Origin of the sequence: Prevotellamassilia timonensis, assembly GCF_021531665.1 — a bacterium.
In the GTDB taxonomy this organism is placed as follows: domain Bacteria; phylum Bacteroidota; class Bacteroidia; order Bacteroidales; family Bacteroidaceae; genus Alloprevotella.
The window spans coordinates 1-55,708 of sequence record NZ_JADYUH010000009.1 but is presented as its reverse complement, the minus strand read 5'-3'; the positions used below and the strand labels follow the sequence as shown (position 1 = coordinate 55,708).

Genomic DNA, 55,708 nt, shown 5'->3' with positions numbered 1-55,708 from the left:
CAGCATCAAAGGCTCGTCAGAGCCGTTTGCATCAAGCGCAAGGTTTTTTCCGGTTTTTGTCTTTCATTCATTCGTTCAATTTCTGAACATTTCGTGTTCCAAAAAGTTTTCTCCATTAATGCCCATTAATTGTCCCATTAATCGAAGAGTCAAAGAGAGGAAGAGACTAAGAGACTAAGAGACTAAAAGACTAAGAGACTAAGAGACTAAGAGACGAAGAGACGAAGAGAGGAAGAGACGAAGGGCGAAAGGACCGTTTTTTGAAACATTAATGTTCATGAATTATCCACGAATTGACCATGAATTGATTTTTGGAACATGACTGTTCAGAAATTAATGAGCATTAATGGAGAAACATTTCTTACTTGGAAAACGAATGAACACGAATTGATTACGAATCGACACACAAAAGTTTGCGAGGAAATCCCTAACTTTGCAACTTCAAAGCGATAAACTGCAACGCCGAAGCGAAGAACTGCAACGCCGAAGCGAAGAACTGCAACGCCGAAGCGAAAAGAAGATTACGGTATCTCACGACATAAATAACAAGAAACCATAAGACTATGAATTTTGTAGAAGAACTGAAATGGCGCGGCATGCTGCATCAGATGATGCCCGGAACAGACGAAATGCTTTCCAAAGGGATGGCAACTGCCTACGTCGGCATTGACCCGACCGCCGACTCCCTGCACATCGGACACCTCTGCGGCGTGATGATGCTCCGCCACTTCCAACAAGCCGGTCACAAACCCCTCGCCCTCGTCGGCGGCGCCACGGGTATGATCGGAGACCCCTCCGGAAAAAGCGCCGAGCGAAACCTCCTCAACGAGGAAACACTCCGCCACAACGTGGCATGTATCAAAAAACAACTCGCACACTTCCTGGACTTTGACTCCGACGCACCGAACGCTGCGGAACTCGTGAACAACTACGACTGGATGAAGGACTTCACCTTCCTCGACTTCGCACGCGAAATCGGAAAACACATCACCGTGAACTACATGATGGCGAAGGACAGCGTCAAAAAACGCCTCAACGGAGAAGCACGCGACGGACTCTCCTTCACAGAGTTCACCTACCAGCTGCTCCAGGGCTACGACTTCCTCCACCTCTACGAAACCAAAAACTGCAAACTGCAAATGGGCGGTTCCGACCAATGGGGTAACATCACCACGGGAACGGAACTTATCCGCAGAAAACTCGGTGCAGACGCCGATGCCTACGCACTGACCTGCCCGCTCATCACCAAAGCCGACGGAAAGAAATTTGGTAAAACGGAGCAAGGAAACGTTTGGCTCGACCGTCGCTACACCACCCCCTATAAGTTCTATCAGTTCTGGCTCAACGTCGGCGATGAAGAAGCCGAGCGCTACATCAAGATTTTCACCTCTCTGAAGAAGGAAGAAATTGATGCCCTCATCGAAGAACACCGCGCCGACCCGGGACGCCGCGTACTCCAAAAGAAACTCGGCGAAGAGGTGACGGTGTTGGTGCACAGTCGCGAAGACTACGAAATGGCAGTGGAAGCCTCTCAGATTCTTTTCGGAAAAGCCACCAAAGAAAGCCTTTTGAAGCTGGACGAAGACACCCTCTTGAGCGTCTTTGACGGCGTGCCCCACTTTGAGGCAGCGCGCGACCAAGTCGTGGGTGCCAAGGCGGTGGATGTCTTCGCAGAAGTCACACAGTGTTTCGCCTCCAAAGGCGAGATGCGCAAACTGACGCAGGGCGGTGGCGTGAGCCTCAACAAAGAGAAACTGACGGCGTTTGATCGCGAAATCACTGCCGAAGACCTTCTGGATGGAAAATATCTGCTCGTGCAGCGCGGCAAGAAGAACTACTTCCTGATTACCGTGCGCTGAGCGCTTTCCAAAGGCTTTGAGGGGTGTTCTATAAATCACGGGATAAGGAACACCCCTTGAATGGTGCGGCAGAAAGAACTAACAGCCGCGTGGACTTCGGTGTCGGTCTTGGACTTACGATTCCGCGTCCCGCGGCTTCAGCCACAGTGGCTTACACCCTAAACATTCCGACGCACCTTTAAGTAATATGAAAATAATAAGTTGCGTCAGATTTGAATGACATTTTCGAGGTCAGATTTTCACCCGAAGAAGGAGCATAGCCGTAGCTATGTGACTGATGAGGGAGAAAATATGGACCGAAAAGATTTTCAAAGATGATGCAGGTTATTGTTTGAGGATTACTAAGCAAGTAGGCAAGTGTGCACCGGACTCGCTCAAAAGGTTTGTCCAAGCGTGAACACCCAAGTTTTTTCGTACTGCAAAGAAAGCAAAGCGTCTGCGCAAGCGAGATTTTGACGGAAGATGAGCATACTTCGCGCGTTTTTTCCGAGAAATATTTCTTGCATTCAAAAAAACTTCCTACTTTTGCCCCGCAAAACAGAAATGTTTCTGCAAAAAGTTTGTTCCATGGTGTAATGGTTAGCACTAGAGTTTTTGGTTCTCTCAGTCCCCGTTCGAATCGGAGTGGAACAACCCCCTTCCCCCGAGTCCTGCGCCCCTCCACTTTTACCCTGCGCGGGACTCATTTTTTGTATATCCCAACCAAAAGGTCTCCACAAAGCGATGCTTCCCCGGCATCGCTTTTTTGTTTCTAAGCAATCAAACGAGGTGTGTCGCAGCGGGAGGAGACGGCGGAGTGAGAAAGTTTTGCTAACTTCGCCCTCAAAATTGATGCGAGTTCTGTGAGCGTCATGACCGGAGCCCACCTCTTTGAAACCTGAAAGCCGGTGAGTTCTCCACCGTACAAACTCGTGAGTCCCCTCAAACCTCAAAGGCAGTTTCAACCCTTTTGAACGCTGTGACCCTTTTGCCCCCAATACCCCTGACACCTTGAACACCTTGCCCCCTTCCACCCCCGACTGCATCCACCGCCTCAGCGACGAGGAGAGGAAACGCCTGCTTGCGAAAGTACCTTCGTGGGCAGCGAACGAGGACATCGTCTGTCCCACCCGATTGGCGTGGGAGCAGTGCTCCGGAGAAGCGGCGGCACGCCACAAAGCAGACGTAGTCACGCGACTGCTACCACCCGTGAAGCGCGGCAGGATGGTTGATTTGACGGGAGGATTGGGCGTGGATTTCTCATTTCTCGCCCCTCTGTTCCGAGAGGCCGTCTATGTGGAACGACAAGCGGTGCTCTGCGATGCGGCGCGCCACAACTTCCCCTTGCAGGGTCTCACCCACGCCGAAGTGGTCTGCGGAACAGCGGAGGATTTTCTGAACCGGATGCCGCTCGCCGACTTCATCTTCCTGGACCCCGCCCGTCGCGACAAGGCAGGACGGAAGACCGTGCTCATCCAAGACTGCACGCCCGACGTTGAAGCTCTGTTGCCACGTTTGCTAGAGAAAGCGCCCCTCGTCATGGTGAAGCTCTCGCCGATGCTTGACATCCGGCACGCCGTCAAAAGTCTTCAAGGACACGTTCACGAGGTGGAAGTGGTGGAAACGGCGGGAGAATGCAAGGAACTGTTGCTCGTGCTCCGTGCCGATGGCACAGTCGATGAACCCAAGACGACCGTGGTGCGCGGCTGCCCGGTTCTGTCCTTCTTCGCCTCCGAAGAAAGGAATGCAAAGGTCAATTTCTGCGAGCATCCCGCCCCGGGCGACTATCTCTTCGAACCCTGTGCCGCCCTGCTCAAAGCCGGTGCTTTCCGCCTCGTTGCCGAACGCTTCGGGTTGAAAAAGGTGGCAGCGGACTCCCACTTATATATAGGTATGGAGTCGCTCCCCTCCTTCCCAGGGCGCAGCTTCCGCATTCGAGAGGTGACGGGATTTGACAAAGCCGCCCTGCGCCGACTGCGACAAACAACCGAACGGGCAAACCTGACACTGCGCAATTTCCCCGGAACCACCGAGGCGCTGCGCAAGAAGCTCAAACTGAAAGACGGCGGCGTCACCTATCTTTTCGCCACCACCCTGCAAGACGGGAAACACGTCCTGCTCGTCACACAGAAAGCATGAGGGTTAGACCTGCCATAGTTTGACTCTCATCTTACATAAAACACCCAAGAGACTGCTTTGCTGCTACTTCTAGCTGGATCATCATTATTTCTATGAAAAAGTATGGGCAAAATTGCACGGTTAAAGATAATAAAGTAATTTTGCAGCAATAGATTCCGCCACGCTTCCCATTTGAATAGCGAACCAGGGCGGAACTTCGTTTTTAGGGGTGTTCTAAAAATTAGGTTGAGTTGATTTTTGATTTCTTAGAGATGGACTTTTGTCAGTTGAGGAAGGAGCATAGCGGGCTATGTGACTGACGAAACTCACAAAAGGGCGCGCTAAGAAATGAAAAGCGACCAAAACGTAAGCACTTTCTTTTGAACATTCCTTATCCCGTAATTTATAGAACACCCCTTCATAGAGATATGGATTACACAAAGAACGCTCTTGATTACACGCAAATCCTGGCCATTACATGGGTTTCCCGAATGATTGGGAGAATCAATCTCTGTGGATCTAGTATTTGTGTCGGTTATGGGGAATATATGGTATCAAAAAGGCGCAAGCGCTAACATCTGTATATCATACAATTAGACTTTAGGTTCAAGCATGAACCTATTAAACACCCCTCTTGGACACGCTCGAAAACCCTCTTGAAATCATCGTAAAGCCACAAAAACCATGAGAAAACTTTTCCTTTCCGTTCTTCTTCTGCTCCCGGCTCTCGCCTTGCCGCTGTTCGCACAGGACATGCCCGACCTCATCCCACAACCCCGCAAGGTGACGATGCAAACCGGGGACTTCCGTCTTCCCTCCCAACCGCGCATCGCCTTTCCCTCCTCCCTCGAGCCACAGGCAAAATGGCTCGCCGACAAGGTGCGAAAATCCACGGGCTTCGCAGCCAGACTCCTGCCGGGCAAGACCAAAGGAGACATCGTGCTGCTCCTTGACACACTCCAAGCCACAAAGGCGGAGAGTTACGTCTTGGACATCCGCGAGAAAGGCATCGTCATCACTGCCCACGACGCCGCCGGCGCTTTCTACGGCATGCAAACCCTGCTCCAACTCTTCCCCGCTCCCATTTTGGGTAACACGCTGACCGATCACACGGACTGGAAGGCGCCCTGTCTGCACATCGAAGACAGCCCGTCACACCCCTACCGCGGCTTCATGCTGGACGTGGCGCGCTACTTCTTCCCCAAAGAGTTTGTGCTCAAAACCATGGACTGCATGGCTGCCTATAAACTCAACAAACTGCACCTCCACCTGATTGACGATTCGGGCTGGCGACTGGAGATTCCCGCCTATCCGCGACTGACCGAAGTCGGTGCCTGGGCAGGCGAAGGAAGTAAGCGACTCGGCGGCTACTACACCTGCGAGGACGTGAAGGAAATGGTGGAATATGCCGCCGTCCGAGGCATAGAAGTCATTCCCGAAATCGAGTTCCCCGCCCACATCCTCTCAGCCGTCGCAGCCTACCCCCACCTCTGCTGCACCGGGAAACAACACCAAGTGCCGACCCAGCACTTCATCAGTCGTGACCTGCTCTGCGTCGGACGCGACTCCGCCCTCATCTTCCTCAAGGACGTTTTGGACGCCACGATGAACATGTTCCCCTCCCGCTACATTCACATCGGCGGCGACGAGGCGGTCTATGAACGCTGGGAACAGTGCCCACACTGCCAGGCACTCATGAAACGCGAAGGACTGGAGAAAGTTCCGGAGTTGCAAGGCTGGCTGACGAACAAGGTGAACAACTATCTCGTCAGCCGAGGACGAACCGCCATCGGATGGGAAGAGGCGCTGCTGAGAGGCAAGATTGACCGCCCACTGGTCAGCATGGTCTGGCACCAAATCGGCGACACCGCCGTGGCACACAAAGCGGGAGCACAGGCGTTGGTCGCTCCCTGCTACTACACCTACCTTGACTTCCCCGAGAGCGGCAAGGAAGGTGAGGTCAAGGCTGCGACATGGTGTCCGCCCATCCCTCTTTCAAAATGCTATTCGCTCCCGCTCCCCGACAGTGACCCTTCCTCCTGCACCATCGGCATTCAGGCTTGCATGTGGTCAGACCAGTTCATTCACGGCGAAGTGTTGCAGGAGATACGTGCCATCGACGAGAACCGCTCTGAGCGCTACATGGAATATCTCACCTTCCCGCGCCTCCTTGCCGTCAGCGAGCTGGGATGGACCACCCAGAAACTTCGCTCCTTCACGGACTTCCGCCACCGACTTTCTGCCCACTTCGCACGCCTCGACGCCATGGGCTGCAACTTCCGGGTGCCGGAACCGATTCTGACACACGTCCCCTCGGCTGACGGAGAAAACAAAGACGGCTGGACCTTCACGCTGGAAAGTCCCGTGCGCGGTGCCCGTGTTGCCTACACCACCAACGGCACCGACCCACACGCCCAGAGTCGCACGGCGCAACCCGGCGAAAAAGTGCGCGTCGCCAGCCCTGAACTCCTCAAAGCCATCACCGTCTTCTCCGACACGAAATACTCCATGCCGACAAACGGCGCGGACGCCCTGCCAAAATGAAACAAAGAGAATGTGGCGGTGTGTCATAATAGCCAATCTGACACACCTTCGAGGGTGAAGCCAAAATGTGCATTTTGATACACCCTCAACACTCTCGAAGGAAGCTCCGCACGTTTTTTTTCAGAAAAACACAAAAAAATCACACGCGACTGTAACTTTTCGCTTTCCCAGTCGTCTTCCCTACAGAAAGCCCTCCATGAGTAACTTAGATTTCCGACACGACCTGCTCCCGCTCAAGGACAAAATCTTCAGGCTGGCGCTGCGCATCACAGCGAACAGGCAGGATGCGGAAGACCTCACTCAAGACACGCTCCTCCGCGTTTGGACAAAGCGAGAAGAAATGGAGGCGGTGAACAACCTCGAAGCTTTCTGCATGACCATCTGCCGAAACCTCGCGCTCGACAAACTGGCAACCAAAGAACACGCCAACCTCTCCCTCGAGCAAACCGAAACCGACACCTTCGACAGCCGACAGACGCCCGAAGAACAGATGGAATGGAAAGACCGACTGGAGAAAGTGAACCGACTCCTGCAGGCACTGCCCGAGAAAATGAGAACTGCCATTCAACTCCGAGAAATCGAAGGAATGACCTACCAAGAAGCCGCCGCAGTCATGCAAATCACAGAAGAGGACTTCAAAGTTTCACTACACCGCGCAAGGAAACTCATCCGACAACGGTTTGAAAACATAGAAAAACATGGACTATAAATATATCGAACAACTGCTGGAACGCTACTGGAACTGCGAGACCTCGCTCGAGGAAGAGCAGATTCTGCGCACCTTCTTCAACCAAAAGGAAGTGCCGGCTCATTTGGCTCGCTACCAAGAACTGTTCATGTTTGAAAAAGCCCAACAAGACGTCTCCCTCGGAGAAGACTTTGACGAGAAACTCCTCGCCGCAGCCGGAATCAACGAAGAGACAAGCAAAGAGAATCCCCGCCGAATCAAAGCCGGAAAATTCACCATCGCCCACCGCCTCCGCCCACTCTACAGAGCCGCTGCCGCCGTCGCCATCATCACACTCCTCGGCACAGCCACTCAACACTCGCTGCAAATGGAAGAAAACAGCAACAACGGAGGATGGGACTACAACACCGCAGCCTACAAAGACTCCTACCAAGATCCGCAGAAAGCCTACGAAATGGGAATGGAAGCACTGGAACTCTTCAAGGAAGGACCCTCCACCGCTGCTGCCGACACCCTGAAACCGGCCCCCAACAAACAAAATAAACAAGCGGAGTGAGACGGACACGCAAACGACTGAGAAAACAAAGAAACCACACACGGCGATGAAACGAACGCTCATCCTTCTCCTCTCTCTCACGTGCAACCTCTGTCTCTGGGCACAAAAACAGCAGGACTTCGCAGCAAGGTTCATGCAAATCCACGGAAAAGAAATCACCATGGAATGCACCACAATCAGTCCGCTGATGATGGAACGAATGCTGCAACTGCCCTCCCTCGAAACCGATGGCGTCAATCGAGACGCACTCAAACAGGTGAAAACCATACGCCTCGTCATCAACAAAGACAAGCAAGAAACCGAACATGCGTTTGAACAAGCCGTCAAGCTTGCCGCACAAAACGCCGCGCGCTATGTATTGCGAGCGGAAAACACAACCCGCAGAATCTACACGCGACGAAGAGGAGAAAACATCGTTGAAATCGTGCTCCTCACCAAACAAAACGGAGGATTCATCCTTGTGGACCTCACCGGAAACATGACGGACGCATTCATCCACAACTTGATACGACAGTGAAACGCCAAGTCCGTCTAAGACGCTGCCTCACTCATCTTTCGGAAAGTAAAACAATCACCATATCGCTGACCCGTCTTGAATCGCAGGACGTAAAACCATAGTAAAACAATCTTTTTATAAACACCCCTTGACTTCGGTCAATCCAACCTTCAAGCAAGGTTTCAGTTCTCTCTCAACTTCTCCCTCGGGAATCTGTCGCAAGAACAGAAGAATGCGGGAAACGCGCTCACAAAGTGTGTTTCCCGCATTCTTTTTGGAACTTTCAAGACCGTCACACGCGCCTCCGAGGGAGTTCTGAGAACGCGCGTGACGAAAAAATCGTAACTTTGCACCCGATTCTGCGGAACACACCGCAAAGCCTCCCTCTTCAAACCGAACAAAACGAAAGCAACTATGGCTCAAAAACCTTCCATCCCTAAGGGCACGCGCGACTTCGGCGCCATCGAAATGGCACGCCGCAACTACATATTCAACACCATCCGTGAGGTCTATTCGCTCTACGGCTTCCGCCAAATCGAAACGCCCGCCATGGAGAACCTCTCCACGCTCATGGGGAAATATGGCGAAGAAGGCGACAAACTGCTCTTCAAGATTCTCAACTCGGGCGACTTCCGCGGGAAGGTGACGCCGGAGGAATTCACTGAGAAAAGCGCCGCCGCCCTCGCCTCCGCTTTCTGCGAGAAGGGACTACGCTATGACCTCACCGTCCCCTTTGCCCGCTACGTCGTGCAACACCGCGAGGAACTGCAAATGCCCTTCAAACGCTACCAGATTCAGCCCGTTTGGCGCGCCGACCGCCCACAGAAGGGACGCTATCGCGAGTTCTATCAGTGTGACGCCGACATCGTCGGCTCCGACTCCCTGCTCAACGAGGTGGAACTGATGCAAATCGTGGACAAGGTCTTCACGCGCTTCGGCATCCGCGTCGCCATCAAAATCAACAACCGAAAAATCTTGAGCGGCATTGCGGAAGTGCTCGGCGCTGCCGACAAAATCGTGGACATCACCGTCGCCATCGACAAACTGGACAAGATTGGCACCGAGAAGGTGAACGAAGAACTCCGAACCGCCGGGCTTTCCGAAGAGGCTGTGGAGAAACTGCAGCCCATCCTCAACCTCTCCGGAACAAACACCGAGAAACTTGAAGTCATGCGCTCCGTCCTGGCAGAAAGCGAAATCGGACTGAAAGGAATTGAAGAAGTGGCGTTCGTCATGAATCTCCTGGAAGGAGCCTCACTGAACAACGTCCTGGAACTGGACTTGACGCTGGCACGCGGTTTGAACTACTACACGGGCTGTATCTTCGAGGTGAAAGCCCTCGATGTGGAGATTGGTTCCATCACGGGCGGCGGTCGCTACGACAACCTCACCGGCATCTTCGGACTTCCCGGGCTCTCGGGCGTCGGCATCAGCTTCGGTGCAGACCGCATCTACGACGTACTGACCCGTCTGGACCTCTATCCCTCTGCCACTCAGAGTGGTGCCCGTCTGCTGTTCTTGAATTTCGGCGAGCAGGAAGCCGCCCACTGTCTGCGCCTGGCAGTCGCCACTCGCCGTGCCGGCATCGCCACGGAGGTCTATCCCGACGCCGTGAAGATGAAGAAGCAGATGAGCTATGCCAACACGCTCCAGGTTCCCTTCGTCGCTTTGGTCGGCGCATCGGAAATGGAAGCGCAGCGCATCTCGCTCAAAGACATGACCACCGGCGAGCAGACCTCCCTCACTCTGGAAGAGGTCATCGAGAAGGTGAAAGGCTGAAATCTCCACGCTGCCCGGCGCTCCCCCGCTCAAGAAAGAGACTAAGAGACTAAGAGTCGAAGAGTCAAAGAGACTAAGAGACTAAGAGACTAAGAGACGAAGAGGAGCCTACCCCAACCCCTCCCTAAAGGGAAGGGCTTTGTCGCGAAGAGACGGAGAGTCGGCGCGGAGGTTGTTTGATGGCTTGAGCAGGGATTGAACAGGGTTTGAACAGGGTTTGTTCAATGGTTGTTCAATGGTTGTTCAATGGTTGGCGAAAGATTGTCACCATTTGTTGTGGGCTTTGGTGTCGGCAGAGAGCATGAATGCGGCTGTGGCAGCGGTTTCTGTTTCGTCTCCCATGAGTTTTGTTTTTTGAGGGTTGAGATTAGAGTTTATTGGGGTCGTTGTTTTTCCTGGAAGGCGTGGCAATTTTCTGCCACGGCGTGGCAAATTTTCGCCACGGCGTGGCAAAAAATCCGGATGCCTTGTGCGGTGGTGCGTCAGGGAGGATGTTTGGCTGTCTTCTTAGACGTTTTTTCTTTCATTTGTGTGATTACTACATCGGAGACTGTCGGGAGAGATGGCAAGCGATGAGGCGAGCGGACGAAGAACGGGAGCTGCGGCAGCCGAGGAAAGCTTAATTTGATTTGCACACTTTTCCGTCATTTATGCAAATATTTGAAAGAAAAGAAAGTTTATTCAACTTTTTTTGGAACTTTGTATAGAATCACGTAGTTTTGCTGACGAAAAGTAATTGCGGGGCGGTGCGTCGTGAATCTTGAACCTTGACACACCTCCTTTTCTTTTTCTGTGAAATCCTCACGGTTTTTCCACGAAATCCTTACGGTTTCATCTATTCCTTTTGTCATCTATTCATTCAACCCATAAAACAAAACACATGGAAGCTCAGAAAGTTCTGGACGAAATTAAACGACGTTTCCCCAACGAGCCGGAGTATCATCAGGCTGTGGAGGAGGTTCTTGGAACCATTGAAGAAGAGTACAACAAACACCCCGAATTTGAGAAGGCGAAACTCATCGAACGCCTCTGCATTCCCGACCGCATCTATCAGTTCCGCGTGAACTGGGTGGACGACAAAGGAGAAGTGCAAACGAACATGGGCTATCGCGTGCAGCACAACAACTGCATTGGTCCCTACAAAGGAGGCATTCGCTTCCACAGTTCCGTGAACCTCAGCATTCTGAAATTCCTTGCTTTTGAACAGACATTCAAAAACTCCCTCACCACGCTCCCCATGGGTGGCGGCAAGGGCGGTAGCGACTTCTCGCCGCGCGGCAAGAGCAACGCCGAGGTGATGCGATTCTGCCAAGCCTTCATGCTGGAGCTGAGCCGCCACATCGGTCCCGACACCGACGTGCCCGCCGGCGACATCGGCGTGGGAGGACGCGAAGTGGGCTTCATGTTTGGCATGTACAAGAAACTGACGCATGAGTTCACCGGCACGTTCACCGGAAAGGGACGTGAGTTCGGCGGCTCACTCATCCGTCCGGAAGCCACCGGCTACGGCAACGTCTATTTCTTGATGGAGATGCTGAAGACTCGCGGGGAAGACTTGAAGGGAAAGAGCGTGCTGATTTCCGGAAGCGGAAACGTGGCACAATACACCGCAGAGAAAGTCCTGCAGCTCGGCGGCAAGGTACTCACGATGAGTGACTCCGACGGCTATATCTACGATCCCGACGGCATCGACCGCGAGAAGTTGGACTACATCATGGAGTTGAAGAACCTCTACCGCGGTCGCATCCGTGAATATGCCGAGCAATACGGTTGCAAATATGTTCCCGGTGCGAAGCCCTGGTTTGAGAAGGCAGACATCGCCCTGCCCTCCGCCACACAGAACGAAATCAACGAGGAAGCCGCCAAAGCCCTCGTGGCAAACGGTGTGATTGCCGTCAGCGAAGGCGCCAACATGCCCTCCACTCCGGGTGCCATCCGCGTGTTCCAGGAAGCCAAGATTCTCTATGCGCCGGGCAAGGCTGCCAACGCCGGCGGCGTGTCGGTTTCCGGTCTTGAAATGAGCCAGAACTCCGAGCGTCTCTCCTGGACGGCAGAGGAAGTGGACCACCGTCTGCACCTCATCATGGAGGACATCCACCGCAACTGTCTGAAGTACGGCACCGAGCCCGACGGCTATGTGAACTACGTCAAAGGCGCAAACGTCGCAGGCTTCATGAAAGTCGCCAAAGCCATGATGGCACAAGGCATTCTCTGACGCCCAAGCGTTCAAAGACGCCGAAACATCTTCCCAAAAAAAGGACTGCGCAGAAAAATCTGCGCAGTCCTTTTTGCAAGAAAGAAATGCCGCGTGTCCACGCGGAGACTCTGAAACGAAAGAAATTATTACTGTCCGCTAAACTTTTCAAGAGGCAAATGAAAAGTTTAGCGGACAATAATAAACGGTTTTCTTTGAAGGTCGGATTCCGTTTACTTTGACGGACGGATTCTTTCCCATAAGAGACGTGTCGCACCGCCGGTTTTCTATCGTCCTTCCGTTCTTGCATTTTTCCACACTCGGGGCAGTCACCACGCTTTGTGACAAAACGCCGCGCCACGTCTGCCACTCTTCACCTCACGTCCAGGAGTCTGCCGTCGTCGGTCACGCCGCGCACGCTGATGTCGAGGCGTTGTTCCGGGCGGGCGTTGGTGTAGAAGATGAGGGAAGCCTTGCCCTGCGCGTCGGTCTTCACGGACGGTGCCCATTTCAGCGTGCGTCGGAGGTCCTTCTCGTTCGGCGCATCAAAGGTGCGATAGTCCGGTTCGTAGCATTTCTTCGGTTCCGTGAACCCTTGAATCATGCGACGCTCCACCCCGCGCTGACTTCTCACGCGGAACGCCTCGGGGTCTTGGTAGAGATACATTCTGTAGCGCGCCGTGCTGCGGTTCATCTGTTCTCCCGTGACGGCATTCTCCGCCAGTCCCTCCTCCACGATGTAGCAGGAGACGAACTCCTCTGCCTGCAGGTCCGCGTAGAGTTCCGGGAAGCGAGCCAGGAGAGAATCGTAGGACGTATTATTAATGTATATCTCCATCTTCCGCCCGCGAAGATTGTATTCCGCTGAAAGATTCCCGGTTTCATACTCCCCTTCTGTCAGCATGGTGTGGTCCACCGCCGCCTCCTGCTCCAGTTTGGAGAGGAAGGAGAAGAGTTCTCCGGGCTGATAGCCCATGTCCTTGTATCTGTCCACTTCCTGTCGGAGGTTATAGTAGTATGTGGCACGTCTCATCCCTGTTTTCTCTCCTCCGTCGTAGGTGTAGCGGTTTCCCGTGAAGCCGCGATATTTTCTTTTCACCTTCACCTCTGCGCCCTTCAGTTCCGTGATGCGCCGCATGGGAATCGTGTCTTTCCACTCGAAGGTCGGAGTAGCGAGCAGTTCCTGTGCGATGAGTGTGCTGTCGTGGTCAATCGTGAGGTCGAACTCCAGTTCCGGTCCGCGGAAGGGCTGTGGCTGCGGTGCGAACCAGCGGTCCAGGGACAAGCGGCTCCAGCGTTTCTTGCCGTCTTCGTTGCGCATGGTGAACTGAGCCAGATAGTCTCCCCAATAGTTCACCTGACTCTCAAAGGCAAACTCTCCCTTCTCGTCCGTGACGGTTTCTCCTTCGATGGCAGCACCGGTTTGGGAATATGCCTTCATGGACAGCGAGAAGCCCGGGCGCGGTTCGAAGCGGTTGTTATCTTTATAGACCGTGCCGCGGAGAATCAGTTTTTCCTCAATCGGTTGTTGCAGGTGGAAGGTGTCCGCTTCACACATGACGTCAAACGTGTTGGCGCTCCAGCCCTGCACCATCAGTAAGAGGTCCAACATGCGCCGGTGTGCCGCATCGTCTTTTTCAAAGTATAGGTCGGGGCGGTGCACATATCCCTTCACCTCCGAGGAGAGCAGGAGGTCGGCACAGAGTCCGCCGTCGTGGGAGGCGGTGATGTTGGCGTCTTTCTCGCGCACCGCCACAGAGAACGTGGTTCTGACCGGACGCCCCGCCGCATCCGTCACGCGGAAGGCAAGAACGGCGGGTTGAAAGGGGTCATAGACCGCCTCGTTCTGTTGCACCTCCACATTCAGCGTGCGCTCCTCCGAAGGCATCGGCGCACTCCAGAAGAGGCGCGAGGCGTGGCTTCGCCCTTTCGTGTCGAAAAGCACGAGGCGGTTGACGCCGCCGCGAAGGTTTTTCTTTTCCAAGAAGAAGCAGACCGGCTCCGCTCCGACGGTGACGGTGTCAAAATAGGTCACTCGCTCGCGGTGGAGAATCGCCAGCCCCAGCAGTTCCGCGCGTTGCGCTGCCTCGCCTCCTGCACTGACCGTGATTTCAATGCCGTCGGCTTCGGGAATGACGCGCAGCGCAAAATCCTCCGTGGCTTCGGGAAGGGGGATGCGCTTCTGCGTCTCATCCTCCCCGACGAGGGCATAGGCTTTCCCCACTCCGGCAGGAAGCAGAAAACTGCCTCTTCCCCGGCTCTCGGGTTGTGCCTCGGCAAGGCAGTCACCGTTCTCATCAAAGATTCTGACGGTTTCCTCGCACGCTCTTCCGCGTCCGTCGGTCAGTTCAAAGGCGATTTGCTGCTCGGCATCACGGACTCTCGCACCTCCCTCGGGATAGAATCTGAGGCGTAACCGGTTCCTGTCGCTCAGGAGATAGGGGCGCGGCTTGGCGAGCGTGACCTTGTCGTGGGGCATCGGCTGCGGAATGGAAAGGCTCTCAATGCCCTGCCGCGCATCCGTTCCGTTCGTCTTCATAGGATTGTGGGCAGCGAAGACGGGCAGCACACGCGAGAAGCACGCCGCCGCACCCCAATTGGTCATGGCACGAGTGTAGGCGCGCACTTCATAGTAGCCGCTTCTGACGGGAAACGCAAGCGAGAACGCCCCGTCGGCTTGTCCCAGCGAATCGACGGGAAGCACCTGCCGTTCGACCAGCTGACCGTCGGCATTGAGCAGTTCGACGTAGAGCACACGGCTCAGCGTAGTCGGTCTGAGGGAGGAGGCTCGCACGACGTATGCCTTATAGTGAACGGTGTCGTTCTCCACGTAGGAGGTATTGTCGAAATGGACATAGACCGTCTCGCGGGGATAGCGTCGGTCAAAACCCGAAGCGGCTTTGAAACGACTGAACAGACTGTCCGCAGCGGTGAGTTGAGAGAAAGAAGGCACGGCTGTGAGTAACCCACAGACAAGGGCGGTCAAGCGAAAGAAGGAACGAAACATGAAAAGACAAGTTTTGAATGATGCGGCAAAATTAAGGCTTTCAGAAGAAATGACGCAAAATTCGGCTTCGTTAAAGGCGGCTTCTATAAGTGGAGTATGTCCTTAGGGCGCGTCACTTTTTCCTTAGGGTTAGTCACTCTTTCCTTAGAGCGCGTCACTCTGCGTGCGCATCTCGTCACTTACCGCCGTGCCGCGGCATGTTTACCGCCGTGCCGCGGTAAGTAACAAATCGGCGGGAAGGAATGACAAAGCGGCGCGCAGGAGTGACTTGATGCCGTAAAATTTTAGCGGGCAGCCACGTTTTTTCCTTAGGCTCCGTCGCTCTTTCCTTTGGGTTCGTTACCTACCGCCCCACGGGCGGTAAACTTACCGTCCCACGGGCGGTAAACTTGCCGTCCCTCGGGCGGTAAACTTGCCGTCCCTCGGGCGGTAAACTTGCCGTCCCTCGGGCGGAAGCAAAAAGTCGGCGCGCAGGAGTGACGAAGCGCAGGAAAAAAGTGACTTGATGCCACCTAAAAGTGCCTACGCCGTCCATCCTTGCAAACGGCAAAAGCCTGCGGGCAAGAAGTCTGAGGAAACGGCAAAAACCGGACAACCGTGCGAATGAATAGCAAATAACAGGAGAAATGAGGCGCAGTGAAAAAAAATGTTTACATTTGCCACAAATTAATATATTAACGCTTCGGAACTGCATCTCGTACCTTAATGTATTAAGGGGGGAGTCAAAATGAAAGTTTTGACCACACCGTCCTCACAGCCTTGACAAATCAAATCTAATACTCATCATACACACATGAAAAGAATCCTCAACTTTTTGACCGTGCTCGCACTGCTTTGCACGGCATGGAGTCCTGTCTTCGCTGCGTCGAAGACGAACCCCACCGTGGTCACCGAAATGCTCGACCGCATCGGTGGCGCAGGAACGTCGGACCGCATCGTCACCATCGTGGACGATGCCCTCAGCACCAACGGCAAAGACATCTTTGTCATCACCTCGCAAGACGGAAAACCCTGCATCAAGGGTAACTGCATCCTTGCCGTGACGACGGGTATCAACTGGTATCTCAACCACCACGCCCACGTCAATCTGACCTGGAACCAGCTGACTGCTGATCTCTCGGCTGTGGACTTCCCCGTGCCCTTGGGCGAAGAGACCCACACCTGTTCGGCAGACCTGCGCTACTATCTCAACTACTGTACCTACTCCTACTCCTGCGCCCTGTGGACCACGGAGCGCTGGCTGCAAGAGATTGACTGGATGGCGCTGCACGGCATCAACATGCCGCTCATGCTCGTCGGTCTCGACGCCGTGTGGTATGACCTCTACACGCAGGAATACGGCTACACCGCCGCCGAAGTGAGCAAGCACGTGGCTGGTCCCGCCTTTCAGGCTTGGTGGGGCATGATTAACGTGGAAGGCCACGGAGGTCCCAACCCCAAGTGGTGGTATGAACGCTCCCGCGCCCTCTGCCAAACCATGCTTGCACGCATGCGCAGCTTCGGCATGACGCCCGTGCTGCCCGCCTTCTCGGGTGCTGTGCCCAACGACTTCGGCACCAAGGCAAGTGCCACCGAGGTGAACAACGCCGGCACGTGGCAGGGCATCACCGCTCCCGGTCTCATTGGTCACAAGAGCAACAAGTGGGAAGAGGTTTCCAAGAAATACTATGAGCACCTGAAGGCGGTGATGGGCACGTCCAAGTACTACGCCATGGACGTGAACCACGAAGGCGGCACGTATCTCCACAAAGATAATACTCCCCTCTCTTACAAAGACCAACCCGGTTTCATCCAGGCTCTCTACAGTGCCCTCTCCACCAACGTCAGCAGCGACGCGGTGTGGGTGGCGCAGGCTTGGGGACACAACCCCAGCAGCAACCTGCTCAACAACGTAGCCCAGGGCAAGCTCATGGTGCTCGACCTCTTCGGCGAGAACGACCCGCGCGGCAAGAATGGAAGCTTCGGCAACCACAACTTCATCTACTGCATGCTCCACAACTTCGGTGGCCGCATCGGTCTGCACGGACGTTTCGACAAAACGATGGACAACTATTATGCCTCGCTTTCCGCCAAGCCCAACCAGTGCAAGGGTATCGGCGCCACGCCCGAAGGCATCGAGACGAACCCCATGCTCTATGACATGCTCTTCGAACTGCCCTGGATGGAGAAACCGGCAAACAAGTTGGACTGGGTGAAGGAATACACCACCTCACGTTACGGTCAAGCCAACGTCCAGGCGCAGAACGCCTACGACAAACTGTATCAATCGGTCTATAACTGCACCACCGGTCAGCAAGGCACTTCCGAACCCATCGTCTGCGCACAGCCCAGCCTCACCGCCTCCAAGGTGTCGGCATGGAGTACGGGAGTGATTTCCCACAACACGGACTTTGTGATTGAAGCCGCCGACGACCTGCTCAGCCAGGTGGAGACGCTCTCCGGTAACAACTACAACTACGACCTCCTCGACGTGACCCGTCAGGCACTCACTGACTACGCCATGACCCTGCTCCAGCAACTCAACACCGACTGGAACAACGGCGGAAAAAACAACGCTGACTTCGCACCGCGCGCCCAGCACTATCTCAACCTCATCGAGGGCATTGACAAACTGCTCAACACCCACCAGAGTTACCGCTACGGCAACTGGGGCGCAATGGCACGCGCCATCGCCTCCGAACCTGCCGCCGTGGCAGGCGGTGCCACCAGCGCCGACGCTGACTGGCTGGAACACGACAACCTCCGACTCCAAATCACAAGTTGGGACACAAAGAACAACTGGTCGCTCTTCGACTACTCCAACCGCGAGTGGGGCGGCATGCTGAAGGACTACTATCTGGCTCGCTGGAAACTCTTCTTCGACAACAAGCTCAACGGAACCGCCCTGCCTTCTTCCTGGTATGCATGGGGCAAAGGCTGGCAAAAGGACACCAACCACACCTACACTTACACCGCCGCTCCGGAAGGCAACACCAAAACCATCGCCAAGGAGCAGTTCGACACCTACTTCTGGCCGCTCACCGACACGAAGGGGAACAAGAACTACGTGCGCCGCCACGTGGAGCAGACGCTGAAGAATGATGTGTATGCTACACAGGGCTATCGCGGCGAAAACTACATCGTCCCCCTGCCCAACGGCGCCACCCTCTCTTCGCTGAGCATCGACCTCAACAACGACGGTGCCTACGGCGATGGCGAGACCTTCACCGAAGCCACTGTTGCCATCCCTGCCGGAGCTGCCGCAGGTCTGGTCAAAGCACGCCTCGTCCTGGACGACCAAACCGTGCTGAACTATCAGCTCGCACTGGCTGACAACATCACCGAAGCCCGCACCGTCAGCGTCAGCCTCGCTGCAGGATGCGAAGACATGGGATCGGTCAGCATCGACGACCACGACGGCACAAGCGTGACCACCACCGACTATCTCACCCTCCGTGCCAACGCCAATTCGGGCTATGACTTCCTGAAATGGAACGTGGACATCGACGGCACGATGAGCGAGAGCACCGACAACCCCTTCCACTACTATGGCAAAGAAGCCGCCACCCTCACTGCCCACTTCGTACAGAGCATCTGGGGCGTGCCCGGCGAGGACTGGACCGATGCCGGTGACATCCGCAACAACCAATACGTCACTGCCATCTCCTACACCCAGGACGACAACACCACCGAGATTTACTCCGCATCGGAAGTGCCCGCCACCCTCTTCAACACCGCACCGACCCTCGTCCAGGTGGCAAAAGGCAGCAGTTTCAAGGTGAACCTGACAGATGCCGGCAACTTGGGCTATTGCAACCTCTCTGCCTACATCGACCTCAACTGCGACGGCGACTTCGACGATGAGGGCGAACTGGTTGAAGCGCGTGGCAACAAGGGAGGTTATTTCAGCGGCATCTGCAACGACCCCATCACCGTGCTCCTCCCCTACGACATGCCGACCGGCATCACCCACCTGCGTCTCCGCTTTGATGGCGCCTGGAAGAGTGGCTACGACAGCGAGACCGGTGCCTTCCCCGCCAAAAACACGCTCAACCGCATGTGCTACGAAGTGCTCGTCAACGTGCTCGACAAAGCCAACCACGCCACCCACATCGTCATCCAGAGCGAGGACGAGAAGAAGGGAACCGTGCGCAACATCACCGGTGTCACCGGCTTGGACATTGACGTACCCGTCGGCACGCAAATCTGCATGGAAGCCTTCCCCGAAGGAGAGTATGTCTTTAAATACTGGGAAGACCAGTATGGTCGCGTGGCTTCCACCGATGCCAGCTTCTACTACTATCCCGCCGAGAGCGGCACGTTCACTGCCCGCTTCGGCTATCCCTCCGTCCAAATCGACAAATGGACTGCCACCGTCAGCGAAGACGGTGCCACGGGCTATGTCATCACCGCACTTGAAGGCGAAGGCCCGCTGAACATCCCCGAATCCTTCGACGGCTGCACCTTCAACGCCATCAAGAAAGGCGCGCTGCAGAACCTCCCGACCCTGACCGCCCTTCATCTGCCCTCCACCCTCACCTCCATCGGCAAGGCACAGGAAACGCTGAGCCTGACGGGAGCAGGAACCGAGAATGCAAAACTCAATCCCGAGGAGACGCTCGCAAGCAACGGAAAATGGAACGTGCATCTCGACGTGGAGAACGACGGCAGCACCTACAACTCCTGGGGCTCCGGTCTCTTCGCCACCGGCACTGGTGCATTGAACCCTGACTACACCGGCGGATTTCAACTCTATCTGGCTAAAGCAGGCAAACTCGTCATCAAGGTGAACTGCGGTGAAGGCGGGAAATACACCAGCACCCTCACCATGGGCGCCAACTTCTCCGTGGACCTTGACTATGACGGTGCAGCACAGACCGTCAATGTGACGCTCACCAACGCAGAGGGGAACACGGAGACGAAGAACTACAGCGGTTTCACCCTCAACGACATCAGCACCTTCTCCTCCTCCATCCCCGCAGGCGTCAATTTCACCGCCTTCCTCACCGACCTCAACGCGTCGCCGCTCAAAGGCAGCACGGCACTGAAGAGCCTCACCGTGGCAGACGGCAACACCGCCTTCAAGGCTGTGAACAACGTGCTCTACACCGCTGACGGCACCACCCTCCTCGCCTATCCCGAAGGACTGACCACCCACCGCTTCAACCTGCCCGCCAACGTGACCTCCATCGCCGGAGGTGCCTTCACCGCCGCACCCCAACTTGACCGCATCGTCGCCACCGCCGCGACGCCTGCCAAGGCAAAGCCCAACGCCTTTGCCAAGGGGTTTCAGACCTACGTGCAGGCGAACGGAAAGGAAGCAGCCTACCGCACCGCCTGGCTGCAACCCATGCTCTGGAGCGTGGCAGCGGGCAACAATCTTGACGCGACCGACGTGCCCGCCACGGACATGATTGAACTCTGCGCCACCGACGATGCCACCGCCACCGCCACAAACCTCAACGGTCAGCCGCTCTCCTACACCCGCACGCTGAGCAACGACCGCCTCTATCCCCTCTACTTCGCTGCTGCACCCACCGCCATCTTCATTGACGGACTGACCACGGAGGAAGCGGCAGGAAGCCTCATCAACTACACCTACGCGGACAACGCCTGGACTCGCGCCGCCACCCTCGCCGCGGGGGCAAACATGCTCTCCCTGCCCTCCATCTACACAGGCAAGAGCGTGACCTTCCGCACCACGGGCATCGGCACCAGCGCCACCACCGGCTTCGGCGGTAACGCCACAGCGGCTGCGGAAAACGCTACGCCGATCTATGTCTATGACGCGACCAACAACGCGTTCAACTACTCCGCCGGAACTGCCACCGCCTCCCTCTCCCCTTTTGACGCCGCGCTCTACTATGCCGACGGCGACGCCAGCGTGGCAGGTCCCGACCGCGCGAACGACTGCCCCAACGTGGCTTGCACACTCCTATATAATTATGGAGACGGCACGGTGACGGTGAACAAGGAAATCGCGCAATTCTCAGAACTGACCACCACGTCGGAAGCCGTGGCAGCCGACCACTACTCCATCCAAAGTTTCGGCGACGAGGCTGCTGCCACCGCCACCGTCACCGCTGCGGGACAGGAAGTGAAAATCAACTGCTCCCTGGACTTCCCGATGGAATTCACGAAAATCAAGAACAGTTCGTTTGAAGACGAAGGTACTTGGTATCTTTTCACTGTTCGTGGTAAACTTGCCACCGTTTGTCCTGAATGGAACGAGACAAAGTTGGTCAGCGACGCTGCTGCCATCCTCGAAGCCGACCGTCTCTTCTGCTTCGTCAAGGACGACGCTTCGCTCCAAGGCGTGAGCATCTACTCCTACAAGAACGGAGCCACTGCCCCGCTCAAAGCCAAAGGTACGGGCGACGGCACTTCTCTGCCTTATGATAACTCGCAGACCGGCGCTTCAGTCTTCAATGTGAATGACTACACCGACGCTGCCGGAGGCTTCTACCTCACGGTCACTCCTTCCGATAAGACTTTTATCCTTGGCGACTGGTACTCTGCAAACTATCTTAAATACACCGGAAGCAACAACGCTACAGACGAGCATCGTTTCAAGTTAGTCAAGACGGGACAGGAAATTGCGGACGAACTGAAAATTGCCGTCAACACCGGCGACGACCTGCTCCTCGTAGGTGCCGTACTGGAAACAGCGTCTCCCGCCCTGCGGACAGCTGCGCAAAACTACGCAGCCAACCCCACACAAGGCAACTTCACTGCGTTGGTCAATGCCTATGCCTCAGCAGACGTGAAGACCGCCACCACCAAGCAACCCGAAGAAACGAAGTTCTATCAACTCATCTCACCCTACGATGCTAACCTCGCCGGCTGCATCGTCAGCAGCATCGCCATCACCGACACCGAAGGCGGCAACTCCACCTACGGCGACCGAGACCTCCAAATCGCTGACCCCGGCGTGAGAAGCGTTGCCGAAACGGCATGGGTGATGGAGAAGAATGCCGAGAATGAATACTACTTCCGCCACGCCAACTCGGACTACTATATTGCCAACCTCTCCGCTTACAACGACATGGCTGGCATGGAAGTGACGGTCAACAAGGGTTGGACCGAACCCTTCGTCCTGGCTAACATCAACAACGACAACCTGCTCTGGTCCATCCGCAGCAAGAACAACAGTTCCAAATATCTCCACGCCGGCACTGGCAAAGGAACCGGAATTGGACGACTCATCTGCCGCACGGACAACCCCGCCACGAACAGAGGCTTGCAATGGCACATCCGCGAAATCACCGAGGTGCCCGTCACCATCGGTGCCGCCAAATGGGCAACGCTCTGCCTCCCCATGGCGGTCACCATCCCCGACGACGCTTCGCTGCATGTGTACTATGTGAGCGAAATTGCTGACAACGGTGCCATGACCCTGCAAGAGGTCAGCGCAGGAGAAAACCTCGCTGCGAAACAGCCCGTCCTGCTCTACTCCACCTCGTCCAACGCCTCTGACACCTACACCTTCGCCGTCACCACTTCGGGCAACACGCTGACCAACAAACTCTCCGGCACAACGGCACGCCGAAAAGGATTCAACGCAAGCAACGCCACCGCAGCAGCCGACATCACCATCCCCTACTACGGACTCGGCATCTTCAATGAAGCCGTCGGCTTCTATCCCGCCACGTCCAACATCATCGCTGCCAACAAAGCGTATCTCCTCAAATCTGCTCTTCCCACCGGAGCACAGGGTGCAGCATCCCTCTTCTTCAACTGGACGACAACCGGACTGACGGAGGCAACCACCGGGAAGAAAGCAGAACGCTACTATGACCTCAACGGCCGCCTCGTTCCCTACCCCACCACTGGCGTTTACATCAACGGAGAAGGCAAGAAAGTATTCATCAAAAAATAAATTTGACGAAATGAAAAAGAAACAATATACCACCCCTACTGCGCTTTCCATGGAACTGGCGGTTGAAAACCTGCTCGCCACAAGTCCCGGAGAACTGGAAGTCAAGCAGGACGACGAGAACAACATCTCCGACGAAGGCGGCTTCCTCTCCGACTCACGCGACAACGACTTCCACCCGTTTTGGAAGGAATGAGTCCCACAGAAAACAAGACTGACACACCGCCACGGCGAAACAGGACAAAAGACTGACACGCCGCCACGGCGGAACAGAACAAAAGACTGACACATCGCCACGGCGAAACAGAAAGTGACCCGAAGCAAAGCCACAAGGCAATGTTTCGGGTCACATCATTTGACACCTATTTACACTCTTGAGGGTGTGACAAAATGCACATTTTGGCTTCACCCTTGAAGGTGCGTCAGAATGACTAAGATGCAAGGCGCTGAGGATGAGGGCACAGGGAGTGTACTGAAGTACATGACCAAGCCCGAATCCGATAGCAACGAAGCAGATTGGCTATTATGACACACCGCCCACAGACACTCTCACTTTTGGCAACCCTTTGGCAACCCATAATCAAAAAAGTCCTTGTAAGGATTGAACCTACAAGGACTTGTGTCGTACCCAGAGCCGGGGTCGAACCGGCACGGGTTGCCCCACTGGTGTTTGAGACCAGCGCGTCTACCGATTCCGCCATCTGGGCCTTTGCTTCCGGTCTCGCAACGCCTCAAAGAGGAGTCTTGCTGACGAAAAGCGGTGCAAAGATAAGGCGTTTTTCATTTACTGACAAGAATTTCGGCGTTTTATGTGCAATATTTTGGAAAAAGCCCCGGCAAACGCGGTTCTCGGCAGTCAAATTTGTGAAAGACAAACGAAAAAGGTAATTTTGCCGCACATTCTGAAGACTCGTCCCCTCGCAGCGGACACCTTATTTATATAAGTTTCTCCTCTAAGAAAGAATCCACTCAAACTAATTTATAGACCCCCTTATGAAAATTGCACTGATTGGCTACGGGAAAATGGGGCGCATGATTGAAGAAATCGCCCTCCACCGTGGACACGAAATTGTCTGCATCATTGACGTGGACAATAAAGAAGATTTCGACTCCGATGCCTTCCGCAGCGCGGAAGTGGCGATTGAGTTCACCTCCCCTACTGCTGCCTACGGCAACTACCTCCGCGCCTGGGAGCAGGGCGTCAAGGTTGTCAGTGGTAGCACCGGCTGGCTCGCCGACCACGAAGCCGACGTGCGCCGCGCCTGCCGCGAAGAGGGTCACACGCTTTTCTGGGCGTCCAACTTCTCACTCGGCGTCGCCATCTTCTCTGCCGTGAACAAATATCTGGCGCGAATAATGAACGCCTATCCCGACTACGACGTCTGCGAAGTGGAAACACATCACGTCCACAAATTGGACGCGCCGAGCGGAACAGCCATCACACTCGCCGAGCAGGTCTGCGCCTCTCTTGACCGCAAAAGCGGCTGGGCAAAGGGAGAGGTGAGAAATCCCGACGGAACGGTGAGCGGAAGCAAAGACTGCCCCGCGGACAAACTCCGCATCGATGCCGTCCGCGAAGGAGAGGTGCCGGGCATCCACACGCTGACCTACGATTCCGAAGCCGACATGATTCAAATCACTCACTCCGCCCACAACCGAAAGGGATTCGCTCTCGGTGCCGTGCTCGCGGCGGAGTTCACCGCCACTCATTCCGGCTTGCTGACCACAGACGACCTCTTCCAATTCTGACGGCAGCGGCGCAACTGCCCAACGCAGCATGTTCCCGTTCAACACACCGGCGGCTCTCAAAGAACCTAAGTCATCAAAAGAAAATATGTCCAAAAAGAAAACAAACGCAAAAGCACTCGGATGGACAAAGTTCATCGTTTGCACCGTTCTTTATCTCCTCTTCCTCTACTGGGTGGAATCTTGGTGGGGACTTCTCGTCGTTCCTTTCATCTTTGACTGTTTCGTCTCCCACAAAATCAAGTGGGGCTGGTGGCGCGAGCCGGAAGTGTCGCCCGCCGTTCGCTTCATCATGGGATGGGTCGATGCCATCGTCTTTGCGCTTGTCGCCATCTACTTCCTCAACCAGTTCTTCTTCCAGAACTTCGTCATCCCCTCCTCCTCGCTGGAGAAGACCCTGCTGACGGGAGACTATCTGCTGGTGTCAAAGGTGGCATACGGTCCGCGCATCCCGCAAACACCGCTCTACGTCCCCATGACGCAACACACCGTTCCCCTGCTCAACTGCCAAAGTTACACGACCGCCGTGCAGTGGGACTATCGACGCGTGAAAGGACTCGGCAAGGTGCAACTCAATGACATCGTCGTCTTCAACTACCCCGCCGGAGACACCGTGGCACTGAACCAACAGAACCAGGATTACTATCGTCTGGCATATCAAATGGGAGACCAAATCCTCGGCACACCCGGCGAGACGCCCATAGAACCCACCATTCCCGCCTCAAGAGCCATCACGGACGACATGGACTTTGCCGCTCAGCAGAGCCTCTATTCCAAAATCTATGCCGCAGGCACAGCCTACATGAAGCAAAACGCCGAGGAGTTCGGCGACATCAAGGCACGCCCCGCAGACCGCAGAGAGAACTACGTGAAACGATGCGTCGGACTGCCGGGACAGACGCTCCAAATCCGTCAAAACAAGATATATCTGACCGATGCCAACGGCAAGACCTTCCTCAACCGCGACGCCGAAGACGTGCAGTATGCCTACGAAGTGACCTTCAAGACCGACCTTCCCGAAGACCTGAAGAAGGAATGGGGCGTCACGGACGAAGACCTCTACACCGTGCGCAGCGGAAACGTGGTGGTGATGCCACTGACGCAGGCTGTGAAGAAAGCCATGCAGGCTCGCCCCGACCTCGTGGAGAAGATAAAGCCGGCACAACCCGCCGACGAATGGCTCTATCCGCTCAACATGAAGAAAAACTGGACCACCGCCAACTACGGTCCCGTCTGGATTCCCAAGAAAGGTGCCTCACTGAAACTCACCACCGAGAACCTCCCCATCTACGAACGCCCCATCCGAGTCTATGAAGGAAACCAACTCGAAGTGAAAAACGGAAAGATATTCATCAACGGGAAACAGACAGACACCTATACGTTCAAAATGGACTACTACTGGATGATGGGCGACAACCGCGACAACTCCCTCGACTCTCGTTTCTGGGGTTTCGTGCCTGAAGACCACGTGGTGGGAAAACCGCTCTTCATCTGGATTTCGCTTGACCCGGACTACGGATGGTTCAACGGTCACGTCCGCTGGAACCGCTTCTTCAAAAACGCAGGAAACTGAGTTCCCCTGCCGCCGCAGATGGCGTCCTCCCACGCGGCAGCCAAACCCAAACCGTTCCCATGAAACGTTTTCTTCGCATTCTCCTTCCCCTGCTGTGTGCCGCACTCCTTCTGCTGAGTGTGCGCACACTGCTGCTGGGCGTCTATCGTCCGACGGAAACGGCAAGGGAGAGCGGGAAAACGCAACTCGTCTTTGTCAACCTGACGGCATACGGACTGAGACTTCCCTTTGAAGAATGTTTCGGACCCCACCGCTGGGGCTACCGCCGCTCCGCCGTTGGCGACAAGGTGGCATATCGCCTCCTCGGTTCCGACCGCGTCTGCCTCGGCATCTGCCGCGCACTGCCCGGCGACAGCATCAGCGTGGATTTGACGCGCCGCCACTTGTCCTCCGCAAAGCCCGGCTCCTCCGATTCACTGTTTGTGGTGCCCGCCGCCGGTCGTGCGGTTGCTGTCACCCCGCTGAACGCTCGCATGCTCACCGTCTTGAAACGCCGTTTCGAACACAGCCACGCCAAGGTCAGCCTCAGAGGACGCATCTTCCTGGATGGACAACCTTTGGACAGTCTGCGTTTCAACGAAGACTATTACCTTTTGGAAACGCAACCGCAGACTTTCACCCTCATCCCTCACTCCGCCCTCGTGGGCAAGATGGTCTTAGAACTATGATTATCCTCAGCACCGCCTATCTTGCTCCCATTCACTTCTACGCTCGACTCTATGCAGCCCGCGAAGCCGTGGTGGACATCCACGAGCACTATGTGAAGCAGACCTACCGCAATCGCTGCTGCATCGCCACGCCGCAGGGGGTGCTCGCGCTCACCGTCCCCGTGGTGCGAAACAAAGACGGGCGCGGCAGCATCTGCGAAGTTGAGGTCTCTTCCCACGGGAACTGGCGACACCTGCATTGGAACGCACTCGTCTCGGCGTATGAGCGCAGTCCTTTTTTTGAGTACTACGCCGACGATTTCAAACGCGTGCTTGACACGGACTTCCGCCTGCTGACTGACCTGAACCGCGCTTTCCACGAGTTGGTGGTTGAACTCCTCGAATTGGACTGCCACGTTCAAGAAAGCACGAACTATCAGACCGCCTGTCCCGGCGACCTTGACCTCCGCACAGTCATCTCTCCCAAAGCACCCTCCACCGCAGACGCCGCCTTCCATCCGGCGCCCTACTATCAAGTCTTCGCCGACCGCACCGGCTTCCTCCCCAACCTCAGCATCGCGGATCTTCTGTTCAACATGGGACCGGAAAGCCGCCTCATCCTCCGCGACAGCCTTACCGGCTGATTCTTGGATGCTTGCCGAACGGGAAGTTCCGAGCGCATGCCGAACGCGGAGGTTCTCGGTGCACCGAATCTCTCCGAACAAAGAAGCAGAGAGCACACCATGAGCCGCGCCCTTTCCTTGCACATTTGCGGCAGTTAGGAAACAAGTCTTTCTGTCCTTCTCCTCGGTTCATGAAATCTTCACGTTGTTTTCTTTGTGCCGTGTTGTTTTAATCCCTAACTTTGCCCCGTAGAAAACAAGAACCTAACCATATTAACTTTTTAATTACTTATTCATTATGAAAAAAACATTACTCTTGATGTGGGCTTTCGTGATGAGCATCGTGGCTGGCTTCGCTCAGACCGCCACCTTTGATTTCACGAATCCCACGGGATTGACACCCTCGGTGACACCCGACGCTGTCAAAAGCACCACTGGTGTTGATGTGACCGGCAAAGTGTTTACCGATGGCGACGTTGCTTTTGTTGCCACCAAAGGCACAAATGGTGCTCGTGTATGGACCGCTGAGGTGAAGACCGAAACGGAAACTACTTACGCTTACGACCTCCGTGTTTATAAAAACGGTGGCACCATCACCATCACTGCCCCCTCTCCCATCACGAAGATCGACTTCGGCAGCAGTACGGTTCTTGCTACCGTGAAAGTAGGTACGCTTACCGGCACCGTTTGGACGGGTTCAGCCAATCAGGTTGTCTTCACCATGACCGGCACGAACAAAATCAAGACCGTCACCGTGACTTACGGCGAAGGCGGCACTGAAGGCGGCGAAGGCGGTACTGAAGGCGGCGAAGGTGGTACTGGCGAAGGTGGTACTGGCGAAGGTGGTACTGGCGAAGGCGGCACTGGCGAAGGCGGCACTGAAGCCACCACCCTTTGGAGCGAAAGCTTTGCCACTTCACTCGGCGCTTTCACTGCTGACGACAAGGTGCTTCCCTCTGCACTGACTTACGTTTGGTCTTACGACACTCGTGGTTACGCCAAGGCTTCTGCCTACAAGAGCGCTAACTATGCCGCTGAAAGTTGGCTCATCTCTCCCGAACTCAACTGCGCTTCCGCCTCCGACCTCCAACTCAGTTTCTCACACTGCATGGGCTACGGTGACGCCACCCGCTGGAGCACCGACTGCAAGGTGTATGTGCGTGCCGGAGAAACTGCAACCTGGGAAGAAGCCACCGTTTCTGCTTATCCCGCTTCCGATGGCGGCAACTGGAAGTGGACAGATGCCACAGTTGATATCGCCAAGTTCGCAGGAAAGAAACTGCAGTTCGCTTTCGTCTATACTTCCACTGACGCTGCTGCCTGCACCTGGGAAGTGAAGAATGTGAACATCACCGGCAAGGGCTCTATCGGCGAACCCGTCGTGGTCGTTCCCGAATACAACTCCCTCACTGAGCTGAAGGCTGCTGTCAGTGCATCCGCTACTGCTGCGAAGTTCAACTTCACCAACCTCCTCGTCACTGCTGTGGCGCAGAAAGGCACGAACTACTCTGTTTATGTCAACGACGGCACTGAGGCATTCCTCTTCTACGGCACCGGCGTGCCCAACTGCAAGAAGGGCGACAAGATTTCCGGAAGCCTGACCGGTGAACTCAAGAACTACTACGGCACTTACGAACTCCAAGCCATCTCTTCCTACGAAACCGTCACCGTTTCCTCTTCCGACAACGAAGTGGTTCCCGTGGCTAAGACCATCGCTGAACTCATCAGCGGCACAGCCACCTACGCTGACCAGAGCCTCCTCGTCAAACTCACCGACGTGCGCTTCGGTGCAGCGGCTCTCACCTCCAGTGCCGTTTCCATGGCTCAGGAAGACGAAGTGAGCGGAGACGATGTCGTCATGAATCTCTACGACAGCTTCGGCACGGTTACCTCCTACGTCTTCAACACCGAATGGCCCTGTGACGTGGTCGGCATCGTGGCTTATCGCAACGGCGCTCCTGTCATCTATCCGCTCAGCGAAGACGACATCACCATCAAGTCCACCCTCAAAGACCCCGAGCTCTCTTGGATGGCAAAGAGTGAAGAGGTTGTTTACAGAGAAGGTCAGACGACTTTTGTCATGAACAAAGCCAAGAGCAAGAGCGACGCCGCCATCACCTACGAATCTTCCAACACCGACGCTGCCACCATCGACGCTACCGGTAACATCACCGTGGTTGGCCCCGGCATCACCACGCTGACCGCTTCCGTGGCTCGCACTGCCACCTATCTCGAAGACGTTGCCACTGCCACCCTCTACGTTCGCAGCGAAGGCACCGGCGAAATTGGCAACCCCTATCTCACTGTGGATGCCATCTGCCTCAACGACGGAATCACCAAAGATGATTACGTTTGGGTGAAAGCCACCATCATGGGTATCATCTCCAACACTTCCACCGGCGCTTATTCCAAGATTGAAGACCTCACAGAGATTGTCGCCACCAACCTTGCTGTGGGCGATGGTCATGACTACCTCGCCGTGCAACTCCCGACAGGTGCCGTTCGTACTGCCCTCAACCTCAAAGATAACCCCAGCAACCAGGGCAAAGAAGTTTGGCTCCTCGGTCAGATGGTGAAATACTGCGGCGTGGCAGGTCTGAAGAATGTGAAAGACTACAGCTTCAACGGTACACCTGTGACTTCCGTTGGCAACGTCATCACTTCCGAAGGAAACGCTCCCGCTGTCATCTACACCATTGACGGTGTGCGCCAGAGCAAAGCTGTCAAAGGCTTCAACATCATCAACGGCAAGAAGGTGATTGTGAAATAAGACTCAACACTCGAAAAACGAATTGCCCGTCCTTTCACTGAAAGCAACGGAATGACAAACCGAGGCGGTGTGCCAAAACATAGATTTTGGCACACCGCCCTCATTGTGTGGGGGGGCTTACAGCAAAACTTGTGCCATGATGCCCTCAAAAGCGAACGCAGAAAAAAATGTGAAATAGGCTTCTCGCGCGAGGCGCGCGTATTCACCTTTCAAACCTATACGTTTTTCAAGGGTACATGCATTTCCTTCAAACCCTACACAGTTCGGGTTTAATGCTTGATAATCATAGGAGTTAGGTGTGTAGGGTTTGGTCTGTAAATTCTACACAAAACCCTTCATTGTGTAGGGTTGCGCGGCGGAGTGTGTAGGGTTGTGGTGAAGCAAAAAATATAAATGTAGGGTTGGGCGGAAATATGCAAAAACGCGGTTTTCATCCTACATTTTTGCCCTTCGAGCCTGTGTCGCTGAGAAAAGTTTTGCCTACTCGGCACGCAGTTTTACTTAGGAGCGCTCCCGGTTTTTCTTAGGTGCGCTCTTAGTTTTACTTAGGTGCGCTCCCAGTTTTACTTAGGTGCGCTCCTAGTTTTACTTAGGTGCGCTCCTAGTTTTTCTTAGGTGCGCTCCAAGTTTTACTTAGGTGCGCACCCGGTTAAAATTTGCCTTCCTCAAATTTTAATTTCCCTTCCTCAAATTTTAATTTGCCTTCCTCAAATTTTTCTTGCCCTTCCTCAAATTTTTCTTTGCCTTCCTCAAATTTTTCTTTGCCTTCCTCTAATTTTACTTAGGTGCGCTCCTAAGTAAAACTGCGTACCGTTGCAATGTAGGGTTTGCGCGTCGTTTTGTGTAGGGTTTTGACTTAGTTCTGTGTAGGGTTTCATGCAAGGTTCAATGTATGGTTTGTGTAGGATTTGTGTAGGATTTGTGTAGGGTTTGCAGCACAAACCCTACACAATGCAACAAACAGATAATCAGCGAGATGTAGGGTTAAATGTAGGGTTTTGTGTATAGTTTGTATAGTTTTTTGTTCGCCTTTTATTTACGTATAGTGCAGGGTTGAAACGCCCTTTTCACAGTTGTCTTTCTGCCCCCTTCAGCACCGCTCCGTCACTACCTTAGGAACCACATAGAAGACCTACAGAACGTTCAGCGGACAGCCACATTTTTTCTTGAAATCCTTTTCTCCGCTCTTTCATTTCTGTGCAGAAGGCAAAAAAACGGTTTTTCTCTTTCCGCTTCACTTTTTTAACTCTATCTTTGTTCGCACTTAAGGGGTGTTCTATAAATTACGGAATAAGGAACGTTCAAAAGAAAGTGCTTACGTTTTCAACCTAATTTTTAGAACACCCCATAATCTCACGGGATGACAGCCCATTCTTCGCTGTGCAGACACCATCCCGAAGACTGCGAGAAAAACACAATCATAAAACCTAAATCAAATCTCAAATCCTACTATGCGAAAAACAATCACGACGTTGCTTGCGGGAATGCTCTTTGCCCCCGCTTGGGCACAGGTCAGTCAGCTCGGCGGCTTCTTCTACGGCGACATGGCTGCTCCTTCGGGTTGGGAATGGCAAAGCCCCGACTCTGTCGCCTACAACAAACAGCAGCCGCACGCTTGGTTCTTCTCCTTCGCTAACACCGAGGAGGCTCGAAAAGTGCTGCCCGAACACAGCAGCCTTTGGCGCTCGCTCAACGGACAATGGAAGTTCCACTGGGCTTCCAACCCCGACCAACGCCCGAAAGACTTCTACCGCACTGACTTTGACGCCTCCGCCTGGGACAACATCACCGTGCCCATGAGTTGGAACATGGCGGGAGCAGGAAAAGACGGCTCCTTCAAGTATGGTAAACCGCTCTACTCCAACCAGCGCGTCATCTTCCAACACCAAGTTCGCGAGGGCGATTGGAAAGGGGGCGTGATGCGCACTCCGCCGCAGGATTGGCTCACTTTCACGGACCGCAACGAGGTCGGCTCCTATCGCCGCACGTTCACCGTGCCCGCCGAATGGGACGGCAAACAAATCTGCATCAACTTCGACGGTGTCGATTCCTTCTTCTATCTCTACATCAACGGCAAATACGTCGGCTTCGCGAAAAACTCCCGCAACCTGGCACAGTTTGACATCACGCCCTATCTGAACAAGAAGGGTGAGAACGTGGTGGCTGTTGAAGTCTATCGCCACAGCGACGGCTCCTTCCTCGAAAGTCAGGACATGTTCCGCCTCCCCGGCATCTTCCGCAGCGTCTCCCTCACCGCCAAACCGATGGTGCAGGTGCGCGACTTCAAGGCAATTCCCGACTACGATGAAACCTTCACCCGCGCCTCCCTCAAAATCGAAGCCGAGGTGCGCAACTTGGGCAAGAAGGACGTGAAGGGATATAAACTGGCTTATAAACTCTACGCCAACACACTCTTCGCTCAGGACAACACGCCCCTCGACGTGACCACCGAAGTTCCCGTCAGTGCAGTGGGCGGCAAGGGACAGAGCATCATCGTTTCTGCCACCCTCGACGCCGGCACCGCCGTGAAGCCTTGGAGCGCAGAGAAACCGCAATGCTACACCCTGGTCGGCGAACTGAAGGACGCCAAAGGCAAGGTGGTCGAAACCTTCTCCACCAACGTCGGCTTCCGCAAAATTGAAATCAAAGACACACCCGCCGAGAAAGACGAGTTCGGACTCGCAGGACGCTACTACTACCTCAACGGACAACCCATCAAAATGAAGGGTGTGAACCGCCACGAGAATAACCCCGAAACCGGTCACACCGTTTCCCGCGCTCAGATGGAGAAGGAAGTCTTCCTCATGAAGCAGGGCAACATCAACCACGTCCGCAACTGCCACTATCCCGACGACCCCTACTGGTACTATCTCTGCGACATCTATGGCATCTATCTCGAAGATGAAGCCAACATCGAGAGTCACGAGTACTACTACGGCAAGGAGAGTCTCTCCCACGTTCCGGAGTTCAAGAACGCTCACATCGCCCGCAACATGGAAATGGTGCGCGCCAACGTGAACCACCCCTCCGTCGCCATCTGGAGTCTCGGCAACGAGGCAGGACCGGGCAAAAACTTCGTTGAAGCCTACAACGCCATCAAAGCCTACGACACCTCCCGCCCCGTGCAGTACGAACGCAACAACGACATCGTGGACATGGGCTCCAACCAATATCCTTCCATCCCCTGGGTGCAGGGTGCCGTGAAGGGTAACTACCAAATCAAGTATCCCTACCACATCTCTGAATATGCTCACTCCATGGGTAACGCCGTCGGCAACCTCGTGGACTATTGGGACGCCATCGAAAGCACAAACTTCTTCATCGGCGGCGCCATCTGGGACTGGGTAGACCAGGCGATGTATGGCTACGACAACGGTCACCGCTTCTTCGGCTACGGCGGCGACTTCGGCATGGACAACAAACCCAACGACGGCATGTTCTGCATGAACGGCATCATGCAGCCCGACCTCGCGCCCAAGGCACAATACTATGAAGTGAAGAAAGTCTATCAGAACGTCGGCGTCAAGGCGGTCGATATGAAGCAGGGACAGATTGAGATTTTCAACAAGAACTACTTTGAATCGCTCGCAGACTACGACATTGTCTGGTCACTCTGGAAAGACGGTGTCTGCGTGTTGAAGAACCAGCCGCTGCAGGGTGTCCGCAAAGCCGTGCAGGCTCGTGAGCGCATGAACTTCAAACTGCCCTATGACTATGCTTCTCTCGACCCCGAATCCGAATACTTCGTCAAAGTGCAGTTCCTCTTGAGCCGCGACATGCCGTGGGCAAAGAAGGGGTATGTGCAGATGGAAGAACAGTTGCCGGTTCGCGCCGCTCTCAAGCAAGCTCCCGCCGTCGCCTCTGTCGCCGTGAGCACACAACCCATCGTGGTGGAAGAGGATGGCGCAGCCTTCAAAGTGAGCGGCAAGGACTTCACCGCCAAATTTGACAAAGCCACCGGCTCCCTCTCCGCACTGACCTACGGCAGCCAGACCATCATCGAAGAAGGCAACGGACCGAAACTCGATGCCTTCCGTGCACCGACCGACAACGACGCCGGAGCAGGCTACCACGGAGACTGGTTCCGCTATGGTCTCTACAACCTGCAGCACAAGGCTCTTTCTGCCAAGGCTGTGCGCCAGGCTGACGGACGTCTCCAAATCTCCTTCACCGTCGAGAGCCAGGGCGCAGAAGGTTGCAGCCAGGTCTATGGCGACCGCGACCGCACCCCCGAAAAGGCTTACCGCTTCGACCAGGGACGCCACGCCTTAGGCGAGGATGACCTGAAGTTCACAACGAACCAAGTCTATACCGTCTATCCCGACGGAAGCATCGAACTCCAAAGCGCGATTTCTTCCAACCGTGCCAACGTCCTGCTGCCACGCCTGGGCTACGCCATGAAACTGCCCTCCGCCTTCAGCAAGTACTACTACTACGGTCGCGGTCCCATCAACAACTACAATGACCGCAAGACAGGTCAGTTCATCGAACTTCACGAGAGCACCGTGGCTGAGCAGGGCATCATGCTGCCCAAACCGCAGGCACAGGGCAACCGCGAAGAAGTCCGCTGGTGTGCGCTCACCAACGAACGCGGACAGGGCGTTGCCTTCGTCGCTGACGGTCTCATGTCTGCCTCTGCCCTGCCCTACAGTCAGCAGGAACTGACCGTGGCACCGCACCCCTATCAGTTGCCCGCTTCCTCCGGCACGCACCTCCACCTTGACGTCAAAGTGACTGGTCTTGGTGGCGCCAGCTGCGGACAAGGCGGTCCGCTCGCTGATGACCGAACCATGGCGAACAACCACAACTTCGGCTTCATCATTCGCCCGCTCAACATCGGACGCGCCATGGCTTCACAGATTCTCGAAACCACCAAGGTTTCCGCTTCCGGCGAACAACCCATCAGCATGGAGCGCAGCCGCGTCGGCAAAATCACCCTCTCCACTCCTGCCAAGAACCGCACCATCATGTATGCACTCAACGGAGCGAAGAAGGGAAAACCCTACACCGAACCCATCAACCTCCGCGCCGGCGGCACGGTGAAGGCATGGTACAAGGAAGTGCCCGAACTCAGCGTTGAAATGACCTATCCGCGTGTGGAGAGCGTGCCCCTCGAAGTGGTCTTCGCTTCTTCTGAAGAACCCGGCGGAGGCAATGCGGCTCACCTCACCGATGGCGACCCCTCCACAATCTGGCACACGATGTACAGCATCACGCTCGCCAAATATCCGCACTGGGTGGACTTCGACGCAGGCGAGACGAAACTCATGAAGGGTTTCAGCATGCAACCCCGTACCTCCGGTCAGAACGGTTGGATCAAGGACTATGAAATCTATGTCAGCCAGGACGGCAAGAACTGGGGCGAACCCATCTGCAAAGGCACGTTCCCGAAGAACGCCGAACTCAAGAAGGTGATGTTCGACAAACCCGTCAAGGCTCGCTACATCCGTCTGCGCGCCCTCAACGAACAAAACGGTGAGGACTTCGCATCCGGCGCAGAGTTCAATTTGATTGCGGACTAAGAGAATACCTTATATATAATAGGTAATACATTCTTAAAAATTCCTATATTTGCCCACATGAAGCGAATCGGTCACATCCTTCGCGACGTGTGGGCATTTTATGTCACCGGCTTCCGCGAGATGACTTGGGGACGCACGCTGTGGATTCTCATCCTCGTCAAGTTGTTCCTCATCTTCGTAGTGCTGCGCCTTTTCTTCTTCCGCCCCACGCTGCAAGGACTTGACAACGACGCCAAAAGCGAGACAGTCGGCAACAACCTCACGCTGCCACAGAGCGACGAACGGTGAACGACCTGAAGCCGTGCCTCCTTGGACGTTTCTGAACATACCTTACATCTAATCACATAAAAACACGTTTTTGATATGTTGCAACTGATTGAATCCGGTGTGATAGACTGGTCACGAGCGCAGTTCGCACTGACCGCCTGCTATCACTGGCTCTTCGTCCCGCTCACCTTGGGACTCGCCCTCATCATGGGCATCATGGAAACCATCTATTTCATCAAGAAAGATGAGTTCTGGAAACAATGCACACAGTTTTGGATGAAACTCTTCGGCATCAACTTCGCCGTCGGTGTCGCCACAGGTCTCATCCTGGAATTTGAGTTCGGCACGAACTGGAGCAACTACTCCTGGTTCGTGGGCGACATCTTCGGTGCCCCGCTGGCAATTGAAGGCATCGTGGCATTCTTCATGGAGTCCACCTTCATTGCCGTCATGTTCTTTGGCTGGAAAAAGGTGCGCCCCGGCTTCCACCTCGCCGCCACCTGGCTCACGGGACTGGGAGCCACGCTCTCTGCCTGGTGGATTCTCGTTGCCAACGCTTGGATGCAAGACCCCGTGGGCATGGAGTTCAACCCTGAGACCGTGCGCAACGAAATGGTGGATTTCGCCGCCGTGGCACTCTCGCCGTCGGCAGTGATGAAATTCCTCCACACGATTTCCTGCGGCTGGGTCACCGGCGCTGCCTTCGTCGTGGGCGTCAGCTGCTGGTTCCTGCTGCGCCGCCGCAACCGTGACCTTGCTGTGGCAGGCATCAAAGTGGCTGCCGTGGTCGGCGTGCTGGCTTCCCTCGTCGTCATGGGAACAGGCGACCAGAGCGGCGTGCAAATTGCCAAACAACAACCCATGAAACTCGCTGCCGCCGAAGGACTCGAACAGGGCGGAGCAGGTGCTCCCTTCAGCATCGTGCCGGGCGTGGAGATGCCCAACATGCTCTCCATCCTTGCCACACACGACATCAACGGCTTCGTCCCTGGCATCCACGACATCCTCAACGGCTACACCACACCCGACGGCACAGTACATCCCTCCGCTGCCGAGAAAATGGAACGCGGACGCAACGCCATCGCCGCATTCTCCCGCTTCCGCGAAGTTCGAAACACCGACCCCGGTGAAGCAGCCAAGGCACGCGAGGAACTCAGTCAGGACATGGAATATTTCGGCTACGGCTACCTTGAAAGCGCAGAACAACTCGTGCCCAATGTCCCCTTGGTCTATTGGTCTTTCCGCATCATGGTTGGCGGCGGCGGCTTCATGATTCTCGTCTTCCTCACCCTCGTTTGGTTGCAGCGTCGCGGTCGCATTGAAGAGTCCCGCCCGATGCTCTGGCTCGGTGTGCTCACCGTGCCCGCCGCCTATCTCGCCGGACAAGCCGGCTGGGTGGTGGCAGAAGTGGGACGTCAGCCTTGGGCAATCCAAGACCTGCTGCCGGTCAATGCCGCCGTCTCGGGACTCGCCACCGCCGACGTGGTGACAACCTTCATTCTCTTCGCCGTCCTCTTCACGCTGTTGCTGGTCGCCGAAATCCGAATCATGTGTCGCGCCATCAGCAACGCCCCCGAAATCACCAAGTAATCTTCAGACTCTTTTGACCACATAGCCCTCCCTTAAATCATGATAACCTATTCTTTCCTTCAGCAATATTGGTGGTTCTTAGTGAGCCTCCTCGGCGGCCTCCTCGTCTTCCTGATGTTCGTGCAAGGCGCCAACAGCCTCATCTTCCGCCTCGGACGAGATGAGGAAGAACGCAAACTCATCATTGGTTCCACCGGACGCAAATGGGAACTGACCTTCACGACCCTCGTCACCTTCGGCGGCGCTTTCTTCGCCAGTTTCCCACTGTTCTACAGCACCTCCTTCGGCGGCGCCTACTGGATTTGGATGCTCATCCTCGTGAGTTTCGTGCTTCAGGCTGTCGCCTATGAGTTTCAGGCAAAGCCCGGCAACGTGCTCGGTCGCGGCTGCTATCGTCGCTTCCTCGTTTTCAACGGTGTGGTCGGTCCCTTCGTCGTCGGCGCAGCAGTCGCCACGTTCTTCACCGGCAGCAATTTCCTCGTCACACACGATGCGCTTGGCTTGGGCGTGGCAGACGCCGGTCCTGTCATCAGTCGCTGGGGCAACGCCTGGCACGGCCTTGATGCCCTCTTCTGTCCTTGGAACTGGGTGCTCGGCTTGGCTGTCGTCTTCCTCACCCGCGTCCTCGGTTCCCTCTATCTCCTGAACAACCTCCACGATGAGGAACTGCGTCCGCGTCTGCGCCGCCAGGTACTCATTGACACCGTGCCCTTCCTCGTTCTCTTCCTTGCCTTTGTGGGACGCGTACTGACCGCCATCGGATTGGTCTATGACGCTGCCACCCAAACCTTCGTCCCCGAGGCGTATCGCTATCTCCACAGTTTCCTCTCCATGCCTTTGGTTGCGCTGCTCTTCTTGGTGGGTGTCGTGCTTGTGCTGCTCGGCATTCTCCGCACGCTGCTCAAACCCTCCACCGTCAGAGGAATCTGGTTCACGGGCATCGGCACGGTGCTCACCGTCACCGCACTGCTCTTGGTGGCAGGTCTGGACGGCACAGCCTACTATCCCTCTTCGCTCGACCCACAGAGTTCGCTGTGTCTCGCCAACAGTTGCAGCAGCGAGTTCACACTGACGGTCATGTCTGTGGTCAGCCTCCTCATTCCCTTTGTCTTGGCGTATATTGCCTACGCTTGGCACGTCATTGACCTCGGCGGTTTGAGTCGCAAAGATGCGTGAAAATCACCATGGCTGACCGCTAAACCAACATCCAGCCCGAAGCCCGGTAAAACGGACTTCGGGCTTTTTCTGTTGCTTTCCGGCAGAAGTTGGGTGATGAATCATTCAACTGGCGCGAACACGTTGATTTGTGTCCGCGCCAGTTGAATTATTCTCGCACCATGGGAATCGCTCCACTGAGCCTCCCATTCTGCCTCATTTCGCTATGAACTTTTTGCCGTTCTGAAGATACACTTGTCCCTTCTGCGGCACCATGACGCGGCGACCGTCCGGGGAGTAGATGGGAGCATCGGCATCGGAACTGTCGGCAGTAATGTCGCGGATTCCTTCCAGATTGTCAGAAAGATACATCGCCCAATTGTTGCCATCGGCTGCGAGGAAATAACCCTCGGGCACGGTGGTCGGTGCTGCATAGCCAATGCGAGTGATGAGACTGCCGTTGTGACCGATGGCGACACTCTCATAGTAGGTTGATTTGGCGGTCACCTTCACATCGCTCTCAGAGTGAATGCCCGCGGTGCGACGCACCTGAATCATTTTCTCAATGTCCTTGCGATAGGTGCCGCGCCAATGCGGCCAGAAGACACAGGGAATGCCCGGCGAAGAGAGGATGAAGGCATAGGCTTGGTCCACGTAGCCTGTGAATTTATTGGCATCACGATAGGTGTCGTGGTTATCGACGAAGGTGACGGCAAGGCGGTTGTAGTTGTGGTGGTGAATCATGCCGGCGGGACGCCACGTCGTTTTGTCCTCAATCCAAGACATGTTACTGTATTGCCCACGCTGCAGTCCGTTGTTGAGGGCGGCATATTTCATCGGGAAGTCAAACGCCATGCTTTGACGTTCCGTTTTCTCAATCCATGCTGCCACGTTGTCGTAGGAACCGTCCCAATACTCTCCGACGGAGATGTAGGGTTGGGAAGCCTCGTTGTAGAGTCCAACATAGGTGCCGCTGAAGCCCTTGACGAAGTCGTAGCGCCAGCCGTCGTAGCCATAGTCTCCCTTGAGCCAGGCGAGATAGGCTTTGCAGTCTTCCTGGACGTAGGTGGAAGTGTGGTCAAGGTCGCGTGCGCCGCCCCAGTTTTCACCCGTGTCGTAGGCACCCGTGGCTTTTCCGTTCCAGGAACCTGCTCCGGGGTCGGTGTTCATTTCGTCGTTGCGACAGATGTGTTCTGCGGTGAGTTGATAGGAGCCATACGTGCCGAAATCATCGGCGGTGAAGTTGCCCCAGTCGGTGTTGCCGGCGCGGTGGTTGATGACGATGTCTGCGAGGACTTTGACGCCCTTTTCATGGAGCGTGGCGATGAGTTTCTTCAGATTTTCAGCAGTCCCCCAGCAGGAGGTCTGGTTGTTCCACTGGCGGGGATGATAGCCCACGTTGTTGCCTCCGACCGCGCCTCCGCCTTCCGCGCTTGCCGAAGGTGGAAGCCAAACGACAGAGAAGAAGGGGGCAATTTCCGGCGCGAGAGCTTCCAGTTCAATCCAGCCGGTCTCCTTTTGAGAATCCCAGTAGAAAGCCTGCAACATGACATCCTCGCTTTCGGCAGGTGCCTGCGCCCAAAGCGGCAAGGCAAGAAGTGAGCAAAGGGAGAGAAGTTTTTTCATAAATGTTTTTCTTACAAATTAATTATGGTCTTCCGTCATCCTAAATAGAAAGGAGCCGGAAGGCGCCGTGAAATGCGCCTTCCGGCTTCAAAAGAGGATGCGGCGCTGCGGCGTGTCACTTCACGCTGCCTGTGCCGTTGGTGAAGTTCAGATAGGCTCGCTGTCCGGCGCCCACTTTCACGCGGGTCTGGTCGGGACCGGCACCGCGGAAGACAATCTCACCGTCGAGCACGATGAACTCAGTCTGCCACCACTCAACGCCTTCTTTCGGGTGAACACACATTCGGAGTTCAGCGTCAGCGACAAAGGCGGGAGAAACGAAGTCTTCATCCTTGCCTGTGGGCACAGTGAACTTGTGTTCCGGAGCAATTGCCCACTCACCGGCAGTTTCGCCCATGAGATAGACATCAGGCGCATAGGTTTCAAGCACCTTGTTCGTGGCATCTACATAGAGCAGATACCAGCCGCTGTTGCCAACCACGACGTTGCTGGTTCCTGTGAGACCGGCGCCGGCGTTGTCCACGAATTGCAGTTGGTCAGCACCGAAGTCACCGCCCCAGTCTGCCTGAGGTGCAAACTTGAACTCTTCACCTGCATTGAGATAGATGAGCGTCCAGAACTCGCCTTCGTGACCGTTAACGGGAACCATGGGTTTCCAGGTCGCCCCCCAGCCGTATTCAGAACCGGTGAGGTAGAGTTCGGCAGAGACGGGTTTGATGCTGTAGCGCCAGTTCACCATGTCGATGGTCACCTTGCTCTTTCCGGCACCGGCTTTGAAAGCCTGTGCTCCCTTCCAAGTGACAAAAGCATCGCTGCTGGTGTCACCATCGATGGAACTGCCCAGAAGGGCATCCCAGTTGATGCTGCCACCCACAAGGGCAGATTGCGGGAAAATCTTGAACCAAGTGTCAGCGAGCAAATCAATGGTGGCTTCAAAGACACCGTTGCCTTTGCTTTGCATGGGGAGCAGGTCGGCGGAAGTCCAGCCGAGAACGCCAATCAGATAGTAATTTTCTTCAACAGGAGGAGGAGTCTCCTGGAGATATTTCACAACCACGGGGACAGAGGTGGTGCGGAGCGCACCGCCGTCGGGAGCGATGATGCTGGCATCAACGGTGAGTTGAAGTTCACGTTCGATGCGCTGGCGGCTGAGATAAGCCACTTCCACCACGCTGTCGAGTTGAGCGACATTGACGCTGATGATGCCGTCCTCTTCGGTGAAAGGAAGCACATGCTTTTCATTCACGAAGAGCGTGTTCACTTTGACGGTGGCACCTTCGGGTGCTTCGGCGACAGCCCCGGTCTGGAGCAGTTGCACGACTTCGGGAGCAGCCTCCTTGTCGATGGTTTCTGTGGGCAGCGCCGTCATGGAAAGGGTCACGGCGTTGGCAGGGTCCTGCTGCGGATTGCTCTGCGGACTTGCCCAGTCCGTATAATCTTCATCGCAGGCGGTGAGGGAGAAGACCGTCAGAAGTGCGCCTGCATAGAATGCTAATCTTTTCATGGATTGGTTATGTTTTAAGATGAGAAAGCGGCGAGAGTTGCCTCGGTCGGGGAGAAGAGGACTCCCGCCGCTCGGTTTTCAGATTTGGAGATTATTCGACCACACCGGTTCCTGCGGCGAAGTTGAGACGAATCTTCTGACCCGGGGTGAGTTTGACAGAGTAGTTGCTGCCCTTGTCAGACTCCCAGTTGTCAAGGATGTTGTCGTTTTCGCGGTGAGTGATGACACCGTCGCAAAGCGTGAACTCGCTCTGCCACCAGGAAGCTTCGGGCACTTTGACAGAGAGGCGGGCTTCACCGGCAGCGGTGGCAGCGGGCGTAATCCACTCAAGTTCGTCAGCACTCAGCGTACACTTGCCTTGATCATCAAAGTCCCAAAGACCGCCGAGGGTGGCACCGATGAGATAAATCTCGGCAGGACGGATGTCCACAGTGTATTTCACTTCCTTGCCCACAATCTTGGTGGTCACGACGAAGGTGTACCAGCCGGCTTTGGTGACGGCGCTGTTTCCGGAGTCGGAACCTGCACATGCACCAGCCCCGTTGATGGCTTCGGGAGTGAAGGTGAGTTGGTCGTAGGTGCGTGCCTGTTCCCATTCGTTAGCTTCGGGACCAATCTTGAAGTTGGAATCGGCGGTGCAATGAACCACGGCATAGAACATGCCCGGGGTGTCGGTCACCTTGGCGAAGGGGAACCAAGTGCTCCATTCATTGCCGTTGATCTTACCCACGATGAACATGGACTCGGGCAGCTTGAGCGTCTGAACGGGTTTATAGACGTGAACCTGCGGCAGGGTGATGGGGTTGGAGTAGCAAACGCCGCGGTCGCTTTCGGTGATGTTGGCTTTGAGGCGCACGAGGACTGCCATCGTGTTGGGCAGGTCGGCACTGGGATGCACGGCTTCCCAGAGACCGACGAGTGCTTCGTTGAGTTCGTATGCATCCACGTTCAAAGTGGCGGAACGATAGGTGGAAGGCAGACTGACGTAGTTGGCTTCAGTCCCTTCAGTGGCTTCCACGAACTGCTCGTCGAGGGTGACTTGCACGGTGTAGGTTGTCGGGGCGGGGAAGCCGTAGGCAGGCTGCGTGCAGGTGAGTTCAACGATGGAAGCACTCTCAAGGTCAATCACGTTGTTCTGAGCGTAGGGCGGAGTGTTCAGTTGGAAACTCTCGCGCTCAGTCAGAATCGGGTTGCTGTCGGTGTCGGTTTCGCATGCAGCCATGAAGGGCAGCGCCAGCGCCAAAAGCAAATAACTAAATATCTTTTTCATGATAGTTTACGATTTAGATGATTTATTGGCACGGCTGAATCAATAGCCGGGGTTTTGGTGCATGTTCGGATTGTTGGTGATGTCCGTCTGCGGGATCGGGAAGAGGTTGCAGTGGTCGTAGGTGGAGGTTCCTTCATAGACGCCGGCTTTCCATTCCCATACATATTTATTGGTGGTGAACATGCCGAAGCGACGGAGGTCGGTGCGGCGGCGTCCTTCCAAGTAGAACTCGCGTCCCCATTCATTGACGAAGTTCTGCTCCGTCAAATCAACGCTGTTCCAAGGACGAGCATGAGCACGGTCGCGCAGCACGTTGATGTCTTCCAACACCACGGAAGCGGGCTGTCCGGCGCGCCAGTTGGCTTCGGCGCGGGTGAGATAAGCCTCAGCAAGACGGAGGAACGGAATGTCGGTGTCGGGCAAGTTGGGGTCGTGATAATCCGTGGTGCCGTCAGCGTGTTCGTTGGTCCACTTGGTGATGGCAAGACCGTTGGTGATGGTACCAATCTTCTCGCATTCAATCTTGCGTCCGTCGCCGCCGAAGAGCAGGGCGCGGTCGTCGCCGGCAGCCTGCGGAATGTCAAAGCGACCTTCGGTGAGAGGCACGTTGGCACGGTCGTTGAAGAAGAAGTCAGCCACGTTGGCACGAGCACGGATGCAGGTCCAAGCGTCGTTCGTGCCGTAGAAGTTCTGGCAACCGCTGGCATAGCAACTGCTGATGATGGTCCAAGTGCCGCCGTAGGTCTTGGTCTTCGTTCCGTCCTGACGGATGGGGAGCACGATTTCCTTCATGGCTTCAGGGTTGCGGTCGTTGTCGCCCATGAAGAGCTGTTGATAGCCGCTGAAGCCGGCGCTGCTGGTGGCACGGCTGAGGTCGTAGCCGCTGTTGATGGCGCGGGTGGAGAAATCCACGGCGTCTTCCCAGCGCGGTGTGCCGACGTAGGTTTCCGCATTGAGGTAGAGGCGGGCGAGCATCAGATAGACAGCCACCTTGTTGACCTGCCCGAAGTGTGTGCCTTCGGGGTCAGCGGGAGCGAGGAGGTCGCCTTCAAGGAGTGCCTTGTATTCTTCCTCAATCCAAGTGAAGAGTTCGGGTGCAAGTATTTCCTTCGGTTTTTCAGAGTCAAAGGTGGTCTTGAACGGAGCTCTTCCGAAGAGGTCGAGGTAGTACTGATAGTACATGGCGCGGAAGAAGCGCACCTCGGCGCAGCGTTGCTTGCTCTTGTCGTCGGCGAGGTTTCCGTAGAGGTCGAGGAAGTAGTTGCACTGCGTGATGTTGTAGCCGATGCGGTTGTAGAGCATGCGGGTGAAGAGGTGCTCGGAGTTCCAGGTGAAGTTGAGGAACTCAGACTGACCAGGGTCATTCTGCCAAGCCCAGAGACATTCGTCAGTGGGGAATTCCTGCTGTTCCCAGACACGGCGGAAGAAGGGGTTCTTGCCGGGGTCGTCGGAGATGTCCGGCGTTTCGGTGGCGCCTTTTTGTCCTGAGAGGACGAGCAGACCGTAGATTTTGGCATAGTAGCCGTCTTGGTCGCTTCCGCTCTGTGTTTGCGGGTTAATGGACGACTGGTTGAGGTCGTCGGCACACGAGGTGACTCCTAATCCCAGTCCGAGAGAGAAAGCCACGGGTGCCACATATTTTAGAAAATTGAGTTTCATAAGTCTGTAAAATCAGAGATTGACTTTAGATTTGATTTTTCTGAATGCTTTATAAAGCGTGTGGGATGGACTCGAGATCAGAACTTCAGATTGAGACCAATCATGTAAGTGCGGGGACGAGGATAGAAGTTGTTGTCTATACCTCCGTAGTCGGCGTTGCTGAGTTCGGGGTCGAGACCGTCATACTGCGTGATGACGAAGGGATTCTGCACGAGGAAGTAGGCGCGTCCGGAGATGCCTTCAAATTTGCCTGCTTTGAAGAGGTTGCGGAAGCTGTAACCCAAGGTGATGTTGTCGCAGCGGAGGAAGGAGGCGTTGCGAACGAAGTAGTCGCTCATGGCGTAGTTGCCCAGTCCGCTCCAACCGAGTTTGAGCTGTTCCACGGAGCGGTTGGTCCACTCGTTCTGCACGGTCATGCCGCTGAGGCTGACGTCGGCGCGGTTGCTGAGGAAGTCATAGTAGGCGTAGTTGTTCAGACTGGCGCGGAACGTGAAACTGAAGTCCCAATTCTTGTAGATGAACTTGGAGGTAAAGCCCATGAGAACGTCGGCAGAGGGTTTCTTATAGACGTAGCGATCATCAGGGTCGATGTAGCCGTTGCCGTTGCGATCGACGAACATGTTTTCAATGGGGTGACCGTTCTCGTCATAGACCTGCTGATAGACGTAGAAGGATTTGGCGGGATAGCCCACTTTGTTGATTTGGACCGTACCGCCGGCAGGGAGTTTGGAGGGAGATTTACCGGTGGCAACACCGCTGGCACCGTTGTAGAGCTCCGTAATCTTGTTTCTGTTCCACATCACGTTGTAGGACACTTCCCAGTGGAAGTCGCGGGTCTCGATGGGACGGGCGTTGAGGGTGAACTCGACACCATAGTTGTTGAGGCAGCCGATGTTCTTGTAGATGCGGTTGTTGAAGTTCGTTCCGGTTTCGACATCCACTTCAGAGAAGAGGTCTTCGGTGTGACGGAAGTAGTAATCCACAGAACCCTCGATGCGGTTGTTGAGGAAGGCGAAGTCGAGACCTGCGTTCCAAGTGGTGGTCTTTTCCCAAGTGATGTCCTTGTTGAAAGCGTTGGGACGGAGGGTGTGCATGTATTCATCGCCGATGGGATACTGCGCATAGTCGTCACCGACGTTGAAGAGCGGTGTGTAGTAGAAATCAACGGGAATGTTCTGCTGACCGGTGACACCCCATCCGAGGCGGAGTTTGAGGTCAGAGAGCCAGCTGACGTTGCGGAGGAACTTCTCGTTCTTCAGTTTCCAGCCGAGTGCCAAGGAGGGGAAGGTGCCCCAGCGGTTGTCCTTGTCGAAGCGGGAAGAACCGTCCCAGCGCATCGTGAAGGTGGCGAGGTAGCGGTCGTTGAAGGAGTAGTTCACGCGTCCGAAGTAGGAAAGCAGGGAGTTGCGGGAAGCATAAGCCGTGGTGGCGCGAGTTGTAGGATCTTTTTCTACTTCCAAATAGGGGTCCCAGCCGCCACCTTCACCAAATCCGTTGTGGTGGAAGTGCTGTGCTTCCGTACCAGCCATGACATCCACGTTGTGCTTGCCGAAGAGGTGCTGATACTGCGCGTAGATGTTGCCTTGGAGGTTGTATTTGTACTTAGCATTGCGCCAAGTGTTTCCAAAGTAGTTGTTGGAAGCGGAATAAGGAGAGATTTCGGTTCTCTGGTCACCCTCGCTGTAGTCACCGCCGACATTGGCGTGGATGTGGAGGTCTTCAAAGCCGTGAATCTTGTAGTCCAGTTCCAAGTTACCAATCAAGGACGTGCTCTTGGCATGGTCGTTTTTCAGTTCGAGCATGGCGAGCGGGTTGGCAGTGTTCTTGGTGTTGGGCTGAGCCGTCCAAGAGGGGTCGCTGAAGGAGGCACCGTCCGACATGTGCTGATAGTAGCCTCCGGTGAAGCGGCTGTAGGGATTGCCTTCTTCAAAATAGACGGGCTGCGTCGGGTCCATGGACAAGGCTGCGCCAATGGCACCTTGGTCAGCATAGCGGTTCTTCGCTGCCATGTACTTGGCATTGAGGTTCACGCTGAGGTGGTCGTTGAAGAAGGTCGGCGCGAGATTGACGGAGGCAGTGAAACGTTCAAAGCTGCTGGTCTTGAGCGTACCTTCATCGTTGGTGTAGCCGAGGCTGACGCGATAGGGCAGGAAGCCCAAGCCGCCGTTGACGGAGAGATTGTGGTCGTGGCTGACGGAAGTCTGGTAGATTTCGTCTTGCCAGTCGGTGTTGGCAGTGCCAAGAGGCAGGGTGGCTTCGCTGCCGAAGCGTTCCTGCACCATCTGACGGAATTCGTCGCCGCTGAGGACGTCAAACTTCTTGGCAAGCGTTCCGATGCTGACACTACCGTTGTAGGTGATTTGCGGACGGCTGTTCTTGCGGCCCTTCTTGGTGGTGATGATGATGACACCGTTGGAGGCGCGAGAACCGTAGATGGCAGTGGCGGAAGCATCCTTCAGGACGGTGAAGCTGGCGATGTCTTCAGGATTGACCATTGCCAAGGGGTTGGAAAGACCCTGCACGCCTTCGTTGTCCATGGCGAGACCGTCGATGACGATGAGCGGGTCGTTGGAGGCGTTGAGCGAAGAACCACCGCGGATGCGGATGGAAGCGTTGGCACCCGGCTCACCACCCTTGGTGGCTACATCGACACCGGCAACCTTACCAATGAGCATGTCCTGCGCATTGGTCGTGATGCCCTTGGTCATTTCGTCGGGTTTGATGGCGGTCACCGAACCGGTGGCGTCTGCCTTCTTCACTTTGGCGTAGCCGACCACCACCGCCTCGTTGAGGGTGGAGTTGTCTTCAAGTGTGATGACAACGGTGCCGTCGGCTTTCACGTTGGACACTTTGTAGCCGATGTAGCTCACGCGAATCATCGTGCCGGGCTTCACGTCGAGGCGGAAGTTACCGTTCACGTCGGTTTGTGTGGCTGTCTTCGTGCCGGGCACGGTGACAGTGGCAAACACCACGGGCTCACCGGATTTGTCTTGCACATGTCCTTGCACCTTCAAGGTCTGAGCCGAGGCGCTGAGTGACATGCAAGCTCCTGACAACACCAGTGCCAGTAGCTTAGCGTTAATATTAGGTTTTCTCATGTTATTAAACTGGGTTAAGTTTACATGCAATGCGGAGGGAGTTGGGGTCACTGTGCCTTGATGGCGATGGCGAAGCCGCCGCCGGAGGCTGCGCGGAGTTTAATTCGCGTTTTGGAAGTGACGTTCATCTGTTTGATGGTGTATGCCTTGGGGTTCTTGTCCCAAGAGGCGTCTTTGGCGTCGGCATAGATGGTGGCGACGTATTTCTTGCCAGGCGTCAGGAAGTCAAGGTTGAAGTTGGCATCGTGTCCGTTCTCGTCTGCCGTGCAACCGACGAACCAGTCCTCTGAGCCTTTGGCTTTGCGGGCGATGGTGATGAAGTCTCCGGGTTCTGCCTCAAGATAGACGCTCTTTTCCCAGTCGAGGGCGACGTCTTTGATGAACTGGAAGGCATCGAGATGTGCTTCGTAGTGTTCGGGCACATCGGCTGCCATTTGCAGCGGGCTGTACATGGTGACGTAGAGCGCGAGCTGACGGGCGATGGTGGTGCGGACGCGGCTGTTGTTCCCAGGGTTCATTTTGGAGCAGTCGGTCTCAAAGATGCCGGGCGTGTAGTCCATCGGACCGCCGATGAGGCGAGTGAAGGGAAGAATGGTGGTGTGGTCCACGGCATTTCCGCCAAAGCTTTCGTACTCTGTGCCTCGTGCGCTCTCGTTTCCGATGAGGTTGGGCCAGGTGCGGCAGATGCCGGTCGGACGGGTGGCTTCGTGTGCGTTCACCATGATGTGATAGTCTGCGGCTTTCTCAATGCAATATTGATAGTGGTTGTTCATCCACTGACCGTAGTGATGCTCGCCGCGCGGCACGATGTTGCCGACGTAGCCGCTCTTGACGGCGGGATAGCCATGATCCACCATGAACTGATAGGCTTTGTCAAGGTGACGCTCATAGTTGCGGGCGGAGGCGGAAGTCTCATGGTGCATAATCATCTTGACGCCTTTGGCAGCGGCATATTTCTGAATCTCGTTCACGTCAAAGTCGGGATAGGGCGTGACGAAGTCGAAGACATAGTCCTTCTCGTGTCCGAACCAGTCTTCCCAGCCCACGTTCCAACCTTCAACGAGCACGGCATCAAAACCGTGGGCGGCGGCAAAGTCGATGTAGCGCTTCACGTTGGCGGTGTTGGCAGAGTGCGTGCCGTTGGGTTTAGCATGTTCAAAATCGGTTTCGCCGAGCTTCACGGTGCTGAAATCGTTGGTGTAGCTCCAGGTTCCTTTATTAGTAATCATGTCCCACCAAACGCCGATGTATTTGGTAGGCTTAATCCAAGAGGTGTCCTTAATCTTACACGGCTCGTTGAGATTGAGCGTGAGACGAGACGCGAGGATGTCGGTGGCTTTGTCACTGACGATGACGGTGCGCCAAGGAGAAACGCAGGGTGCTTGCAGATAGCCTTTGTCTCCGCGGGCGTCGGGAGTGAGCCAACTGTTGAAAGTCATCGTCTTGTCATCATAGTTGAGGTGCATGGTGGAGTAGTCGATGCAGGCTGCTTCGTGGAGGTTGATGTAGAGTCCGTCGTCGCTCTTCATCATCAGCGCTGTCTGCACGCCTCCTTCCCAAATGGGGGTTTGCGAAGAGTTCTGCGTCACGGCAGCTTTCATTTTGCCGCGAATCTCGCTGAGGCGGGAGGTGACGGTTTCATATTCCTGCGTGTCATAGTCTCCGGGCAGCCACCAGGCGGTGTGGTCGCCAGCCATGGCGAACTGGCTGTGCTCTTCTTTGATGACGAAGTAGGTCAGGTTCTTCTGTTCGGGGAACTCATAGCGGAAGCCGAGCCCATCGTCAAAGAGTCGGAAGCGAAGACGGATGAAGCGGTCGTTTTTGGGTTGGTTGAGGGTGACGCAGAGTTCGTTGTAGTGGTTACGGATGCTGCTTTCTTCTCCCCAAACGGGAGTCCAGGTCTCGTCAAAGGCGGATGTCTTTTCTTCGGTTTTGACGAAGCCGGTCATGAGGTCGGCTTTTTGTTCAAGTTTGGAGGCATCGGCTCGCGTCTTGAACTCGAAGTCCTGTGCTTTGTTGGGGTCTTCCTGTTTCAAGGCAATGCCGAGATGAGAGGGACGGATGACGTCCTTCCCTTTGTAGGTGAGTTGATAGGTGGGGCGTCCCTCAGCATCAAGGCTGAAGTCCATCTTGAGTTCGCCGTTGGGCGAAAGGAGTTGCTGTCCTGCGGCGGTGAGGCTGAGGAAGCAGGCAGCGAGAATGAAAACTTGTTTTTTCATGGTTTGCAAAAAAGCGGGGTCAATAATTTTTGGAATAAAGGGGGGTGCACAAAAGAAAGTGGTTACGTTTTCTACCTCATTTTTGGAACACCCCAAAGAGAAAGTCGGCGAAGCCATGCTACCGCTTCGCAATGGCTGATTTAAGGTTGTTTTGAAAACTGGACGTGGCAAAAGTACGGGTTATTAATACGCACACGCCGGAGTGTAATAAAAATATAAATTACGAGAACTTAAAATTTCGGTTAAGTCGCAGATTTCTAGCATGATGTGTGAAAAGGTTATGAAGAATTATATAAATGTTTGTGAAGACTTTTAGGCGGAAAAAACCACGTTTTTTCATCTAAATGAGCTATAAATGAGGAGAGGATGAGGAGAGGATGAGCTGAGGTTGAGTTGAGGTTTGATTTCTTAGAGATGAACTTTGAGAATGGAGGCAGAAGCATGGCGAGCGATGTGACTGACAAACACCGATTCTTCCGACACAACTCAGAAATCACAGGAAAAACCTTCCCCGACTACGACCCCTACACCATACAACGGGCTGAGGTTTATAGTTGAACGGTCATTCCTGCACAATCGACCGGTTTTTATATCCCCGACAACAACCATCTTCAGCACACTAAAAAACGCGACAGCCCCTTCTCACGAAGAAGCTGCCACTCAACTTATCAGTATTTACCTAAAACTTCTATAACTGAACGTTTGACTTCGGTTCAGTTCTCTTCAACATTATGCGTAGGCTTTGTGTAAACTATGAGAATTTATTGTATCACTTAATATCTTATTGAAAATCCAAGATGAAGATGTCGCGGGGCGCAAGGCGAAGGGTGTCGCCGAGACTGACCGTGCGGTCGGTGATGACTTCGCGGGCGACGGATTCAGGCAGCACCTCGGCGTAGCGTCCAAGCGGAAGCTCCACCTCTTGGTTCGTACCGTTCATGATTACGGTGACGGTGCGACCTTCGGCTTGGCGAGAATAGACGTAGGTGCCGTGGTTGATGGCATAGTGGCGAAGCGTTCCGCGGCTGATGGCATCGTTTCCACGACGCCACTGCAGCAAGCGACGGGTGAAATCATGGGTTTCACGCATTAGCGGCGTGAGTCCCTCGCCGCTGAGGGCGTTGATGGTGTCGCCACTGAATCCACCCGGGAAATTGGCTCGGAGCAAGCCATCGCCGCCGCCCTTGTTTGCCGCCATGGCAAGTTCGTCGCCGACATAGAGCTGCGGGATGCCGCGCAGGGTCAGCAAGAGCGTGAGTGCCTGACGATAGCGGGTCGTGACGGATGCTTGAATCGGCACTCGGGCGAAACGGTCCGTGTCGTGGTTGCTGAGGAAGGTCAGCAGATGGGTCGGGTCGGCATAGACCGCATCTTGCGAAATGTACTCGTAGATCCGTGCCAGTCCCTTGTCCCAATCGTTGGTTTCCTCGTCGAGGGCACTGTTCAGCAGTCCCATGAGCGGGAAATCCATGACGGTGGGAAGTTCGGAATCGTTGTCCTGTCCTGCCAGTTTGGAACCTTTCTGCCACTGACTGACGCCCACGTTGTGGTTGAGCCAAGTTTCTCCGACGATGTTGAAGTGAGGATATTCAGCCAGCAAGGCTTGGTTCCAGCGCGCCATGGCTTGGCGGTCGGCGTAAGGATAGGTGTCTTGACGGATGCCGTCGATGCCGGCATACTCTGTCCACCAGATGCTGTTTTGAGTGAGATATTTCCAAACGTGCGGATTGCGCTGATTCAAGTCGGGCATGACCTCCACGAACCATCCGTCCCGGGCATTCGTTTTGTCTGCTTCGCTGCCGTGGATGTCGGTGACGGCTGAGATGCGATAGGAGGTTTGCACATAGCGGCTTCCGCAGTTGAACCAGTCGTCGTCGGGGCGGTCGCGAAAAAGGAAGTTCTCCGAGCCGCAGTGATTGAACACCATGTCCTGGATGACTTTCATGCCACGCTTGTGAGCCTCATCAATGAAGCGGACGTATGCCTCGTTGCCACCGAATCGAGGGTCAATCTCGTAGTAGTCGGTGATGGCATAGCCGTGATAAGACGTGGAAGGCATGTCGTTCACCTGCAGCGGCGTGGGCCAGACGGTCGTCACACCAAGGTCGTTCAGATAGTCCAACGCCTTTGTCATGCCGGCGAGGTCTCCGCCGTGTCGTGCGTTGGGTTCCTGCGAGGCAGTCTGCTCCTTCAGTCCCTTGACCACATCGTTTGAGGGGTCTCCATTGACAAAGCGGTCGGGCATGAGGAGATAGACCACGTCGGAGGCATCAAAACCCTGGGCACGCGTTTTTTGGTCGCGCTGACGCAGTTCGTAGGGCAGCGTCTTCACCTTTCCGGCTTTTCTGAGGTGGATGGAGAAAGTTTGCGCCGGCGCATGCTTGGTTTGCAGATATAAAAGAAGATAGTTTGTGTTGGTCGGACGAACAATGGAGTCAATGCTGACGCCGTGGGCATCAAGTGTCACCTCGCTGCGTCCCACCTCGGGAGCATGAAGCAGAAGTTGCAACGAAGCATCGTGCATGCCACTCCACCAAAACGCAGGCTGCACCTTGAGCGCAGGCTCTCCGGACTTGCTCCGCCGGGAAGCGGCAGAGGAAGAAGATGTCAGCGCAACGACGCTGAAAAAAAGCGTGAAAAGACGTAAGGAATGCCACATGCGAACATGGTTTTGTTTCTGCTGCAAATTTATTCTTTTCTCTCGCGGGAATGCAAGCGAATGTAAGAGAAATATAAATAGCGAAATAAACTAATATATTGAATTACAGGTAGAACAAGCTTTCAAGCACCTCAAAAAATAGAAACGGAATCACAACGCTGAACGGGAGAAAAAGGCTTCGTTCTTTGACTCTTAAAAATAATTTAATACTTTTGTCATGCCATTGACGTCGTCGATACTGGCGTTACGTCTTTATCTTCAACACGAGAATACTATGAAATTACCCCTTCTGTTTGCCATCCTGACGATGACAACTGCCTTGTCCGCCCAGAATCTGAAGATTAGTCCGACCATTGAGCAGCAACTCAAGGAACTTGATGAGATTGTGGAGAACAAAGCCAGCTATCACGCAGAGAGAGAGAAACAAGCCGCTCAACTCAAGCAACAGGCAAAAAGCGCACAAGGACAAAGACGCGTCAATCTTCTCAAAGAAATTTTTGACCTCTATTCGCACTTCCAAGTGGATTCCGCACAAATCTATCTCGACATGCTGGAAAACATGCCCGAAGTGAAACAAGAGCCTGCACTCGTGGCTCTCACGCAAATCGCACAAGCGGAAATCCAGACCGTCGCCGGACTCTATGCCGACGCCGAAAACGCACTCAACAGCGTGGACCCGACGCTCATCACTCCCGAAAGACAAGATTTGCGACTCTACTACTACAGAACACGACGAACACTCAGCGGATGGATGGCGCACTACTCTCAATTTGAGAAGGTCAAGAAACAATGGGAACAGAAGGTGTGCCGCTTCCGAGACTCGCTCATCAGCATCGACCCTAATCCCATCACCTGCAACGTGGTGCGCGCCGACAAAGCCAACGCAGAAGGAAAACCTGCGGAAGCTCTGAAGTTCCTCCTTCCACTCACAAAGGGAATGGACAGCAACCTGCCGGATCCCTACGTTTGCTTCACACTCGCAGAAGCCTACAATGCCCTCGGGATACAAGAAAACACACTTTCCTATCTCATCAAAACTGCCAAAGCAGACCTGCAACAAGGAACCACAGAATACATGGCGCTCCCTTGGCTCGCACAACTCCTCTTTGAAGCTGGACAGGTCGAAAGGGCTTATGTCTATCTCCTCTGCGCCATGGAAGACGCCAACTTCTGCAACGCCTCGCTCCGCTCCATCGAGGCCTCAAGCGTCTTCCCCATCATTGACCGACAATACAAACAAACCACACACGAACAACACCAGCGCGAACGAATTCTGCTCTACGTCATGGCAGGACTCCTCGTCGTCGTGCTCCTCATCGTCGTGCTCCTCATCCGCCAAATGAGAAAACTACACCAACTCCGGAAAAAACAGACGGAGACCAACAAGAATCTGGAGGAAACCAACAGAGCCATGCAGCAAACCATGGAAAAACTGAACCAAACAAACGAAACGCTGCAGCAAACCTACGCGGCACTGAGACTTACGGACAAAATGAAGGAGGAATATATCGCTCGCTACCTCGACCAGTGTCGAACCTACATCGAGGAGATGGAGAAGAATCGCAAAGACTGTCTCCGAATGCTCAAACAGCACCAGATTGAAGAACTCTACCGGACACTTAAAAGCGAACAGCACATCCAAGACGAGCAGGAAAAATTCCTCATTGACTTCGACACATCATTCCTGACACTCTTCCCAAACTTCATCAGACAATTCAACGAACTCCTCAAACCGGAAGAACGCATCGTGACGAAATACGAAAACCAACTGACCACGGAAATGCGCGTCTTTGCACTCATCCGACTCGGAGTGAAGGACACACAGAAAATTGCTCACTTCCTCAACTTCTCCATCGCCACTGTCTATAACTACCGCTCCAAAATGCGAAACCGAGCCCTCGGCAACCCCGCCGACTTCGAAGCAAGAGTGGCGGAACTGTAGAAACTTCTCCTCTTTAATCTTCCAACGCTCCCTGACGACGTTTTGACAATTACTTGATAGTACTTTTAGTAAGGGGTGTTCTAAAAATTAGGTTGAGTTGATTTTTGATTTCTTAGCGATGAACTTTTGTCAGTTGAGGAAGGAGCATAGCGGGCTATGTGACTGACGAAACTTACAAAAGGGCGCGCTAAGAAACGAAAAGCAACCAAAACGTAAGCACTTTCTTTTGAACGTTCCTTATTCCGTAATTTTTAGAACACCCCTATAAGGGGTGGCGCATCGCGTCACCTCTTTTTGTGTTACGCGCAATCAAACCGTGGTCAAACTCTCCGAGGCAGCTCTTCCGACACCTTGGACCTGAAACTCGGAATGGAGCATCGCCGACAAAAAACAGTCGGAAAGAATCGTGACGAAAGCATGCACTATACGTAAATAAAAGGGGAAAGAAAAAAACTCTGCAAACTATACACGATCCCTACATTATGCTCTTTATCCTGCTGATTCTCCGCGCGTTACAAAATGTATAGTTTGTGCTCCAAACCCTACACAAACCATATATTGAGGTGTTCAAAACCCTACACAAAACGAAACGCAAACCCTACACAAAACGAAGCACAAACCCTACACAAAACGGCGCGCAGTTTTACTTAGGTGCGCACCTAAGAAAAATTAGGGGAAGGCTAAGAAAAATTAGGGGAAGGCTAAGAAAAATTAGGGGAAGGCTAAGAAAAATTTGAGGAAGGGAAAGAAAAATTTGAGGAAG

At 54.7% G+C, this 55,708-nt stretch carries 30 protein-coding genes and 1 tRNA gene; 21 read left to right on the top strand and 10 right to left on the bottom strand.

The window, feature by feature from the left end; translation table 11 throughout:
* The first annotated feature begins 563 nt into the window (after window positions 1–563).
* From tyrS to hisS, 7 genes are all read left to right on the top strand, one after another.
* Window positions 564–1,859, top strand: coding sequence for a tyrosine--tRNA ligase (tyrS, locus tag I6E40_RS03455; protein WP_235385514.1), 1,296 nt, complete (start codon window positions 564–566; stop codon window positions 1,857–1,859).
* Between the two features lie 990 nt (window positions 1,860–2,849).
* Entirely contained in the window at window positions 2,850–3,977 is a 1,128-nt protein-coding gene (locus I6E40_RS03450; RefSeq protein WP_235385513.1) for a class I SAM-dependent methyltransferase, read from the top strand.
* A 663-nt stretch (window positions 3,978–4,640) separates the two neighbouring features.
* Window positions 4,641–6,500, top strand: a complete 1,860-nt coding sequence (locus I6E40_RS03445) for a beta-N-acetylhexosaminidase (RefSeq protein ID WP_235385512.1) — start codon at window positions 4,641–4,643, stop codon at window positions 6,498–6,500.
* Window positions 6,501–6,696: 196 nt separating this feature from the next.
* Entirely contained in the window at window positions 6,697–7,209 is a 513-nt protein-coding gene (locus I6E40_RS03440) for an RNA polymerase sigma factor (protein ID WP_235385511.1), read from the top strand.
* Window positions 7,199–7,744, top strand: coding sequence for a hypothetical protein (locus I6E40_RS03435; RefSeq protein WP_235385510.1), 546 nt, complete (start codon window positions 7,199–7,201; stop codon window positions 7,742–7,744). The genes I6E40_RS03440 and I6E40_RS03435 overlap by 11 nt, the downstream gene beginning before the upstream one ends.
* Before the next feature lie 46 nt (window positions 7,745–7,790).
* Window positions 7,791–8,261 carry a DUF4252 domain-containing protein gene (locus I6E40_RS03430; protein WP_235385509.1) on the top strand — a complete coding sequence of 157 codons (471 nt, stop codon included), beginning with the start codon at window positions 7,791–7,793 and terminating at the stop codon, window positions 8,259–8,261.
* Between the two features lie 393 nt (window positions 8,262–8,654).
* The gene (gene hisS / locus I6E40_RS03425) at window positions 8,655–10,019 is read left to right on the top strand and encodes a histidine--tRNA ligase (protein ID WP_235385508.1); all 1,365 of its coding nucleotides are present in this window, start codon (window positions 8,655–8,657) and stop codon (window positions 10,017–10,019) included.
* Window positions 10,020–10,283: 264 nt separating this feature from the next.
* Here the strand turns inward: hisS and I6E40_RS03420 are convergent, their stop codons facing one another.
* Window positions 10,284–10,430 carry a hypothetical protein gene (locus I6E40_RS03420; RefSeq protein WP_235385507.1) on the bottom strand — a complete coding sequence of 49 codons (147 nt, stop codon included), beginning with the start codon at window positions 10,428–10,430 and terminating at the stop codon, window positions 10,284–10,286.
* 469 nt (window positions 10,431–10,899) lie between these two features.
* Here I6E40_RS03420 and I6E40_RS03415 point away from each other — a divergent pair, with 469 nt between their 5' ends.
* A complete protein-coding gene (locus I6E40_RS03415) occupies window positions 10,900–12,234 on the top strand; it encodes an NADP-specific glutamate dehydrogenase (protein ID WP_235385506.1) in 1,335 nt (444 codons plus the stop codon).
* Window positions 12,235–12,586: 352 nt separating this feature from the next.
* Here the strand turns inward: I6E40_RS03415 and I6E40_RS03410 are convergent, their stop codons facing one another.
* Window positions 12,587–15,220: a hypothetical protein gene (locus I6E40_RS03410; protein WP_235385505.1), complete on the bottom strand. Its 2,634-nt coding sequence runs from the start codon at window positions 15,218–15,220 to the stop codon at window positions 12,587–12,589.
* 793 nt (window positions 15,221–16,013) lie between these two features.
* Between I6E40_RS03410 and I6E40_RS03405 the strand changes: the two genes are divergently transcribed.
* Together I6E40_RS03405 and I6E40_RS03400 are read left to right on the top strand one after the other, a co-directional pair.
* Window positions 16,014–23,078, top strand: coding sequence for an alpha-N-acetylglucosaminidase (locus I6E40_RS03405; RefSeq protein ID WP_235385504.1), 7,065 nt, complete (start codon window positions 16,014–16,016; stop codon window positions 23,076–23,078).
* 10 nt (window positions 23,079–23,088) lie between these two features.
* Window positions 23,089–23,271: a hypothetical protein gene (locus I6E40_RS03400; protein WP_235385503.1), complete on the top strand. Its 183-nt coding sequence runs from the start codon at window positions 23,089–23,091 to the stop codon at window positions 23,269–23,271.
* A 429-nt stretch (window positions 23,272–23,700) separates the two neighbouring features.
* Here the strand turns inward: I6E40_RS03400 and I6E40_RS03395 are convergent.
* Window positions 23,701–23,782 (bottom strand) — tRNA-Leu (locus tag I6E40_RS03395).
* Between the two features lie 286 nt (window positions 23,783–24,068).
* On the opposite strand from I6E40_RS03395, the gene dapB reads away from it, so the two are divergent.
* The 9 genes from dapB (at window position 24,069) to I6E40_RS03350 (ending at window position 38,989) form a co-directional block, all read left to right on the top strand.
* A complete protein-coding gene (gene dapB / locus I6E40_RS03390; protein WP_235385502.1) occupies window positions 24,069–24,824 on the top strand; it encodes a 4-hydroxy-tetrahydrodipicolinate reductase in 756 nt (251 codons plus the stop codon).
* An 85-nt stretch (window positions 24,825–24,909) separates the two neighbouring features.
* Window positions 24,910–26,394 (top strand): S26 family signal peptidase, encoded by a 1,485-nt coding sequence (locus tag I6E40_RS03385; protein WP_235385501.1) that lies wholly within the window; start codon window positions 24,910–24,912, stop codon window positions 26,392–26,394.
* A 59-nt stretch (window positions 26,395–26,453) separates the two neighbouring features.
* Window positions 26,454–27,062, top strand: a complete 609-nt coding sequence (locus I6E40_RS03380) for a hypothetical protein (RefSeq protein ID WP_235385500.1) — start codon at window positions 26,454–26,456, stop codon at window positions 27,060–27,062.
* Window positions 27,059–27,685: a WbqC family protein gene (locus I6E40_RS03375; RefSeq protein WP_235385499.1), complete on the top strand. Its 627-nt coding sequence runs from the start codon at window positions 27,059–27,061 to the stop codon at window positions 27,683–27,685. Before I6E40_RS03380 ends, I6E40_RS03375 begins: the two co-directional genes overlap by 4 nt.
* Window positions 27,686–27,962: 277 nt before the next feature.
* The gene (locus I6E40_RS03370) at window positions 27,963–30,434 is read left to right on the top strand and encodes a DUF6359 domain-containing protein (RefSeq protein WP_235385498.1); all 2,472 of its coding nucleotides are present in this window, start codon (window positions 27,963–27,965) and stop codon (window positions 30,432–30,434) included.
* 1,451 nt (window positions 30,435–31,885) lie between these two features.
* Window positions 31,886–35,956 (top strand): glycoside hydrolase family 2 TIM barrel-domain containing protein, encoded by a 4,071-nt coding sequence (locus I6E40_RS03365; RefSeq protein WP_410897027.1) that lies wholly within the window; start codon window positions 31,886–31,888, stop codon window positions 35,954–35,956.
* Between the two features lie 57 nt (window positions 35,957–36,013).
* Window positions 36,014–36,244 carry a DUF4492 domain-containing protein gene (locus I6E40_RS03360; RefSeq protein WP_235385497.1) on the top strand — a complete coding sequence of 77 codons (231 nt, stop codon included), beginning with the start codon at window positions 36,014–36,016 and terminating at the stop codon, window positions 36,242–36,244.
* Window positions 36,245–36,319: 75 nt separating this feature from the next.
* Entirely contained in the window at window positions 36,320–37,813 is a 1,494-nt protein-coding gene (locus I6E40_RS03355) for a cytochrome ubiquinol oxidase subunit I (protein WP_235385496.1), read from the top strand.
* Between the two features lie 42 nt (window positions 37,814–37,855).
* On the top strand, window positions 37,856–38,989 hold the full coding sequence (locus tag I6E40_RS03350) for a cytochrome d ubiquinol oxidase subunit II (RefSeq protein ID WP_235385515.1): 1,134 nt from the start codon (window positions 37,856–37,858) through the stop codon (window positions 38,987–38,989).
* A 195-nt stretch (window positions 38,990–39,184) separates the two neighbouring features.
* Here I6E40_RS03350 and I6E40_RS03345 read toward each other — a convergent pair whose 3' ends face one another.
* From I6E40_RS03345 to I6E40_RS03320, 6 genes are all read right to left on the bottom strand, one after another.
* Window positions 39,185–40,594 carry an alpha-amylase family glycosyl hydrolase gene (locus tag I6E40_RS03345; RefSeq protein ID WP_235385495.1) on the bottom strand — a complete coding sequence of 470 codons (1,410 nt, stop codon included), beginning with the start codon at window positions 40,592–40,594 and terminating at the stop codon, window positions 39,185–39,187.
* A gap of 115 nt (window positions 40,595–40,709) precedes the next feature.
* Complete coding sequence (locus I6E40_RS03340) at window positions 40,710–42,098, bottom strand: DUF5115 domain-containing protein (protein WP_235385494.1); 1,389 nt, start codon at window positions 42,096–42,098, stop codon at window positions 40,710–40,712.
* A gap of 91 nt (window positions 42,099–42,189) precedes the next feature.
* Window positions 42,190–43,368 (bottom strand): SusF/SusE family outer membrane protein, encoded by a 1,179-nt coding sequence (locus tag I6E40_RS03335; RefSeq protein ID WP_235385493.1) that lies wholly within the window; start codon window positions 43,366–43,368, stop codon window positions 42,190–42,192.
* Window positions 43,369–43,407: 39 nt separating this feature from the next.
* Entirely contained in the window at window positions 43,408–45,027 is a 1,620-nt protein-coding gene (locus tag I6E40_RS03330; protein WP_235385492.1) for a RagB/SusD family nutrient uptake outer membrane protein, read from the bottom strand.
* A gap of 77 nt (window positions 45,028–45,104) precedes the next feature.
* Window positions 45,105–48,125, bottom strand: coding sequence for a SusC/RagA family TonB-linked outer membrane protein (locus I6E40_RS03325; protein ID WP_235385491.1), 3,021 nt, complete (start codon window positions 48,123–48,125; stop codon window positions 45,105–45,107).
* A 47-nt stretch (window positions 48,126–48,172) separates the two neighbouring features.
* Complete coding sequence (locus I6E40_RS03320; RefSeq protein WP_235385490.1) at window positions 48,173–50,344, bottom strand: glycoside hydrolase family 97 protein; 2,172 nt, start codon at window positions 50,342–50,344, stop codon at window positions 48,173–48,175.
* Window positions 50,345–50,758: 414 nt separating this feature from the next.
* Between I6E40_RS03320 and I6E40_RS03315 the strand changes: the two genes are divergently transcribed.
* A complete protein-coding gene (locus tag I6E40_RS03315) occupies window positions 50,759–50,902 on the top strand; it encodes a hypothetical protein (protein WP_235385489.1) in 144 nt (47 codons plus the stop codon).
* A gap of 223 nt (window positions 50,903–51,125) precedes the next feature.
* Here the strand turns inward: I6E40_RS03315 and I6E40_RS03310 are convergent, their stop codons facing one another.
* Window positions 51,126–53,003, bottom strand: a complete 1,878-nt coding sequence (locus tag I6E40_RS03310; RefSeq protein ID WP_235385488.1) for a glycoside hydrolase family 13 protein — start codon at window positions 53,001–53,003, stop codon at window positions 51,126–51,128.
* A 274-nt stretch (window positions 53,004–53,277) separates the two neighbouring features.
* Between I6E40_RS03310 and I6E40_RS03305 the strand changes: the two genes are divergently transcribed.
* Window positions 53,278–54,945, top strand: a complete 1,668-nt coding sequence (locus tag I6E40_RS03305) for a DUF6377 domain-containing protein (RefSeq protein ID WP_235385487.1) — start codon at window positions 53,278–53,280, stop codon at window positions 54,943–54,945.
* Window positions 54,946–55,708 lie beyond the last annotated feature (763 nt).

What these genes read in the sequence shown, in the direction of transcription:
- tyrS (WP_235385514.1), top strand. Translation starts at nt 564, where the DNA reads ATGAATTTTGTAGAAGAACTGAAATGGCGCGGCATGCTGCATCAGATG.
- I6E40_RS03445 (WP_235385512.1), top strand. Translation starts at nt 4,641, where the DNA reads ATGAGAAAACTTTTCCTTTCCGTTCTTCTTCTGCTCCCGGCTCTCGCC.
- I6E40_RS03440 (WP_235385511.1), top strand. Translation starts at nt 6,697, where the DNA reads ATGAGTAACTTAGATTTCCGACACGACCTGCTCCCGCTCAAGGACAAA.
- I6E40_RS03435 (WP_235385510.1), top strand. Translation starts at nt 7,199, where the DNA reads ATGGACTATAAATATATCGAACAACTGCTGGAACGCTACTGGAACTGC.
- I6E40_RS03430 (WP_235385509.1), top strand. Translation starts at nt 7,791, where the DNA reads ATGAAACGAACGCTCATCCTTCTCCTCTCTCTCACGTGCAACCTCTGT.
- hisS (WP_235385508.1), top strand. Translation starts at nt 8,655, where the DNA reads ATGGCTCAAAAACCTTCCATCCCTAAGGGCACGCGCGACTTCGGCGCC.
- I6E40_RS03415 (WP_235385506.1), top strand. Translation starts at nt 10,900, where the DNA reads ATGGAAGCTCAGAAAGTTCTGGACGAAATTAAACGACGTTTCCCCAAC.
- I6E40_RS03410 (WP_235385505.1), bottom strand. Translation starts at nt 15,220, where the DNA reads ATGTTTCGTTCCTTCTTTCGCTTGACCGCCCTTGTCTGTGGGTTACTC.
- I6E40_RS03405 (WP_235385504.1), top strand. Translation starts at nt 16,014, where the DNA reads ATGAAAAGAATCCTCAACTTTTTGACCGTGCTCGCACTGCTTTGCACG.
- I6E40_RS03400 (WP_235385503.1), top strand. Translation starts at nt 23,089, where the DNA reads ATGAAAAAGAAACAATATACCACCCCTACTGCGCTTTCCATGGAACTG.
- dapB (WP_235385502.1), top strand. Translation starts at nt 24,069, where the DNA reads ATGAAAATTGCACTGATTGGCTACGGGAAAATGGGGCGCATGATTGAA.
- I6E40_RS03385 (WP_235385501.1), top strand. Translation starts at nt 24,910, where the DNA reads ATGTCCAAAAAGAAAACAAACGCAAAAGCACTCGGATGGACAAAGTTC.
- I6E40_RS03380 (WP_235385500.1), top strand. Translation starts at nt 26,454, where the DNA reads ATGAAACGTTTTCTTCGCATTCTCCTTCCCCTGCTGTGTGCCGCACTC.
- I6E40_RS03375 (WP_235385499.1), top strand. Translation starts at nt 27,059, where the DNA reads ATGATTATCCTCAGCACCGCCTATCTTGCTCCCATTCACTTCTACGCT.
- I6E40_RS03370 (WP_235385498.1), top strand. Translation starts at nt 27,963, where the DNA reads ATGAAAAAAACATTACTCTTGATGTGGGCTTTCGTGATGAGCATCGTG.
- I6E40_RS03365 (WP_410897027.1), top strand. Translation starts at nt 31,886, where the DNA reads ATGCGAAAAACAATCACGACGTTGCTTGCGGGAATGCTCTTTGCCCCC.
- I6E40_RS03360 (WP_235385497.1), top strand. Translation starts at nt 36,014, where the DNA reads ATGAAGCGAATCGGTCACATCCTTCGCGACGTGTGGGCATTTTATGTC.
- I6E40_RS03355 (WP_235385496.1), top strand. Translation starts at nt 36,320, where the DNA reads ATGTTGCAACTGATTGAATCCGGTGTGATAGACTGGTCACGAGCGCAG.
- I6E40_RS03345 (WP_235385495.1), bottom strand. Translation starts at nt 40,594, where the DNA reads ATGAAAAAACTTCTCTCCCTTTGCTCACTTCTTGCCTTGCCGCTTTGG.
- I6E40_RS03340 (WP_235385494.1), bottom strand. Translation starts at nt 42,098, where the DNA reads ATGAAAAGATTAGCATTCTATGCAGGCGCACTTCTGACGGTCTTCTCC.
- I6E40_RS03335 (WP_235385493.1), bottom strand. Translation starts at nt 43,368, where the DNA reads ATGAAAAAGATATTTAGTTATTTGCTTTTGGCGCTGGCGCTGCCCTTC.
- I6E40_RS03330 (WP_235385492.1), bottom strand. Translation starts at nt 45,027, where the DNA reads ATGAAACTCAATTTTCTAAAATATGTGGCACCCGTGGCTTTCTCTCTC.
- I6E40_RS03325 (WP_235385491.1), bottom strand. Translation starts at nt 48,125, where the DNA reads ATGAGAAAACCTAATATTAACGCTAAGCTACTGGCACTGGTGTTGTCA.
- I6E40_RS03320 (WP_235385490.1), bottom strand. Translation starts at nt 50,344, where the DNA reads ATGAAAAAACAAGTTTTCATTCTCGCTGCCTGCTTCCTCAGCCTCACC.
- I6E40_RS03315 (WP_235385489.1), top strand. Translation starts at nt 50,759, where the DNA reads ATGAACTTTGAGAATGGAGGCAGAAGCATGGCGAGCGATGTGACTGAC.
- I6E40_RS03310 (WP_235385488.1), bottom strand. Translation starts at nt 53,003, where the DNA reads ATGTGGCATTCCTTACGTCTTTTCACGCTTTTTTTCAGCGTCGTTGCG.
- I6E40_RS03305 (WP_235385487.1), top strand. Translation starts at nt 53,278, where the DNA reads ATGAAATTACCCCTTCTGTTTGCCATCCTGACGATGACAACTGCCTTG.